The following is a 56,665-nucleotide window of genomic DNA, read 5'->3' as shown; positions in this document are numbered from 1 at the left end:
GAGCCATCATTGTCAGCGCGAACGTCAAATGTCAGTTTTCCGATGTCGTTGCGGCAGGTCGAAGGCCCCTGCGCATCAATGATCTCCTGCATTTTCTTTAAAGCCGCGCCGCTGTCGAGCAGTTCGCGAGCGCGCGCGTAACCTGCCCCGCCGCGAAGCTGGGGATCATATTCCAGTAGATGCGCGGCAAGTCTCAGGGATTTTTCGCGCAGATCGGCTGGCGCGCTTGCGTCCTTGGCGAGAACAGCCATCACATCGCCGGCCTCCAGAACCGGGCCGATGCCGTTGCCAATTGGCTGCCGGCCGTCGGTCGTTATCACCTCTACCGCAATGCCGAATTGGTCGCCGACGAACTCAAACAGCTTGCGTAACCGCATCGCTTCTGTCGCGTTGGCAAGCTTGGCCATCGGTCCGACTGGGAGGTCGATCAGCAGATGGGTCGAACCCGCCGCGAGCTTCTTCGAAATGATCGAGGCAACCATCTGCTCGCGGGTATCGAGGCACAAAGGGCGTTCGACGGAAATGAGAATGTCATCCGCCGGTGAAAGATTGACGTGTCCGCCCCAGGCCAGGCAACCGCGGCACGCAGCGACGACTTCCTTCATCTCTTCCACCGACACGTCAACCCGTGCCAGCACTTCCATGGTATCGGCTGTGCCTGCCGGAGAGGTGATCGCACGCGATGATGTCTTGGGAATGGTGAGGCCATGCGCCGCGACGATCGGGACCACGATCATGGAGGTGCGGTTTCCCGGAATGCCGCCGATGCAATGCTTGTCGACGACGATGGGGCTTGGCCATTTCAGTTGTGTCCCGGCCACCGCCATCGCGTGGACCAAAGCGAGCAACTCGCGGCTGGTCATGAAGCTTGCCGAGCCGATCAGGAACGCCGCGATCTCCATGTCCGAATAGCGGTAATGCGTGAGGTCGCTGATGATGGCGTCGATCTCGGCCGGCTCGAACGTTCGGCCCTGAATCTTGCCGCGAACAGCATCGAGGCTTTCAGGCGGTGCTGCCGGGCTGACTGTCACGAGACTGCCCGCTGGCTCGGCAAAGCGCCGAAACGCTGGCTCGGAAAGCCCGACTTCATCGGATCCAATCAGGGCGTCGTCGTCCGTGATCAGGAGCGTGGCAAGTAACATCTTCCAACCGCACTGCAATTCCACCCGGCTGAAGCCGCGGAATAGGTCGGGCCGCAGTGCGCTGGAGTGGCGCGAAATTACGACGACGTTTTCGCGTCCCGTGTCCAGGCTGACCCGGCGGACTTTCAATGGCGGACGGGAATTATCTCTGTTGGTGTCTTCCGCCATCGGACCTCCACGGCGCAACGAAAGCTGAAGCGGCCCTCAATGCGAAAATAGAATCGGGAGCGGCGGCTTCGACAGCAGGCTCTTGGTGGCGCCTCCGAGGATGAATTCGCGCCATCGTGCGTGCCCATAGGCGCCCATCACGAGGACGTCGACCTGGTGCGAAGCAGCATAGGCTTCGAGAACCTCGCCAATCCCTCGACCCTTCGCATCGACCTTGTCGAGCACCACGTCGATGCCGTGGCGCGCCAGGTTTTTTGCCAGTTCTTCGGCGGAATGCTTGGTATCGAGCTTCTTTTCGTTGGTAACGGTGACGATGCGCACCTTTTTTGCCTTTTCGAGCAGCGGAAGCGCATCCGAAACCGCCCGGGCCGCCGCGCGGCTGAAGTCCCAGGCAACCGCCGCCGTTCCGAGTTCGAACGGACGCGGGCGGGGGCTTTCGGGTACAATGAGGGTCGGCCGGCCGGAGCCGAATATCACCGTCTCCGCATACCACTGGTCGTAGCTCTCCGGCACCGGCACGATGGTGAGGTCGCGAAGCCTTGCATAATCGACCAGCAGGTCGGGTACGCGGAAAGTCGGGCATTTTTCGAGATAGGTTTCGTGGGGAACGCCGGCCTTGTTCGCCGCGCTATCGAAAGCGGCCAGCATGTCCCTGGCGCTCTTGCGGCTCTTTTCCGCTTCGCCGGCCAGGATGCCGGGGACGTTGGCGATCGAGCCGGAAAGGAAATGCCCGGGGATCTCAACGTGCACCTCGCAGGCAACGGCGGCAAGGTGGGCGCCGAGGGTTGCGGCGATCGAAACTGCCTCCTCGGTAACCGAGAGCGGGGTTGGATCGGGATAACTCGTCAGCGTCAGCAGAATGTCCTTGAATGCCATGAGACTCTCCGTTTTCGAGACGCAATCTAGCGTTCCGCCGGCGTACCCGTTTGATCCATCGCAAGGACCTGGACTTGTTAGTTTTAGGACTGCAGTCGTGGGCGCAACACCGGCTTCAGCATCTCAAGGATTACGAGCGCGACCACGCCGGCACCGAGCGTGAGGGCGAGATCGCCGGCGTGCAGCGGTCCGAAAGTAAAGAGGCTGCTTGCGACTGGCCAAAGCAAGGTGAGGGCCAGGATGGCGGCAACGGCGGTCAGCACTGCGGCCAAGGCCCGGTTTGGCCGCCGCAGCGCGGTCAGCAGTGACGCGCTGAAAGAGCGGTTGACGAGGATCAGGCTGACGATCACCACGATCAGCGAAGAGAACGCCAGCGCCCGCACTTCCGGTACCGGCATGCCGGACTGGAGCGCTAAGACGTAAATAGCGGCCACCAACACAAACGCCAGCGAGCCCTGCAGCACGCTCCAGCCGATCAGCGCCCAGGAGAACAGCGGTTCGTCGGGAGCGCGCGCCGGCCGGCGCATGACGTCATCTTCCTCGGTTTCGGCCTCGAACACCAGCGAGCAGACGGGATCGATCACCATTTCGAGAAAGGCGATATGGATCGGTCCGAACAAGAGCGGCAGGCCAAACACCAGCGGCAGCAGCGCCAGGCCTGCAATGGGAACGTGAACGGCAAAGATGAAGCTCATCGCCTTGCGCAAATTGTCGTAGATGCGGCGTCCGAGACGGATCGCCTTGACGATCGAGCCAAAATCGTCGTCGAGCAGCACGATGGCGGAAGCTTCGCGCGCCACATCGGTTCCGCGGCCGCCCATCGCGATACCGATATGGGCGGCCTTCAGTGACGGCGCATCGTTGACGCCATCGCCCGTCATCGCGACGACCTCGCCATTGCCTTTGTACGCATTGACGATACGAAGCTTCTGTTCCGGCATGATCCGCGCGAAAACGCTTGCTGTCTCCACTCGGCTTGCCAGTTCAGCATCGCTCATTTTCTCTAGCCGTTCGCCGGTAATGAGCTCCCCGCGTTCGAAGCCGGCCTGATGTGCGATTGCATTTGCGGTCGCCGGATAGTCGCCAGTAATCATGACAGCCTTGATGCCGGCCGACTGGCATTCGCGCACCGCCGCGATGACGCCGGCGCGCAGCGGATCGGCCAGCCCGACAAGTCCCAGGAATTCGAACGTCAGTTCGCGCGGTGACCCAGGCCAGCTCGGCCCGGTATGCGTGGCACGGGCGGCACCCAATACCCGCAGACCAGCCGAGGCCATCTCATCGATCGATTGCATCAGCGCCGCGCGGTCCGTGGCGCCCAGCTTGCAAAGACCGGCGATTGCCTCGGGGGCACCTTTGGCGGCGACGACATATTCCTGACGCGAGCTGTCCGGCTGCCAGATATGGGTCACAGCAAGCAGGTCGGGACGGAGACCATAGGCGTGAACGAGCTTCCAGTTCGGGTGCTGACACGAGGGCTCTGCCAGCCGCTCGCGCGCCAGGGTATGGAATGCCCGCTCCATCGGATCGAATGGCTCCGGTGCGCTCGCGAGCAAACCGAATTCGCTCAAGTCGCGGAATTGCGCAGGCATTTCCGCCCCGTTGCCGGGTCGAAAAGCGTTCTCTCCTTTCAGCCTCAGCTCCACGATCGTCATCCGGTTCTCGGTGAGGGTGCCTGTCTTGTCGGTACACAGTACGGTGGCTGAACCCAGCGTCTCGATGGCGGCCGCGCGCCGCGTCAGCACGCGCGCGAGCGAGATTCGCCATGCGCCCAGGGCCATGAAGACGGTCAGGACGACCGGGAATTCTTCCGGCAGCATCGACATGCCAAGCGCAATTCCGGCCAGTACAGCGTCCAGCCAGCCGCCGCGCATGGTTCCGTAAAGCAGGACCGCGAGCACGCTCACCGCGCCGCCCAAAACGGCAAACAGCCTGACAACACGTTGGGTTTGCGCCTGTAGGCGCGGCGGTTCGGTTTGGAGCCCGGCCAGCGATTGGCCGATCTTGCCGATCTCGCTTCGCACTCCGGTTGCCGTCACCTCCGCCAGTCCCGAACCTCGCACCACTAGCGAGCCGGAGAATACCTGAGGCAGATCGTCGCCTCCTGGCCGCTGAGGTCCGAACTCGGTACGATCGTCCCAAGCGACCTTGCGCACGGGGACGGATTCGCCGGTCAGAGTTGATTCGTCGGCTTGGAGATCCTGGCACTGGAAGAGAACGGCATCGGCAGGAACCCGATCTCCTTCGGAAAGGACGATGAGGTCGCCCCGTACCACATCGCGGCCTGTGATCCGCTTGCGCTCACCGTCGCGAATGACCAGCGCGCGGGGGCTTGTGAGGTCGCGCAGCGTCTCCAGAACGCGCTCGGTGCGGGTCTCCTGCACCACGGTGATCACGATCGACATTGTGGCAAAGGCGACCAGGATGATCGCCTCCTTCAGGTCGCCAAGCGCCAGGTAGACGATCCCGCCGACCACGAGCAGCGCCAGCATCGGTTCGCGTAGTACCTCGACCGCTATTCGAAACGGCGTGCGACGGTCGGGTTGTGGGAGCTCGTTATGTCCCTCGGCCTTCAGCCGGGCCTGGGCATCCGCTTCATTGAGGCCGCGGTACCGTCCTTGCGATTTCAGAAAATGAAACACTATGCCTCGTGATCTGCTCGGATCGATGTGAACATGGAGGGTGTCTCGACCTTGATGGCGTACGGCTTGAGCTCGACGCTTGCTACCGAGAGACGGTTAAACAGATCACGTCGGCGCGCGAGCGGCCACCAATCGTAGAGGAAAATTTCGAGAGGTCGCCAGTTGGCCACCCAGCCGAGGATCAAGAAGCTCTCTTCAGCCAGTCTCTTGAACGCGGATTCCGCCAGATAGCCCCCAGCTAAATGGGCCAGCAAAAAGCAGGCTACAAGTATTGAGGCGCCAATTGCCAGAGAGCGCCGGCCTACACGAAATAGCTCATTGAGATCACGTTGAACGACGAGGGCACGGCCGGAAAAATAGTGGTTGAAGGCCTCAACAAGCTCGTTGGAAGTCATTATCTGTGACTGCGTGTCTGGACTGTGCACCACAATCCTGATGGGGCGGTTAGCCAGCATCTCCTGTGCCCACCCCACGATGTAGTCCTCGGCCTCGTCGGCGAGATCTTTTTCCCGAAACGGAAAGGGATCGAGCGTGTGAAACAGCTGCGCGATGTCGTTTACGCGAATTTCGATCAGGTTTTCCGTGGCCTCAGACGTCGGCTCGCTGTTTGTCGCCATAGACTGTTGCCTTGCTTCGAGCGTTCCGAACCGCCAAGGACGTCGGGCTGCAAAACGGCAGGCCGAAAACGCCCCTGGTGTTCAGAGATACGACACTGCCGTTACGCGGTAGGTGTGCATTTTGCCGCGCTCGTTGATCGAAACATATTCGCCGACGACGAACCGCTCATCCGCAAAATGAAAACCGACCTCATCGGTCAGATCGCTTTCGCCGTCATAATGGAAGGCCCAGCCGCCGCCCGACCGATGAACGAGGTGACCATGCTTGTCTTGCTGGTCCGGGCGCTGGCGTACGACCCGACAGGCGTCGCGATGGTCGCGCCACAGTCCTGCATCGATGCGATCCTCGGAATCGAGCGGCGCCACGATGATATAGGCCACCTCGGCATCTCCCTCGGGATGGCCGGGCTCGCGGGCCAGCGCGAGGCGGAATTGCCGGAATTGCGCCGGCAGGGAAGCGTTCAGGATCGGCTTCGGCTTGGTCTTGGTTCTGGTCTTGGACATCTCGTATGGCTCCTTGGTTTTTCCGGTATGAGGCTGCTACCTTCGCCGTGATCAGTTCGGCTCGGACATGACTTTCGCCGCAGGGGCGGTTGCCCTGGATTTCTTCAGGCTCTTGACGATGATCGTGATCAGCGGCACCAGCACCAACGGCAGTACGCTATTCAGGGGATGCTGCACCATGCCGGTGAATTGCGATTGCAGCGCGCGGACTTCGCTTTGCAGGGCCTCGACCGCGGAGCCGTGAATGTCAGTGGCCAGTTCGAGTTCGCGGCCCGAGGGCGGCCTACCGCCAACCACGAACAAGACGGCCGCGATCACGAAATTGGCGACGGCAAGAATCGCGGCCGCGGAAATCGCGCTCCAGATCTGCACCAGCGCGAAATAGGCCGATAGTTCCAGCATCAGCAGGCCAAAAACCGCGATCAGCGCGGCAAACGCCCGCAGGCCCAACCCGACCAGCATGTGCCGCATCCGGATCTCGGCGATGATGCGGTCGGTGCGCCACAGCGCCCGCAGCTGCTTGACGACGTTCTCGCTGTTCACGTCAATGCCTCCTCAGCATGAAACCGATGGCAATGCCGAGCGCGAAGGCCGATGCCAGCGCCGCAATCGGCCGCTCCGCGATCAACCGCTCGACATGATCTTCTTCCTCGCTCAAGGTTTCGCCGAGTTCGCGCAGGGTCGTCTTGATCGGCTCGGCGAGCGCTTCGGATCGGCTCTTTGCGGCCTCAAGCATGTCGTCGGCAGGCATGTTCAAGAGGCGCGACATCTCGCTTTTGAGCGCCTGCAACTCGTCACCCAGCCCGCCTGATTTGAACATCGCGCTCGCTCGCTTTCCTTGCGGTTCAAATTGTAGGTGAGACCGCAGCGACGCCTTTTGATTTGGGTCAACCGGGTTACTCAGGCGCGTCTGCCTTGAGGCAGGTCAACATGGGTGCCGCGCCCCGGGCCTAGAAAAAGGGAGCTATCTGATTGAGGGAACATCATCTTGGCGACCGCACCTCTGTTAACGGCGACGCCATCAGGCGATGCGCTTGAACTGCGTCCGGCGGGCTCCTGGACGGCTGCGAATGCGACGACGCTCGAACGGCTTTCCAATGACGTTGCGCCGCAGCTCGATCGCGCCGCCGCCATCAAGGTTGATATGACCGGGGTGCGCGAACTCGATACGCTCGGCGCCTGGCTATTGGAAAAAATGTCGCGGCGGGCCACTTCGGCCGGCCACCGCGCCGATATCATTGGCGTTGCTGACAATTACGCCGGCCTGATCGACGAGGTCCGCCAGGTCAACCGGCGAATGCCGGCGCCAGCCCCGGCGCGCAATCCCGTCGTGGCAAAGCTCTACGATATCGGCCGCGCCACCATCGGTGCAGGCGAAGACGTCGCCGCATTCCTGCAGATGCTGGGCGCGCTATGCGTCGCTATCCTGGGCGTCCTGCGCCGGCCGCGATCGTTGCGGCTGACGTCGCTGACCTACCAGCTCTATCGCGTCGGCTGGCAGGCGATACCGATCATCGTGCTGATCACCTTCCTGATCGGCGCCATCATCGCGCAGCAGGGCATCTTCCATTTCCGCAAGTTCGGCGCGGATTCCTACGTTGTCGACATGGTCGGCATTCTCGTGCTGCGGGAGCTCGGCGTGCTGATCGTCGCCATCATGGTCGCGGGGCGTTCGGGCAGCGCCTATACCGCCGAACTCGGTTCCATGAAGATGCGCGAGGAGATCGATGCGCTTTCGACCATGGGACTGGACCCGATCGAAGTCCTGATGCTGCCGCGGGTTCTGGCGCTGGTCTGTGCGCTGCCGATCCTGAGCTTCATTGGTGCGATGGCGGCGCTTTACGGCGGCGGCCTCGTGGCCTGGTTCTACGGCGGCATGGGGCCGGCGATCTTCCTCGCGCGGCTGCATGACGCCGTCTCCGTCACCCATTTCGAGGTCGGCATCATCAAGGCGCCGTTCATGGCGCTGGTGATCGGCATTGTCGCCTGCAGCGAAGGCCTGCGCGTGAAGGGCAGTGCGGAGTCGCTCGGCAAGCAGACCACCACGTCGGTCGTCAAGTCGATCTTCCTGGTGATCGTGCTCGACGGGTTGTTCGCGGTGTTCTTTGCATCGATCGGAATGTAGCGATGCAGGATACGGCTGAACAATTTGCCATTCGGGTGCGCGATCTCGTGGTCGGCTTCCGCCGCCACGTCGTCATCAATCACCTCGCACTGGATGTCCGCCGTGGCGAAATCCTCGGCCTGGTCGGCGCTTCCGGCGGGGGCAAGTCGGTGCTGATGCGGACCATCATCGGGCTGATCCCGCGGCAGGGCGGCGAGATCGAGGTGATGGGTTCGCCGATCAACCACGATCGCGCCACGCGGAGCGCGGCCGGGCGATGGGGCATCCTGTTCCAGCAGGGGGCGCTGTTCTCTTCGTTGACGGTGCGACAGAACATCCAGTTTCCGTTGCGCGAGAATCTCGAGCTGTCGGACGCCCTGATGGACGAGATTGCGACCGCCAAGCTCGAAATGGTCGGGCTCAAGCCGGAGGATGGCGACAAGTTTCCCTCCGAATTGTCCGGCGGCATGACCAAGCGCGTGGCGCTGGCGCGTGCGCTCGCGCTCGATCCCGCGATCGTGTTTCTCGATGAGCCGACCTCGGGGCTGGATCCGATCGCCGCCGGCGATTTCGACGCCTTGATCAAGACACTGCAGCAAACGCTGGGGCTGACGGTCTTCATGGTCACCCATGATCTCGCCAGCCTCAATACCGTCTGCGACCGCGTCGCGGCGCTGGCCGACGGCAAGATCGTCGCCATCGGACCGATGCGCGAACTTCTTCAATCCGAGCATCCCTGGGTGCGGGCCTATTTTCACGGCAAGCGTTCCCAGATGCTGCAACCCAGAGCGAGCTAAAGAGATGGAAACCCGCGCTCCCTTCGTCATTGTCGGCGCCTTCGTCTTGGCGGCCATCGTTGCCGTGTTCGGCTTCGTCTACTGGCTGCAGAACACCGGCGGGCTCGGGCCACGCTCCAGCTATCACGTGCAGTTCGAGAGCTCGGTTCCGGGACTGCTTGTCGGCGCGGCGGTGCTGTTCAATGGCATTCGGGTCGGCGAGGTGACGGAGCTCGGCCTTGCGCCCGGCAATCCACGCGGTGTCAATGCAACCATTTCGGTCGCCTCGACAACGCCGGTGCGCGCCGACACCAAGGTCGGCCTGGAGTTCCAGGGCCTGACCGGCGTGCCCGTGATCGCACTCGAAGGCGGCACGCAGGTCGCGCAGAGCGGCAAGGTGCCGACACTGGTCGCGGAGCCGGGTGCTGGGCAGGGCATGACACAGGCCGCACGCGATGCGCTGCGCAAGGTGGATACGGTGCTGTCGGAAAATTCGGGGGCGTTGAAGGACACCATCGCCAATTTCAAGGTGTTTTCGGAAGGCCTCGCCCGCAACACCGGTAAGCTCGACGGCATCGTCGCCGGCCTCGAGCGCATGACCGGGGTCACCGGTCCGCCGCCGAAGATCACCTATGATCTGCGCGCGCTCCAGAATCCGGGACCGGTGGGCAAGGCGATCAGCGTGCAATGGGCGATCCCGGAGCCGACGGCGGTCGCGATGCTGGAGACGCAGCGCTTCCTGTTCTCGCCGGCGCAGGAACACCCGGGGTTCGCGGAGGCGATGTGGGCCGATGCGTTGCCGAAACTGATCCAGGCCCGGCTGATCGAAAGTTTCGAGAACTATGACATCGCGCATGCGCCGCTGCGCATGGCCGACGTCGGGCAGACCGAATTCCAGCTGCTGATCGATGTCAGGCGGTTCCGCATTGCCGTTGAATCCGAACCGGCTGCCGAAATCGCGTTATCGGCCAGGATCGTCGACAAGAACGGCAAGGTCGTCGCCTCGCGGCTGTTCGAAGAACGCGAGAAGTTTGCGACCGTCGCGCCGGCCGAGGCGGTCGCCGCGTTCAGCGAAGCGTTCGGCCGAATTGCGAAGAACATGATCGCCTGGACGGTGCAGGCCCACTAATGTACCAGGACGGCCGGCCTCAACGATATATTATTCGGCGGTAGCAGGCGAGTGATCATCGCCTAACCAGACTCGAACCGACCACGCCGGTGGTTGCGCCTTCTGCAGTGTAGACTAACTGATCAATCGAAAACTCCGTCATTTGCGCCTTGACAATGGAGACTCGAGTTAGCGTTCGGCGCAAACTCTCGGTTCTCACAGGAATCCTTCAATGCCGACTTACAACGCCCTATCCGAACAATTATTGACGTGGGGGACATCGAACCGCGGTTTCGCCATAGCCGAGACGGAATTGGTCGATCTGTCAAATGTGACCGAACCCGCCTGAGTTCGGGGCCTTCCTCCAGATAGGCCCATCGATACCGGCGGCCCTAGCGCATGCGTCACCATCAGCGAATGTCGCTGCTGTTCATCGCAATGGTCTTGGGGTCCTAAGATACGTCAGCGCAGAGAGGTGATCTTCACGGAGTAACATCTGATCGAGGGTGTCCAGGCAAGGTGGAGGCTAAAACTGGACCTGATCGTTTTGGCAGTCACGGCGAGGTGTCGTGCCGAAGCCGTTCAGCACTGATGAGCGCGGTTGAAAATTCCGTCCCAATTCAATTGAACGTATGCCTAGCGCCGGCAGCGGCCTATCTTCGAAGCGATCCGATATAGGCGGCGATATCGCCTGCTTCGTTTCGGCTCAGCGGAAAATTTGGCATCTTAGGATGTGGCTCCAGCAGAAAGAACGCCAGTTTCTCGGCGCTGAAATCCGATTTTTGCGCTATTGCCGAGAACGGAGGAACATCTGCACTGGCCTGCTTCTGCTCGCTGCCGACGACGTGACAGGAAGCGCACCAGCGATTTGCGAGTTCTGCACCATGATCCGCATCGGCCGCCATCGCCGTCGATAGGGTCAAACTGATCATGCCAGCGACAAGAAACAGACCCCAGTCCCGGTTCATCCGCGTAGGGCGTTGTATTGACCTCAGAATTGACTGGTATCGCAGTCCGCTCATTCGATCACCCCTCTGGGCGCGCGGATTCGTTCGTGAGGTATCCTCGACGTGCCTTTGATATCGCTCAATGCGACGTTTGGCGAGACTCATAAAGTCACTAAAGTCGCCAACGAACCGCCTGAACGGGGGTGCCGACCGCTCGACGCAGGCGGCTTAGGAGTTGGGGCAGGCCGCGGCGGTTTTCGTCGGGGCTCCAACTAAATCGGGCGCCGGCCATGACTGTCATTTCCGTGCCCTTTTCGCGCCGTGCTCGTGATGCGATCAAGGTTCACCGAGAATGCCTCGGCATCGCGTGCATCGGTCGATCCAAGAGACTCAACGAGCAAGAGCAGGTGAAACGATCGCCGGGCCACGCTTGATAGGAACGTTTTGAATTTCTTTCGCAATCGGTCAGCGAGTTGCCCGCCGGTAGAGCCGGAGTTGATGCACAAGCTGGAAATGAGCCACCCACCTGATTCTTTCGACTGGACATCGCGCTATTGCGAGGGCTTTGCATAAGTTGGCGTCGGATGATTCTTTAGCGAGAGATTCGCTGCCCGATGGCGGAGCGGCAGATCGGTCAATTGAGCTTTACGGACGAGCTGGTGAGTGACGGTGCTCGGGCCAACGCGCCGCCGGAGCGGGTGTCAGAGCTGCTGCTGTTACTGCAGCATTGGTATGGGCTCACTGCGATGGATCTAGCTTAATCTGTTTGGATTTCGGCGCGCGGTTGATCCTCGCCGTTCCAGGGATGTATGCGCGGGATTGCGTAATTCAGTCCCGAAGCGACCGCCACCGCAAGCGCGGTCGCCCAGACAAATTGCATCCAGTCGCTTGGTCGCAGCGCACCAAGCGAGACAATCACCAGAAGTATCGGAATGTCCAAGAAATGCGTGAACGACGCGAGCTGCTCGCTACGCGCTCGCGCAAGCTCCGGGGTCACTCCTCCTGCGGCGATGGCCTGGCGCGTCAGGCGCCGCAGCCGCATGAAGTACAGGCGCGTGATCGTGTTCCCCTCGATGAATTCGAAGGCGAAGAGAAGGACCATTCCGGCAAGCCACGGGACACTCAGAAAGTCCCATCCACCGTGGTAGGAGACGATCAACCACGTGCCGCTGGTGAGCAGAATGAGCGCCCCCGGAACGACTAGCCCATCGTAGAACACGGCGATCAGGGTCACCGCCTGGGCGAAAAGCCTCAGGTCGCGCACTTGGCGCGAACGCATATCAGAGACGAAGACGCCGACGAGGCCGGCCGACATAAGCATGAGGCCGAGCAGATGGGCAAAGCGCAGTAGCAGGTAGGCGTCCATTGCACCACTCGTCCTCACGCCCCCGAGCGGCATACGAGAATGTCACATTGCCCCCAGAAAACGTTGAGATTCCTCAAAGGTGCCCATTCCACCGCTGCTAAAATAGTTGTTATTGATGTGGAGGCGATCGATGGATGACTCATTCAGGCGGAAAATCCTTGCGCTCCTGGATCAGCATCGCACCATGAGAATTGCGACGCTCCGGCCGGACGGGTGGCCACAGGTGACCACCGTGGGATATGCGAACGACGGCTTTGCGATCTACTTCCTCTGCGGCCCGGATAGCCAAAAAGCGTCGAACCTGGCGCGCGACGACCGCGTCTCACTGGCCATCGATGACGATCCCGCCCAGGTGATGGACATCACTGGGCTATCCATAGCGGCGCGGGCAAACATCGTGGCCGACCCAGCCGAAGCCGAAAAGGCCGTAGGGCTCCTGATGTCGCGGTACCCGGACCAGAAGGGGGTCGACCTACCGATACCGAAACCTTCCGAAGTCCGCATCTTCCGCCTGACACCGACGGTCATCTCTGTGCTCGACTACTCCAAGGGCTTTGGGCACACCGATCTCGTCGCCTGCTGAAGACACATCCGGGGGTGTCGCTGATCGAGCCGAGCCTTGACTGCGGCTACCGCATGCGGCGGAACAGCGGCTCGGTTGGCAAAACAGCCGCGGAACGTTTTCCTGCCCTGCGCTAGATCATGAGCTGCAAGGAGTCTGCCCATGGAGGAGCCGCGCAACCGGGTTGTTCAAGTCAGCCGCTTCGGCGGTCCCGAGGGGCTGGAGGTGGTCGACGCTCCGCTGCCGTCGGCCGGCCGGGGCGAGGTGCGGGTCCGCGTGCTCGCCTCGAGCGTGGTGTACACCGACGTCGTGATCCGGCGCCACCTCTACCCGCAAACGATGCACCTCCGGCCGCCGTTCGTGCTGGGCTATGACGTCGTCGGGGAAATCGATCAGCTCGGCGAGGGCGTGAGCGGTTTTCAGCTTGGCGAGCGCGTGGCCGATATGACGGTCGTGGGGTCGAATGCCGCCTATCGCACGCTCCGGGCCGACGGCCTGACCCGCGTGCCGGCGGGCGTCGACGCGGCGGAGGCGGCCACGCTGATCTTGAGCTGGACGACCGCATACCAGCTCCTACACCGCACGGCCCGGGTGCAACGAGGCCAGCGCGTGCTCGTGCATGGAGCCGCCGGCGCCGTCGGTCAGGCGCTGCTCACGCTCGGCCGGATGGCCGGGCTTGAGCTGTGGGGCACCGCGCGCGGCGACCACGCCGCGCTGGTCCGCGAGCTGGGCGCCATGCCGATCGACTACCAACGCGAAGACTTCACGCTCGTCCTGCCGGGCGGATTTGACGTCGTCTTCGACGGCATTGGCGAGGACGGCGGTCGCCGCTCGTTGGCGGCGCTCAAGCCCGGCGGCCAACTCTGCGCCTATGGCTACACGGCAGGCGTGCAGGCACAGCGTCGGATGCTCGCCATTCTGGTGTCGATGGCGCGCCTGTATCTGTGGGGGTGGCTGCCAGGCGGCAAGCGTGTCCGCTTCTACTCGATCAATGCGATGCGGGCGCGCCATCCGGTCTGGTTCCGGGAGGACCTGGAGCGGCTCTTCGAGCTGTTGGCTAGTCGCGCGATCCAGCCGCGCGTCGCCGAGCGGATTTCTTTCGATGAGGTCGCCGAGGCGCACCGCCGGCTCGAAGCGGGCGGTCTCGAGGGTAAGCTCGTCCTCTGCCCGGACCTCCCGCCGCGGCGCGACCGGACGCCACCTCAGCGCGAGCCGGACTCCACTTCCCTCTAGGCCACGCTTACGACCTTGCTCCGGGTGTCGGTTCGCAAATTTCGCGCGCAGTGATCGATGATGGTCCCGGCCGTGTTCCTGACCACGAGCGCTCGGATCAAGGAAGTTTGACAGCCTCGAAATCGGCCTTGGGGCCAAATCCGAGTGTCTTGACGAGCGACACGTGGTGACCGCGCGTCGTGATGTTGTCGTCATGCACGGCGAAAGCCCACGTTGTAGACGCCACCCTCCCCAAGGGGTTTGTCGTCATCATTCGTCAGACCGAGCGGGCGGACCATCATGTTGGTCCACAAGCCGTCCTTCCAGCTGGCGATCGCGTTATTGTCGGCTGCTGACCTCGCGGAATCCTCGCGGCTGATCGCGTAGTCGGAAATTAGATCGCCCGCTTTCCAACCTGCATTGGGGTCGAACGGCACCGCATTCTGCTCGCGGATCAGGAAGTGGTCGCTCTTGCGCAGTTGGTCGGCAGATATCGATTTGTGAATGCGTTTGAAGTCGAGGCATGTGAATTCCTGCGGTGAACCTTCGTCGCTTCAAAAATAGCAAATCTTCCAGTCTTTCCCCGGACATCGTTCTCCTATGTCAATTAAGGGGCAGGATCGCCATTTTAGGTGGCAGGTTGAGCGATGATCTCGCAAAAGGGGAATTGTTTGCCGTTTGATCGAGATCAATGCGGATGACGACTAGGTAGCTTGATTCTATTCCAAATAAAAAAGACTCCTCGTTCTCGAGGCGGACGATAAGGGCAAACAAGGGAGGGCGTAATAATGGAAACAGAATCCAATATTCGGCGCCAGTGGGGAAAGGTTTGTCCCGGATGCGGCGAGGAGGTGGTTGCTCCAGATCGGTCCGAATTTGTCAGCGAACGGCTTGTTCTCAATCTCTGGTCTTGCACGGAATGCGGTAATCGGTTCGAAACTGCGTGGACGCCCAAAGGGGTCGCACCAAAGCAAAGCGACATAGATTGGGAAGCGGTATTTCCGCCACTCTTGGTGGCTTAAAATTATCGCAGGCCAACAAAGATGGTTTTATGCCGTGAAGTTTCATCCGGCTGACACGCGAGCAGCAGCAGGATGTCATCAGCCGCACCTTCCACGACCCAGTCTGAGGGAGGGCTACCATGTCACATCTCGGAATCCTAGAGCCCGGTAACCGCCACGATCTACGCGTCGAATTTCCCCGAACGCGCCGGATAAAAGCCAGGCGCCGGAGGAGGCCGGCGGCGAATTCGGCTACGCCCATTCCTACGAGACCTCATCACGCTACGACGGGCCCGGCGTCCGGGTCGTCCTCTTCGTCTCGGGCTGCCTGCTGCGCTGCTCGTATTGTCACAACCCCGATACGTGGCATTTAAAAGATGGAACATACGTTCAGCGCAACAGATCATCGCTCGGTTCGGCGGCTTTGCGCCGGCACTACGCGCACTTGACGGCGGCCTGACTATTTCGGGCGGCGAGCCAATGGTGCGGCATGCCGGAACCGATACTTGCTGGCGCCAAGAAGATGGGTCTCCACACGGCAATCGAGACGTCTGGATATCTCGGAGATAAAATCGACCACAAATATCTGTTGCGTTCAAATGGAAGGCAATGAAGCTCGACTATCAGCACACCGGAACGCCCACTCCGACGCCCGAGCTTGTCAGTCGCGTGATCGGACAATTCCGCAACGCGGGCTGCAATGTCCGCTAGTCGGCTCAATAGCGCGGGGCGAACGATCTCGGTAGTCAATCACGGCAGCGTGTGCGGAACTAATCGGGGGATGATTTTCTGAGGAGGTTCGAAATGTACAGGCGCGTTTTAGGACTCACGATATCTGCTCTCATGCTGGCGTATGGTGCTGTCGGTGCGATTGCTCAGGACCGAATGATGTCTCAGTCAGATCAGCAACAAGCACAATCCCATCCCGTGGGTCACGAAGGGGCCGGCACGACTGGGCAAGGAGGTATGATGGGAGGAGGCATGATGGGTCGCGGCATGATGGGCGGGGGCGGAATGGGGCCCCCCATCATGTTGCGTATGATGTTCGCTCTGATGGACGGCGATGGCGACGGGACCATCTCATTAACGGAGTTTCAGGTGGCTCACGAGCGAATTTTCAAGGCAATGGACAGCAACAAAGATGGACGGCTTACCCAGGAAGAGATGCAAGCGTTTATGCACGGGAAATCGGTTCGGCAGCAGTAGGAAGTTCGATCGATCCCTTCCATGCCCGTTATCCTGAACGCTCTGAGAGCTCTGGGTGATTGGAAATTGTCTCAGTCGGCCGCGGCTGTGGAGCGTCGAGACCATGCGTGAACGAACGGCAGGTTTTGACGCAATGCGACGGTTCATTTTTTACGAGCAATAAAACGTCGCAAGAGCTTATCGATTCGCAATCAAAGCGGGCATCGGCTCGAAGCGGCGGACTGCCGGCGTTGTTAATCGGCCTCCCGTTCGGACCGCCTTCCTTATTTGGAAACGGCTGCCAACGTATTGAAATTGCTAGAGGGCGTTCTCGCGCCTTCATCCGAAGCGCAGGTGGAGCGTACCCATGTTGCCCTTTACGTCAGAGCAATTCCTTGGGGTGTTTGTGAATTACAACCAAGCCATTTGGCCTATCCAAATTGCAGCGTATGTGCTCGGCACCCTCTCAGTCGCATCACTCTTTCGGAAAACACGAGCCGCTGATCGCGTCATCACCGGGATTTTGGCCGCGATGTGGCTGTGGACCGGTGTTGCCTATCACGCACTTTCATTCTCCGCGATCAATAACGCTGCCTACATTTTTGCTGCGCTGTTCATCGTCCAGGGCTGCTATCTTGTTTATGCAGGCGTGTATCGCGATCAAGTTCGTTTTGGCCTGCGACCCATCCTAACGACCGGAGTGGGAATTTCCTTAGTGGCCTATGCAGCGATCGCTTATCCATTGATTGGCTTAGCCACTGGGCATCGTTATCCCGAAATGCCAATGTTCGGCGTCACGCCTTGCCCAATAACAATTTTCACGTTTGGAATGCTGCTGCTGACCTTGCGTCCTGTGCCGAGCTGGCTTTTTGTTGTTCCTTTCGTCTGGTCATTGATTGGTGGCAGCGCCGCCGCTCTCCTGAATGTGCCGCAAGACTGGCTTCTGCTCGTGAGCGGCTTCATCGCTTCGCTATCAATCTTTTTCCGAGATCGACATCGGACCCTACAGAGTACCCGGGCTGCGTAGGAGCAAGTTTGTGCACTTCTTCGACCGGGTCGAGCTATCAGCAAGTCGGGCCATATCCGCAATGCCGCGAAAACAGAAGCAAATTCCGAGCATTTGCTGCGCCACAATCGGCCACCGCGGCCCGCCGGCAGGAATGCGAAGAGAAAGCTCGACTGGAGCCGTGAACCGGTTCGCCTATTCGAGGGACAGATACGCCAGCAGGTTGCCAAGCTGGTCCGGCTCGAGCTGAAAGGCGGGCATGGTGGGATGGCCGGTTGAGATGACTTGGCCAGTGCCTCTACAAGGGTCTCGATCGGGTAACGCTCATGCAGCGTCCGAAACGGCGGCGCAATCTTGAGCCGGCTCGGCGAGACCCTGTCGATTGAATGACACTTCGCGCAATTCTTCAGCGCAAAGGTTAGCCGGGCTGCTCTTGAGGCGAAGCCGACTCTGCCGGCGTCAAGGTGGCGAGACTAAACGCCAGCATCATCAGAACTCGTCCCTTTGCAGCTCCGCCTCTGTGGAATGCGCCATTTACTCAGGACGTCGCAGGCAAAGATTAGGGACGATAGACCGGAGGTAGTCGTAATCCACCTCACCGATACAGGACCCCCCGGGCGGGGCCTTGATATACCTCAAGCAAGGCTTGCTGCTTGCGCCTATGATCGCCGAAGGGCTTCACAGGATAGATATTCCCGACTGCATCGATACTGCCGAAGTCTCGACGCCTGTCAAATGTGGGCTAGGAGTAAATGAAGGTCGAGCTTGCACTGCCACCGTCGAAGCGGGATTTGCGGCTAGATCTGTTCCGCGGCCTCGCCAACTGGCTGATGTTCCTTGGCCACGTCTCCACCAGCGTGCTGGCCTGGTTTTCGTTCCGGAATTACGGCTTCAGCGACGGCGCCGACCTGTTCGTGTTCATCTCCGGCTACACCTCGGCGCTCGTCTTCGGCAGACGAATGCTCGAGGGCGGCTTCGTCTTCGGAACGACAAGGCTGCTGCGGCGCGTGTGGCAGATCTACGCCGCCCACATCCTGCTGTTCGTGTTCTATCTGGCTTCCGTCCATTTGCTCTCAAACAGCTTCAACGCGCCCGGTCTCATAGACCGGTTCAATGTCGTGCCGCTGCTGAACGCACCGGTCGAAACCATCACGCAAGGGCTGTTGCTCCGGTACAAGCCGCTGAACCTCGACGTGCTGCCGCTCTACGTCGTCCTGATGGGTGCCTTTCCGCCGGTGCTCTGGCTGATGCTCAGGCACCGCAACTGGGTGATGCTGGGATCTGTATCGCTGTATTTCGCCGCCCGGCAATTAGGCTGGAATCTGCCCTCCTATCCATCGGGCGTTTGGTATTTCAATCCGTTCGCGTGGCAGCTTCTTTTCGTGCTTGGCGCATGGCTGGCGCTCGGTGGCGCCAATACGCTGCATTTCCTGGTGCGCTCCCGGGCCGTCCTCGTGGTCGGGCTGGCTTATTTGCTTTTTGCGGCCGTCATGACGCTATCCGGGCTGATACCGGAGCTTCAGACGTTGTTTCCGCGCGTTCTGTTCGACGCCTTCAACCCGAACGACAAGACCAATCTGGCGCCCTATCGCTTCCTGCATCTCGCCATCGTGATCATTCTGGGTGCGCGGTTCATACCGATCGATGCGGCAGGGCTGCAGGCTGCGATCTGGAAACCGCTGATCAAATGCGGCCAGCAATCCCTCGAAGTGTTTGCCGTCGGCATCTACCTTTCATTCATCGGGTATTTTATCCTGACGATGACTTCCGACGGGATTATCGCTCAATTGCTGGTTGGAACCGCCGGCATCGTAATCATGACGGCCGTCGCCTACTACCGGTCCTGGTCGAAGCGCGTTGAAAAATCTGCTCACGGCTATGCTAATCAGCCTGCTAACCAAAATCGTCACGCGCCGGCTGCCGAACTGGTCCAGCCAGATATTAAGTTAGTCGGCTCCGCCTGAAACCAGAGGACGATTACCGGCAACGAGCGGAGAATCGAACGGCGCCCAAACTGCCGGCGTGAATCTCCGGGATTCGATCCATCGCGATCAGATAATCACGCGACGCGATTCCATGTGCGCTTGCAGGGCGCGGACGAATGATTCGAGGGATGCTCGAATTCATGATGGCCGCCCGTCCGGTGCATTACCTCTATGCAGTCGGCATTCAGGCGCTCGTTGTCGACCAGACGTTCCGCAAGCACAAGCGCTTCAGACGGACCCTCCGACCGGACATCGACCTGACGCTGGAGACACTTGGAACTATGGCCATCGGAATTCAACAGATCCTTGTAGAAGGAAACGCGATAATCGTTCATCTCGCACTCCGATTCTTCCGTCACGCTCGGGCGGCGTAGCCTCAGGCTTCCAAATCTGCCAGCCGCTGGCGAACGCGGAGCGCGGGTGTTCTTAATGCCGTGGCCGACGTTACTTTGGCCCAATGTGATGGGGGTCGCTCCTCGGGCCGCCGCTGTAGTGATGGCTGCCGCGGGGGCCAGCCTTACCGGTGGTTACGCCGGTATCCTTCTTCTTGCCCATGTGATGAGGGTCGCTCCTCGGGCCGCCACTGTAGTGGTGGCCCGTTGTTTCGGTATCGGTCTTCTTGGTCTGGGCCATCGCCGGCAAGGCGACGAGCGAAAGCACAGTAGCGGCGACTAGGAGGTTGCGGGTGATCATGTCTGTTTCTCCGAGCTAGAGGACAGACTGAATTAGATCAGGGTGGCGGTTTCGCACTTTGCGGTAGATCAATTTGGCACGACTTTGAAAGACTGAAACTTCCAGCCCGTTAGGGAGCGGAGTTGCTACGACAGGAGATCGTCATGAGCGGGGACGCGCCAGTGTCAGTGTTGCGGTGCCGGGCGCGGCATAGAATCGAGCTTCGCATCGGTGGAATGACCTGCGCCCATTGCCCGCCGGCCATCGAGAAGGCTGTCGCGGCGGTGCCGGGGGTAAAGTCGGCAAGCGTCAACTCAAGCACCAGAATTGCGAGGATTGATTACGATCCTGCACGAACGAAGGTCTCGGACATACTTCATGCCATCCGTACCGTTGGATATACGGCAGGGACCGCCACGATGCGCGTTCCAATCCAGAACATGCATTGCAGCTCTTGCCTCGTTCGTGTCGAGCTTGCGCTGCAGATGACGCCTGGGGTTGTTGCGGCTCGTGCGAGCCTCGGAACCAATGCCGCGGATATCGAGTATCAACCGGAGAAAGCAGACTTTGCGACCATCCGAGAAACGATCGAGTCGGCCGGTTACCGGGTTGCCGAACCAAAAATCGACGCGAAAGCCGAGTTGCTCGATCCCGCCGAAGCAGCCAACGAGCAAGAATACCGCACATTGATGCGAAAGTTCTGGTTTGCAGCCGTGATTTCGGTTCCAGTTATGGCGCTAAGCTATCCCGATCTGGTTCCGGGTTTGCGGGATTGGATGCCGATGGGCAGCGAAACCCGCCGGATCGTTTGGGCGCTTCTCGGCGTGCTGAGTTTTCCCGTGCTTGTCTGGGCCGGTTCGCAATTCTTCGTCGGCATGTGGGACGCGCTGAAACATCGTGCCGCCAACATGCATACCCTGATCGCAGTCGGCATCAGCGCGGCCTTTGCCTATTCGGTCGTTACCGTTGCGTGGCCGCAAATCTTTCCGAGTATGGCACTTGCCGAGGTTTTCTGGGACGTCACCGATGTTGTCATTGCACTGGTCGTCCTCGGGCTTGCGCTTGAAATCAAGGCCAAGGGCCGAACCTCGCAGGCGATCAAGAAGCTGATTGGATTGCAGGCGAAGACTGCGCGCGTAATCCGCGAAAACAAAGAGATCGATATCGCCGTTGAAGAGGTGGTTGTCGATGACACGGTAGTCGTGAGGCCGGGCGACAAGATTCCCGTCGATGGTCGTGTGAACTCTGGCTCGAGCGCCGTGGATGAATCGATGATCACGGGGGAATCCATGCCTGTCGAGAAGCAGGTGGGCGACGAGGTGATCGGTGGTACGCTCAACAAGACGGGCAGCTTCCGCTTTACTGCAACCAAGGTCGGCAAGGACACCGCACTTGCAACGATCATCAACATGGTCAAGGACGCGCAGAGCTCGAAGGCCCCGATCCAGCGCGTTGTAGATACGGTGTCCGGCTATTTCGTGCCATCGGTGATGATCCTGGCGGTTCTGGCCGCGATCGTCTGGTACGATTTTGGACCGGAACCGCGACTTGTATTTGCAATCGTGGTTTTCGTGACGACCCTGATCATTGCCTGCCCGTGCGCGCTCGGTCTCGCCACGCCAACTTCTCTAACGGTTGGAATCGGCAAAGGAGCTGAGAATGGGATTCTGATCCGGTCGGGTGACGCACTTCAGGCCGCCGAAAGGCTCGATGCCGTCATTCTCGACAAGACCGGAACCATCACCAAGGGCGAGCCGGCGCTTACGGATGTGGTCGTTACCAAAGGTTACGACGAAGCAGAAGTGCTCCGCCTGACGGCGTCACTGGAGCGCGGGTCCGAGCATCCCCTCGGCGAGGCAATCGTAAGGGGAGCTAGGGCCCGTGACCTGAAGCTTTCTGATGCGACTGAATTTTCCGCTATTCCCGGACACGGCGTCGGCGGCAAGATCGATGGCCGTGGAGTCTTATTTGGCAACGCCAAGCTGATGCGCGATCGCGGAATCGCAATCGATATGCTGGAAGGGGATTGGGGCCGTCTGGCCAATGAAGGCAAGACGCCAATGTATGTCAGCGTTGACGGCAAGTCCGCCGGACTGGTGGCGGTCGCCGATACGGTGAAGCCGGATTCGAAGGCCGCGATCGACACCTTGAAGGCGCTCGGTATCGAAGTCGTGATGCTCACCGGCGACAATGAACGGACCGGACGCGCTATTGCGAGGCAGGTTGGCATCGAGCGGGTGCTGGCTGAGGTCTTGCCCGATGACAAAGCTCACGAGGTGCAGAAGTTGCAGCTCGAAGGAAAGTCGGTCGGGATGGTCGGCGACGGCGTCAACGATGCTCCGGCGCTGGCTCAGGCTGATGTGGGCTTTGCGATAGGGACGGGCACCGACGTCGCCATCGAAGCCAGCGATGTCACCCTGATCAGAGGGAGCCTGATAGGCGTTGTGACCGCAATCGAGATCAGCCGCGCAACCATGAGGAATGTGCGCCAGAACCTGGTTGGCGCATTCGGCTACAATGCCCTCGGCATTCCCGTAGCAATGGGCGTGCTTTATCCCTTCATGGGACTTCTGCTCTCGCCCCTGATTGCCGCGGCCGCCATGGCATTCAGCTCGGTTACCGTTGTAACCAATGCCAACCGGCTTCGACTGTTTAATCCCCGGAGGACCGCATCATGAGCCCCGATCGTTGGATCGCTACGGCGGCCGGCTTGGCGCTGATCGCATTTATCGTCTGGTTTTTCTGGCTTAAACGCTCGACGGGGTTTCGCGCCAGCGAAACCACGGGCGGCTACCAGGAAGCAATGATTTTGGTAAAGGGGGGCTATACGCCCGACACCATCATTGTTCGAAGCGGGCGGCCTGTCCGGCTGAACTTCCGGCGGGAAGAGACGGCGTCCTGTTCGGACAAGGTGATCTTCGCCGACTTCCAGAAGAGTGCCGACCTCCCCACAGGGCAGACTGTCGCCGTGGAGTTACTGCCGAAGTCGCCCGGCGAGTTTGGCTTTGGCTGCCCGATGGGGATGTTCCGGGGGAAGCTGGTCGTTGAGTAGCTTTGCGCACTGATGATCCTGTTCTTGGACGCAGGGTCGTCGGCGAGAGTGGCTCGGCTTTAAGTCCGGCTTCGAGTTTCTTCAGGTGCCGATATTGCAGGCTTGGGACCGATGATGCCGTCGGCAAGCTTGCAAACGCGGGCAAGCAGAATGCCGAAGCATCGTATTCACCCCAGCGTTCGTAGTCCGAGCCTCGATTGCGGACTAATGCCTCTTGATCTGAGTCAAAACGGCATCTTCGAATCAACCTAGATTGCCATCGGTTAGGAGGAATTGCCGATGTCAGTGCAAGATCATTCCAGCCATCAAGAGCCCACCCGCGCGGGAATGTCCATGAAATCGCGCGTGGGGCTGGTCCTGGTCGGGTTCCTGATCATCGCCGGCGCGCTCCTGTTCACCGAACATCAGGCCCATGTTTTGGGATTGCTGATCTGGTTGCCGCTGCTCGCCTGTCCATTGATGCACATGTTTATGCACGGCGGACACGGTCGTCACGGAGGTCGTCAACACGATAGCGACGGGAGATTGTCATGAGCGGGGACGCGCCAGCCTATGGCCTATGGGGTCTTGTCATTATCAATTCAGCGGTCTTTATCCTGTTTGCCTATAGCTTCTTCAAGCCTCAGACGCCGCGGGATTGGCGTTCGTTCAGCGCCTTCAGTGGCTTTCTGGTGGCATTGTTCGCGGAGATGTACGGCTTCCCACTGACGATCTATTTTCTGTCTGGTTGGCTGCAGTCGCGCTTTCCGAGCATCGATTGGTTCTCGCATGACGCGGGTCATTTGCTGGAAATGATGTTCGGCTGGAAGACCAATCCGCACGCAGGTCCATTCCACATCCTGAGCTTCGTGTTCATCGGCGGAGGGTTCATCCTGATCTCCACCGCCTGGAAAGTTCTCTATGACGCGCAGCAGACGCGTTCGCTCGCCACCACCGGTCCTTACAGCTACGTGCGTCATCCGCAGTATGTCGGATTCATCCTGGTGATGTTCGGCTTCCTGCTGCAATGGCCGACCATCCTGACGCTCGCGATGTTTCCCGTGCTGACGGTGATGTATGTCAAGCTGGCGCGAAGCGAGGAGCACGACGCCAGGTCCGAGTTCGGCGAAGCGTACGCCAAATATGCCGCCGAGGTGCCCGGATTTATTCCGAAGCTTGGACGGCTCCTGGGCCAGCCTCCCACAGACGAGTATCGGCATGGTTAGCTGTTCGCGACGGCAAGCTATTGCGGCGGCTCTTCGCGCTCTCTGTGTTGGCGCGCTGCCGCTCGTTTGGAGCGATGTCGCTGCAGCGCAGGACACGCGGCAATCCAAAACGGCCGGCGGGATGACGGTCTATCTCGGTGTCGTGCCGGCGGAGATTGTGAAAGGGTTGGGAGCAGCCGGCCACGAGTAAGAGCCGATGCACGGCCGCGTCCCAAAAGGCTCGCATGCGTATCACGTTGTCGCCGCCGTGTTCGATTCCGCGAGCGGTGCCAGGGTGGCGGATGCGGCAGTCAAGGCTCAGGTTTCCGGGATCGGTCTCTCTGGCATCAAGAAGTATCTCGATCGGATGGAAATCGCGAACACCACCAGCTATGGCGGGTTTTTCGATTTGCCCGGGCGCGACCTCTATACGATCAGGTTGACAATCGAGCGCCCCGGTCAGCCGAAACCGGTTGATCTGGAATTCAAGTACGACCATAGGCGCTAGTCACGGGAGCTTGGCATGCGACCTTCTTCGACCGGTTGCTTTAAAAATTTTCGCTGCGCGCGTGAGCGGAGCTACCGCTGCTTCTATCGGGACTGCCATGGAACCTGATCACAGGTCTTGGGCGCCCTCATCGATCGTCCTGGCGACGGCAGGCGTAACTCTGATTGGCACCGGGTTTTATTTCCTTCTCCTGCGCCCGCCGCTGTTGCCCGAAGACATCCGTTACATGGCATTGCCGCCGGCGCAGTTCGATCCCCGGCTGGAACTGTGGCTCACCCATGTCTTCCGGGTCATGGGGGACTACGTCCTGGCGACCGGCGTATTGATTGTTACATTGGCCGTGACGTCATTTCGCCAGCATTCGACGCCCGCAGCCATCGGCGCGCTGATCGGAGGCGCTGCCTCGATCGGCTGGATGGCCGTAGTCAACTTCCTGATCGATTCGGACTTCAAATGGGTTCTGCTGGCAATGGCATTGCTATGGGACGCCAGCCTTGTGCTGTTCTGGGTGGAGAAGCCCAACGCGCGTGCGTTCCTGATTATTGCAACGGATCGCCACAACTGCCGAGGCGCTGATGCTGGACGCGGGAAATCATAATTCGATCGATGCGCTGTTGCCGTCGGAAATGGCGGAGCGGGCGGAGCAGATCGGCGTGCAGAAGACCCGCCTCGATACACTGAGCTTGATTGCGCTCGCCGTGCTCGCCGGCGCTTTCGTCGCTTTCGGCTCAATGTTTTCGGTTGTCGTTATGGCGGGCGCTGAGAGCAACCTGCCTTACGGTTTCACACGCCTTTTAGGCGGCACGGTCTTTTCGCTTGGCCTCATCCTGGTCATCGTCGGAGGCGCGGAGCTATTTACCGGCAACAATCTCATGGTGATGGCGTGCGCAAGCGGCCGCATTCGGGCGAGCGAGCTGTTGCGGGCATGGGCATTTGTGTACGTTGGCAACTTTGTCGGCGCCATTGCAATTGGTTTTCTCGTGTTCCTGTCCGCGGGATATGACCATGGGAACGGCGCAGTCGGTCTTACGGCGCTGGCGAGTGCCAACGGCAAGGCGTCCCTGTCGGGCCTGCAGGCCCTCATTCACGGAATCCTCGCGAATATCCTCGTTTGTCTGGCGACCTGGCTCTGCTACAGCGCGCGCACAACGACGGACAAGATCCTGGCGATCATCTTCCCGATCGCGGCATTCTCGGCCGCTGGATTTGAGCATTCGATTGCCAATATGTACTTACTCACGTTCGCGCTGCTGACCAAGCTCTGGGCGGCAACTACGTTCTGGGGCGCGATTGGGAAAAACCCGTCCGCGTTCCCGCACCTGACCGTGTTCGGTGCACTCATGAATCTGCTGTGGGTGACGATCGGCAACATGATCGGGGGTGTGGTGGTCGGTATCACCTACTGGTTCATCTATCTGCGAAAGCCCGAAAGCGGGAGTTCACGCGGCTGAGAGGTCACCGCCATGCTTCCCATCATGATTTCGCCGCTGCGGACGATCGATGATGTCGAAATCGTCGAACGCAAGGGGTTTGGTCATCCGGACACGATCTGCGACGCCTTGGCGGAAATGCTCTCCCGCAATCTTTGTCGCGAGTATCAGCACAGATTTGGTCGCGTGCTCCACCATAACGTCGACAAGGCGCTGTTGAGCGGAGGCGAGGCTGCGCCGGCGTTTGGGGGCGGGAGCCTCATTGCTCCGATCAGGATATTCCTGGTCGGCCGCGCCATCACCACCGCGGGCAACGAGGCCATTCCGGTCGATGAAATCGCGATCGAAGGCTCGCGTGCATGGCTGACGGAAAATCTCCACGCGCTCGATGTGGAACGCCACGTCCGCATCGAAACTCTGGTTCACCAGGGATCGCAGGATTTGCAGGGGCTGTTTTCCAGGAAAGGCAGGCAAGGCGTTCCGCTCGCCAATGACACCTCGTTCGGGGTCGGCCACGCGCCGTCGAGTGCGCTGGAGCGCTTGGTGCGCGCCATCGAACGAGGGCTGCATGGCCGGGACCGCGGGCGTGATCATCCGGCATGGGGCGAAGACGTCAAGGTGATGGCCGTTCGCAACGGCAGCCGCCTTGATCTGACCGTCGCCTGTGCGATGATCGGAGGGTTTCTTGCCGGGATCGGGGACTATCTGGAACAAAAGGCCCAACTCGCTGCCTGGGTCCGCGAAATCGCCGGCAGACACGGATTTCCGGATGCGATGTCACCGTCAATGCCGCGGACGATGCATCGTCGGGGAGCGTCTATCTGACGGTCACCGGCACCTCGGCCGAGTCAGGGGATGACGGACAGGTAGGCCGGGGCAATCGCGTCAACGGTTTGATCACGCCGTGCCGACCGATGAGCCTTGAGGCGGCGGCCGGTAAGAACCCAGTCAGCCACGTCGGGAAGATCTACAACGTTCTCGCCGCGCAGCTGGCGGAGGCTATGGTGGCGAGCTTTCGGCACATCGTCGAAGCACGGTGCCTGATCGTCAGCAAAATTGGCGCACCTGTGTCGGAGCCTGCTCTGATCAGCGTTCAACTTGCCACACCGGAGCAGTTGCCGCTCGACCAGTTGAGAGGCCCTGTGAAGGACCTCGTCGCAGACCATCTGAACCGAATTTCGGAACTGATCAGGCAAATGGTGGCCGGGAACGTGGATGTATTCTGACCGTTCGCATCCAGCATTCTTAAGGATTGTGCCTGCTATCAGAAATCTTGCTGATTTAGGTCAAGTTCCTCGGATGAAGCTGGTTCAAGTTAGCGCCATGTCCGAAGCGATCTTTACAGCCACGGCCCTGACCAAGACCTACGTCTCCGGCGATGTGCAGGTTCATGCGCTGAACAACGTCGATCTGGAGATCTCCGAGAAGGAAGTGGTCGTGCTGCTTGGCCCGTCCGGCAGCGGCAAGACCACGCTGCTCAACATCATGGGCGGACTCGATCATCCGACTAGCGGTGAGCTGTTCTTTAAGGACCTCGAGCTGACTGGCCTGAGCGACCGCGAGTTGACAGATTACCGGCGCCGGCACGTCGGATTTGTGTTCCAGTTCTACAACCTCGTTCCCAGCCTGACCGCTTATGAAAACGTTGCACTGGTAACCGAGATTTCGGAGCGGCCAATGCGTCCGGCCGAAGCCCTTGAGCTGGTAGGGCTCGAAGGGCGTATGCATCATTTTCCAGCCCAGCTTTCGGGTGGCGAGCAGCAGCGTGTTGCGATCGCCCGCGCCATCGCCAAGCGTCCCGCGGTGCTGTTGTGCGACGAGCCCACGGGCGCGCTCGACTCGAAAACCGGAATCAAGGTCATCGAGGCGCTGCTCGGCGTCAATCGTCAGCTCGGCACCACGACGCTGATCATCACCCACAATGCAAGCATCCAGCAGGTTGCGGACAGGGTCTTGTTCTTCGCTGATGGCCGGATATCGAGGATCCAGCGAAACGAAACGCGCCGCGAGGCGGCGCAGTTGGTCTGGTGACATCATGTCGGCGCTCGACATCAAGCTCTTTCGCGATGCGAGGCGCTTGTGGGCGCAGGTGCTGGCGATTGCGCTGGTGATCGGCGGCGGGGTGGCGACGCTGATCCTCGCGGTCGGCTCACACCGCTCGCTCGATGAAACCCGGATTGCCTATTACGAGCGATACGCATTCGCCGATGTTTTTGCGCTGGCCAAGCGTGCGCCCAAGGCGCTGGTGGACCAGATCGCGCAAATTCCGGGCGTGACCGCAGTCGATGCGCGCATTGCAAGGCTCGCATTGGTCGACGTGCCCGGATTTTCCGAACCTGCCAGCGCGCAATTCGTCTCGCTGCCGGATAGCGGCGAGCTCACGCTCAATCGGCTCTATCTGCGCGCCGGGCGTTTCCCTGAACCCGGACGGGCGGAAGAGGTGGTAGTCAACGAGAGTTTCGCCCAGGCGCATGGCTTTACACTTGGCGCCGGCTTTTCCGCCATCTTGAATGGCAGGAAGCGCCAGCTCGTCATCGTTGGTACGGCGCTGTCTCCCGAGTTCATTTACACGGTGGGACCTGGAGACCTGATGCCGGACGACCGCCGCTATGGCATCGTATGGATGTCGGAAAAAGCACTTGCGAGCGTCTACGATCTCGACGGTGCATTCTCTTCAGTCTCCGTCAAGCTGCAACGCGGCGCGTCGGAGTCAGAGGTTATCGCGCGGCTTGATTCCCTGCTGGACGCCTACGGCGGGCAAGCGGCCCACGGCCGCAAGGATCAGACCTCGCATGCCTGGCTCGACCATGAGCTTGATATGCTCAACAACATGAGCCGGACGCTGCCCCCGATTTTCCTTTTGGTGTCGGCGTTTCTCGTTAACCTCACGCTCAGCCGGCTGGTGGCGCTGGAGCGCGAGCAGATTGGGCTGCTGAAAGCCTTGGGTTATCGCGACAGCAGCATTGCATTGCACTATCTGAAGTTTGTGGCGCTCATCGTTCTGATCGGAATTGTGATCGGCAGCGTGGTCGGGACGCTGTTGGGATTGCGCGTCACCGCGCTATTCGGCGATTTTTTTCATTTTCCGTTCCTTCTGTTCGCTCGATCACCGGATCTTTATGCGATCGCGGGCGCGTTAAGCGCCGCCGCAGCCATCGTTGGTGCAATCCGCGCACTAAGGGAGGTTGTGAAGCTGCCGCCGGCAATCGCGATGCAGCCGCCCGCGCCACCGAGTTTTCACCGCCTGGTGCCCGTAACATTTTCGCTGGACCGAATCGTTTCGCAGCCGACGCTGATGATGCTCCGCAACATCTCGCGCCATCCGGTCAGAGCCGCGTTCACGACCCTCGGAATGGCGCTTGCGACCGCAATACTCGTGGTATCGCTGTTTACCCGCGACACCATGGAGCAGCTGATCGACGTTACCTACTTTCTGGCTGATCGGCAGGATGCGACGATCGGCTTTGTCGAGAAGCGGACCGAGAATGTTGTCCTGCAGGTGGCGCGACTCCCTGGCGTGCTTGCAGCAGAACCGTTTCGAGAAGTTCCGGTGCGGATCCGGCACGGCAATGTAGAGCGTCGCGTCACGATCAGCGGCCGCCGTCCAGAGTCCGATCTCAGGCGCATCATCGATGTCGATCTGCGGCCGGTGGTGCTTCCCGCAACAGGTCTAGCGATCTCCAGCATGCTCGGGGATATCCTGGGCGTCGGGGTCGGAGATTCGGTGGAGGTCGATCTGCTGGAAGGGGCGCGGCGAACGACATCCCTGCAGGTCGTGGCGCTGGTAGAGGACTACTTTGGTATCCGGGGCATGATGGACATGCAGGCTCTGGCGCGCCTGATGCGCGAAGGGCCTGTCGTGAACAGTGTCAACCTCAGCTTGGACGATAATCGCAGAGACGAATTCTACGCCGCCATCAAGGCGATGCCGGCGGTAAGCGGAGTGGCGCTGCAGAGGGTTTCGCTGGCAAATTTTCGCAAGACGGTCGCACTCCTCATCACCACCATGGCCAGCATTTACACGGGACTCGCGGCGGTCATCGCGTTCGGGGTTGTCTATAACAACGCGAGAATCTCGCTCTCGGAACGGGCGCGGGAACTGGCGAGCTTGCGGGTGCTCGGCTTCAGGCGCGGTGAAGTCCTGCGCATCCTGCTGCTCGAACTGGCGATCCTGACCCTGATCGCCCAGCCGCCGGGATGGGCCGTGGGTTACGGCCTGGCGTGGATCATGAAAACCAATCTGGCCGGCGAGCTGATGCGTGTGCGTCTGGTCGTCGAGCATTCGACCTATGTAAGCGCAAGCGCGGTCGTCCTTCTGGCGGCTATTGCATCGGCCTTCATCATCCGAGAGCGCATCAACCGACTGGACCTCGTGGCCGTCCTCAAAACGCGGGATTGACCGATGCCGGCAAACTGGACGAAGCGGATCATAGGCATTGTTATCGTCAGCGCGATCGCCGCGCTGTTGGCGTGGTTTGCCTGGCCGCGGCCGCTCGCTGTCGATCTTGCAACCGTCGCAAGAGGGCCGCTCGAAGTAACCGCCGACGACGACGGCAGGACCAATGTGCGGCACATCTACACGGTATCAGCGCCTGTTGGCGGCAAGGTTCTAAGAATTTCCCACCCTATGGGTATGAAGGGTTCCTCGCTCCATGTCGGAGACCAGGTGACCGCCAACGAGACCGTCGTCGCGCTCATGCAGCCGACGCCGCCGAGCTTTATCGACGTGCGCTCTCGCGATCAGCTTGAAGCGGAGGTGATCGCGGCGGACGCTTCAATCCAGCAGCAAGCTGCCGAAATCCGTCGGCTCGAAGCTGCGCTCGATTTTGCCCGTACCGAATTCCAGCGAGCGCAGGCACTGGCGCGGACGCAAACGATCTCCACTCAGGCCTTTGACAAAGCTAGATTTGAAGTCGCCAGCAACGAAGCCGCGCTGGCGAGCGCGAAGGCCCAACTGGACTTCCGCCGCAACATGCGGACAAGCCTCGCCGCACGATTGATCGACCCATCCAACGTGGCTGCGCCGACAGATCCGGCGTGCTGCGTGCGGGTGCTTGCTCCGGCCAGCGGGCGGATCCTGAAGATCGTACAGGATAATGAAACGGTGGTTCCGCCTGGTGCGCCGTTGGTCGACATCGGTGATCCGAACGACCTTGAGGTCGTAGCCGATCTGCTGTCCACCGACGCGGTGCAGATCAAGGTCGGTGCGCCGGTCCGGATCGACGGGTGGGGCGGCCCGGCGGTTCGGGGCAAGGTGGTCCGTGTCGATCCGGCCGGTTTCCTCAAGGTGTCGGCCCTCGGCATCGAGGAGCAGCGGGTTCGCGTTACCATCGACTTCGTCGACCCGCCGGAGCTTTGGTCACGGCTGGGGCACGATTACCGGGTCATCGTACGTGTAACCATCTGGAGCGCGGATGACGTTCTGACGGTGCCCGTGAGTGCGTTGTTTCGAAAGGGAGAAGACTGGGCGTTGTTCGCTGTCGAGGACGGCCGCGTGCGTCTAACGTCGGTCAAGATAGGCCATCGCAACAACCGCATGGCGGAAGTGCTGGAGGGCTTGGCCGCGGGACGACAGGTGGTTCTCCATCCCAGCGATAAAATCTCTGATGGGGTCCGCGTTGCCCAAAGGTAGGTTTGGCAATTAACCTCTTTGTTCGCTCTCACATGGTTTGACGATCGATGAAGACCCTAACCCCGAAATTGGTGAAGTGGGCAGTGCTTCTATACGCAAAAAAAGATGGCAAGACCGTGTACCGCCTGGCGCTCCAAGACGTGCCGGTCGACGGATTCTGGTCGATCAGCGTGTACAACCGAAAGGGCTTTTCGAGAAGAACGCGCTCGGCGCCTATTCACTCAACGACCTGACGGCCAAGCCGGCCGCGAGCGGTGTCCACACGATCTAGTTCGGCGATTGCCGCATGGATACGCCGAACTGCCTGCCCATCGTGAAGGGATAGAACTTCACCATGCGCCTCTACCGACTGCGCAAGGAAGTTCTCGACGGAAGCTGGAAGGCGCCGGACGCGCAGCCCGTATTCTGATTACCGCACGCCCTTCCACAGAGCGAGGTTCGCGGCGAGAGGATCGTCAACGATCTCTGACTTCGTATCGAAGTGCATTGTCGGTCTGCGGGCGACATTGTACTTCGGCCAACCACAATCGCCGTTGGAGGCGAACGCCACCCAGGCGCGGTGCATCACGTCCGCAATGGATTGTGGCGGGTCTCGACCGAGAAGCGGCTCCGTTCCGAGGCCGAGCGTGTCGAAAACGAATGGGATCTCTACCGAATGCGCCGCGCCGAGACGTCCTCCGCACTGCGGCGAGCGTCAGGCAAATTCGTACATATAGGTGGAGGCTCGGGCGGCTGATGCATGGGCATCCGCTAGTCGCACAGCGGGGATGCGCCAGTACCAGTCGGTCTGGATGGCTGAGAGAAGTTCGCCGGCACTCGCGCCCGGATGTGCCGCGCGGTAGCCGCTTAAGCCCTCCGTCGGCAAACCATAGGCAACCACCATAGCTAGCAGGGCTTCGTCGGTGATGCGGTCGATGGAGCCATCGATCACGAAGAACAGCCGTGTCTCCTCTGTATTCGATCCCACCAGCAGGTCGATGTCGGCAGCCGTGCCCGCAAAAATGCGTTGGATCGGATGATCCGGGATCGTTTGCCCATCTACCGTTGGCGCCCAAGGTAGGTAGTTGAGCGCCACTTCGCCCCAAAACGCCGGGTCAGGACGATTCAGAAGGTCGTCCCGCATCTTCGCCTGCGCCTGAAGGACACGCTCGGGCGGCGTCGTGGCGATCGCTTCCCTCGTCGCCTCAACCCCCAGAAGCTCTGCCAGCCGCCGACCAATCCGCTCTGCCGTAGCGGCCGAATTGACGTGGGGCGCGTTACCGCTCTGCACGATGGCGCGTCGGAACAGCCGCTTGGCGAGGGGCATCGTGAGGAGCGTAGCGACGCTCATAGCGCCGGCCGACTCGCCGAAGATGGTGACCTTAGCCGGATCGCCGCCGAAGGCTGCGATGTTCTCCTGCACCCATTCGAGTGCAGCGATCTGGTCGAGAAGGCCGAGATTAGCAACTCCATCGCCCAGGTAGAGAAAGCCTTCGGCGCCCACCCGGTAACCGATCGTCACGCACACCACGCCATCACGGGCGAATCGCCCGCCGTCGTAAAAGGGCGTCGCTCCGGTGGCATGGAACTCGAACATACCACCGGGAATCCACAACATCACTGGCAGCCCCGTAGCTCCCACGTCGGGTGTCCAGATGTTGAGCGACAAGCAGTCCTCGCCCGAGCCGACCAACTCGGGAATAGCCTCGGCAATGCCCGGCGGATAAGCCACCTGAGGTGACTTCGGGCCGAACGCCCGCGCATCGCGCACTCCGTCCCAAGGTTTCGCCGGGTGCGGGGGTCGTAGTCGGTTCGCGCCGAACGGCGGCGCGGCGTAGGGCACTCCTTTGAAGGTGGCCACACCATCGCTGACGCAGCCTCGTATTTTACCACGTCTGGTTTCAATGACTGAGTGCATGACCGCGTCTCTCAAAGCACCACACAGTATGCTTGCATGTGCGCGCACTTGGGCGCTTGCGCTAGGTCAATCGCACGGCTGATGCGGAACGTGCGGCGACTTCTGGAACTCTTGAGCCATGCCCACCAAATCGACAATGATCGCTTTTGGGCGCCAAGCAGATGCGGAGCCTTCCAACAGATGCCTGGTTTTGATGAATAACTAGGTCGAGACGGGTCCGACGATATTCGATCCTATTCCCTGCTGCCTCCGCAAAATTCGCTGTGTCCTAATTGTTTTCCCTAACTCGAGTAGGGAAATGCTAGAAAAGCGGCTACGCGAAGGCCAGTTGCGGCTCCGCAATCGTCTCTGTAAGCCAAAGCTTGCAATTCTCCCTGCAAGATTCCCGTTTGTAGGGAGTCTGGCCCGGAGACCGGTGCGGTCAGCACTGCGTCGCCAGGACCGCTTCACCGCGCTTACGCTCTAGATCACGATCTTTTTGGTGGCGGGGATTCGTTCGCGTGACGCTCATGACTGGCTTCGTGAAATCGTCTCGAATATTGCGCCAGCACAATCTCCGGCGTTTGGACGGTCGCTATTTTTGCTCAGGCTAACCGTTAACGGCAAAAACGCCACGGCCCACATTGGTCCAGGAGGAAAGCGACATGCTCACTACCAACTTGTTTATGTCGGGATTGATTGCGTTCGGCTTGGCGTTGGCCCCGACCGGCGTTGTTGCGGCCGAACCCCACGCCCACGCAGCCACCGTCAAAATCAAGCTCGACAACGGCAAGAAGTGGCCGACCGACGAGGCGTTGCGGCGGGGGATGGGTGAGATCCGCACGGTAATGTCGGAGGCGCTCGCCCCCATCCACGCTAACAAATTCTCTCGTGAAGCCTTCGACAAACTGGCTGGACGCGTGCAAGAGCAGATCGATTATGTCATTGTGAATTGTAAGTTGCCCGAGGAGTCCGACCACCAGCTTCACGTCGTCCTGGAGCAGATCCTCGACGGCATTGCTTTCATGAAGGCGGGCAAAGGGCGCGCCGACGGCGCCGTCAAGATTGTGCAAGCGCTGGAACTTTATGGCTCACACTTCAACCACGTCGGCTGGAAGCCGTTGAAGCACTAGGCCGCAACGCGCGCATTATGCCGCCGGTACCGATGGCCCCGCGAGCTGCGGCTTCGTGCCCGCTTGTGTCACAAGCTGACGAAACCCGTCGCCGTAGTGAATGTGCGCCCTCTCAGTTGCAATCCGGACTTGGAACACTTGCTTAGACCGGATCAGACCAAGAATTTAGCAGATGATAAACAAGACTCATCGTCACACTGTACGCGAGCAACATTACAAGCAAGAGAATTGCTGGGGCCATTCCTAACCCAAGCTTGACAGCGAAAATACCCCGATCAACGAGCGGGAAGAATACAAGCCCCATCGCAATCCAGGCGCAGACGCCAAAGAAGACTCCCTTCCGCCAAGGCTTTTTGCCAGGAAGAAAGCGGTATGCTTGACCAAACACGAACCCCCAGATCATGGCTCCATTCACGAACACTAGCAGCCACGCGACGCCTGGGTGCATTTCGGTACCTGTCAGCCACGACAGGCCCCTCTGAATGTCATCATTGGGGTTGAACTCCGGCAACGGTCCGCTCTTGCCATGGACCAATACAAGGAGCGAGTGCACACTTGCCCCACAAAGCCCAGCAATCAGTGAGTTCCGGATTCTTGTCAGGGATATCCGCGCTCCAGCGCCCGTGACTGCTACCGCCCTCATACACTACCCCTTGATGTTTTCACGGATAACGAAATCCTCCGCTCGCTTCACGCTCCAACGATCAGAGCGGTGATCATCAGGAGCGCTTAGCATACTTCTGGAAGCGGCAGACCATCCGGAGTTCTGTTGTGCTCGGCTAGCGTTTCCGGAAGTAGGGCGAGCAGCATTTCATATCGACGGTAGGTCGCTCTCGGCTATGAGTTTTCGGTAAAATGCGCTGTGTTCCAATGGGCGAAGCGCCGTATTGCGACCAAAACTGTGATCAGCGAAGGGTGGCACAGGCACCGGACATGTGTGTCTGGTTCCCCCGAAAGACGCGAGGGCAATCTGGGTCAGCCCTACCGCCTCATCGAGCCGCGGCACAAACGGCCCGCCTTGGGTTAGGGGGCTGTGGGGCCGCTGGACTAGGGCGCCTTCCTCTTGCGCAGATCATCGCATCGCAGTCCCGATTCGGAGGCGAGATGGCGGAGCCCCGCCAGTCGCATGATAGATTGCGCCGCAAGTCTCTGCGCCAATTCCATGCTGCTTTGGTCGGCTGCTCGATCGGCGTCATCGAGGTAGATGTTGGACAACTGCTCTGCACGGCGCAGCGCACGGCGTTTGATTCCTTCGATCTCAACATTCCCAGACCCCCGTGAGGCCATTGCCCGGCGTTCGGAGCGGGAAGGATATTGAACCCGGATCGAGGATCAAAAGCCGTTCACGCTGAAGCGGGGTAAGGTGCTGCGACCAGGCAATCAAGTTCTTGAGAAGAAGACTCTCCAACATCGCTGCTGAGCAAAGTAACTGCAGTCTTGTCGCCTCTTTGGTAGCAAACGCCATTTTGTGAGGACGTCGCAGCGCCCTCCAGGCGGAGTCTGCGCGGTTGATTTTGCTCAAGCAGCGAAGTTGCGTTTCGGGAGAGGATCATGAACGTTTAGCCACGGAACCGATCGATGCCGTTTGAGCGCGTCCTGCGGTGGACACTAGTTACGATAGCGGTCGCCGGGCTTACCGCGGGGCTTGCCGCGCATGCCGTTGGCCGACCGGGTTTGGCTGATCTTGCGTGGACGCTCGGCACGGCGCCTGTGATCATCGGACTTGCGATCTCGATCGTCAGGGATTTCCTGGCTGGCCGACTGGGCGTCGACGCGATCGCGTTGTTGTCGATGAGTGCGGCGCTTGTGCTCGGGCAGCCCCTGGCCGCCGCGGTGGTCGCCCTGATGTATTCCGGCGGCAATGTGCTCGAGGAGATTGCGATCGCCCGTGCTGAGCATGATCTGCGCTCACTGGTGGATCGTGCCCCACGCCAGGCACACCGACGAATCGGTGAAGAAATCGAGCAGGTGCCGATCGAAGCGGTCTCCGTTGGCGATCACCTCCTGGTGCGTGCTGGCGAGATCGTGCCGGTGGACGGCGTCGTCTCTTCGATTGCGGCGACCATCGACGAGTCGGCGATCACGGGCGAGCCGATCCCGCTCGCCAAGGTCCGCGGCGCCGCGGTCCTTTCCGGCTCCCTTAATGCAGGCGAAACCTTCGAGTTGACAGCCACTTCGCTCGCCGGCGAAAGCACCTATGCTGGCATCGTACGGATGGTTACGGCGGCGCAGACCGCAAAAGCGCCTTTCGTGCGGCTCGCCGACCGCTATGCCCTGATTTTGCTGCCCGTGACGCTCGTGGTTGCGCTCGTCGCGTGGCTGATCTCTGGCGATCTCACCCGCAGCCTGGCCGTGCTGGTGGCGGCGACGCCCTGTCCGCTAATCCTGGCAGCACCGGTTGCTTTCATCGCCGGCGTAGCGCAGGCAGCCCGGCGCGGCGTCTTGGTGAAAGGCGGCGGTGCGCTGGAGGCACTGGCGCGTGCGCGTACTGTGTTGTTCGATAAGACCGGCACGCTGACGGTGGGTGGCGCGCGGCTGCTCTCCGTCGAGGCTGCGCCGGGTCAGAGCGCGGAGGAGGTGCTAACGTTGGGAGCCTCGCTCGAGCAGGCTTCGCACCATGTGCTCGCCAAGGCGGTCGTCGCCGCGGCCGTCGAGCGCGGCCTGAAGCTGAAAGTCCCCGAACAAGTCAGAGAGAGCATGGGTGCCGGCTTACACGGTGTCATCGAGGGCCGACAGGTGAGTGCGGGCTCGCGCGAAATGATTCTCTCAAGTGAACGACCGTCGCCATGGGAGCTGCGCGCGATCCGACGCGCCTCGTGGCGATCGGCGCTGATCGTCTTTGTGTCCGTGGACGGGCGCCGGATCGGAGCGCTGCTGTTAGCCGACGAGCTTCGATCTGACACACCGCGAGCGATCCGACTGCTACGAGAAGCAGGCATCGCGCGAATGGTCATGGTCACCGGGGACCGGGCGGCTGCCGCGCAGGCAATCGGGGCAGCGCTTGATCTCGATGCCGTGCTCGCCGACCGCGTACCTTCCGACAAAGTCGAAGCGGTACGCACCGAACAGCGGCTCAATCCGACCATTATGGTCGGCGACGGCATTAACGACGCGCCTGCGCTGGCTGCGGCGGATATAGGGGTCGCACTTGGCGCGCGGGGCGCCAGTGCCTCGTCGGAAGCGGCCGATGTGGTGATCCTCACCGATCGTCTCGATCGCGTCGGCGAAGCGATCACCATCGCGCAGCGGGCGCGGCGCATAGCGGTCGAGAGCATTATCGTGGGCATGAGTTTGTCCCTGCTGGCGATGGGGGCCGCAGCCATCGGCTGGCTCGATCCCGTGCCGGCGGCAATCGTCCAGGAGGTGATCGATGTCGCCGTGATCCTGAATGCGTTGCGCGCCCTGACCCCGGCCCATGGCAGGAGCGGCGGTCGCATTACCTTGGAACAAGGACAGGAGCTGCATCATGACCATCAAGCCCTGCTCAAGGATCTTGATCGGTTGCGCAATATCGTCGACGCGCTCGACGATGCGGCGGCCGAGAAAGGAGCGGCGCTGATCGCGGAAGCCAATGGGCTGGTCCAGAATAGGGTCGTGGCGCATGAGCGCGATGACGAGGGCAGTGTCTATCCGCAGCTCGCTCGGGTGTTGCGCGACCGTCACGGCCTCTCCGCGATGAGCCGGGCGCACCGTGAGATCCTGCACCTCGCACGCCTTTTAGCCCGCGTGGCGGAAGACCTGCCGACCGAGAAGGTCGACCGCTACCTTCTCCGCGACGCACAGCGGGTGATCGAGGCGATCGAGACCCTGGTGCGTATGCATACCGCCCAAGAAGAGGACATCTACGAAGCCGTAGCGTCGCAGGGCGCAGTTTAAACGAACTTCTCAGGCAGGTTGGAAACCCCTTCGCCGAAAAACACGTCTCAGATTTCATATCCTGCAACCGCGACGATGTGGGTTCATCTGTGTCAACCGGTCCTGCGATGCAGGTGCGAAATTACGTCGCCGAGATAATGACTAGAGGCACGCGCAAGAGCCGAGCTGAAGCTTCGGTCGATTCCCTCGATCCATCCTCGACAATGGAGACTAAACTGTTTTTTCCTACGAGATTTGAGGAGAAGGGCCGTGAATCCAATCAAAATCGCTTCGATACATACGAGCGGTCTTCTTGCGGCCTTTGGGTTTCTCCAGCCAGCGCTCTCTCATAGCGGGACGGCCCAAGACCCCTGGAATCCTGCGCACCTTGAGAGGCTGCCCTTCTGAAATACGGGCGGAAGTGAAAAAATGGGACGTGCTGTGCGGTGGCTCAGTAGCCGCGGCACAACGTTTTGCTCTTTATCTGACCGTTCCGAGCGCCCGGTTCCCAGCTCTCCATTTCGAATGATTTCCGTTGCCGCAATAAGACGGTTCATTGCAGCAGCGCAGGATGCTTGCACGAAGTGTACGTCTCGACTACTGCCGGTATCGTCGTGTGCTTGCCGTACATGCTCATGACGTTCGGTTGTCTTCTTCCAACAATCAAGTTTTCCTTCAACTCCTGGACTTGAATGGTAACAGCCGCGCGCTGCGGTGGAACGGGAGCCGATTTGTCAAACAGTGAGAGTAGTCTTCTTGCTCCGACGCTAGTTGGAAGATTTTCGCCAATCAAATTGCAAGTTCTCGCACTTTACTTTCGATCAACAACAATCGGTTGACAAAGAGCAGTCGCACGGGATGGCGACGAGCCGCGGGGGACCATCCGCAACGCTCAGCATTGGAAAATCCTAACCGAGCGGTTTGCCGGAGGAGGGATTGACGGGAATGAAATAAAAAGAGCGACGACGACGCATTATCGCTGGCCATGACCATAGGACTGGCTCTGAGCAGACGCGCCGGGCTAGAGCGCCCATCCGAACACGCGTTGCAAAGTCGCCCTGGCGTTTGAATCGAACCAGCGCCCGTGGCTGAGAATAATGCGTTCTGGCTGCCATGACAGCATTCTTTGGGCCGCCGCTCGCGTCTTTCGTTTCTGCAAAAGGAGCGGCAACCGCATGCCGAAAAATATTTGGCCGCGCGGATAGTACATTCCGGTCAGCTTGGCGGCGAACCGCCAGGGCTGCCTGATCTTGTCAAGTTCAAGGTTTATGATGGTGTCAGCCAGTATGAGGGTTTTCGACTCCTTGTGGAAGAAAACCATCTCCCCGAAAATTCCTCCGGGAACGGCGGTCTGATCAATTTCGGCGCGCCATTCCTCCGGCGGTTCGATGCCGATGTCTCTATCGAAATGCACATCGATGCCCCGCGAGCGGGCACGCTTGCGTGCGCGCGGAGAGGCCCAGGCAACCGCATCCGGAAACGCACGCGACCACTCGCCAATGTGCGCGTAATGGAACTGGTTCGGCGATACAAGGTGACGGACTGTGCCCATCGCCTGCAGGCGGTCAGCGAGCGCAGGCTCGAATGCGATGGGGGAGTGGATGAACAGGTCGCCGTTGCCGAGCCGCACCACGGTCATCCGAGTAGTAAACGGCAATGGAAGCCTTACTCCGGCCGTCGTCAAATACTCGAAAGGACCGTCCACGATACCGATATTCCGGGCGACCGGCTTATATTGATTTACAGGTTCGTAGAGCTCTGAGGGGGCATCGGCCATTGTCGTATCGCCAATCAACATGGCTTCGAACACGATCACGCCGATGATAGCACGTCTAATCCCAATCCCATGCAAGCTTCATTTCGGTGAACCCAAGCCCCCGGCTCGCGCGACAGGGTCGATTCTGCTCGGAGCCCGAACGAGACATTTCGGCGACTTCCGCTTTGGCTGATGAACCAGCGTAGGAAACTGTCTCCGAATTGTAGGGCCGCGGGTTATTAGGTCGTGTACTCGGATTAGCCGCGTTCGACGTCCGCTTGTCCCAAAAGCCATCCGTTCGGAACGATTTTTGGTTTTAGCATCGGCGCGGGACCACCTCCGGGGGCGCCCGCCTCGTTCTCCGCTGAAAGCGCGGTGGCAGCGGCGGGACCTACTTCCTGGTCCCGTGCATAAAGGCTTGCATCTCTTCCAGGACGAGCTTGCTATCCTTGTTGCTGTCCATTGCCTTGAAGACTCGTTCGTGGGCCGCCTGAAACTCTGCCAACGAGATGGCTCCGTCGCCATCGGCGTCCATAAGCGCAAACATCATGCGGAACATCATCGGAGGCCCCATCGCGTCCCCGCCCATCCCGCTGCGACCCTTCATACCGCGACCCATCATATCTCCACCGCCCATCATGCCTTGTCGCTCTCCAGACTGGCCTGAAGGAGGTGTCGTTTGCGCTGGCGCCGGTACTTGGTCCGATCCCGGATGATGGGCCCCGTGATCGGATGGTGATTGAGCGAACGCGGAATAGCTCAGGGTAGTAAATAGCAGCGCTGCTGCAATGATTGGACCTCGCATGCCTGTCCCTCCGGCGTTAACCTGAAGTAACAATGATGCCGATCTGGACCGAGTTCGGCTTGAGGCAGATCAATATGCGTGCGCAAGAAACGCCACACGATTGAACATAGCTGGCCGCCGACGAGGGCCAGCTTGCGCCATCGATCGAGACGGAGCGCTTGAGACGACTCAAGCCATAGCCGCATGACCTATGATGGCGTCCATCATGACTGAATCCCTGATCAGGAATCGGCTTGCTTAGAGGTAGGCCTCGGCATCACCTTTCAGTTTCACAGGGATCAGGAGATAGCGCACCCCGTTGGTTTCCTTCGGCGGGAACTTTCCTGCGCGAATGTTGACCTGAATGGAAGGGAGCAAGAGCCGCGGCGCGGACAGCGTCGCATCGCGCTTTGACCGCATGGCGACGAATTCGTCCTCCGTCACACCTTCCTTCACGTGAACGTTCTTTTCGCACTGCTCCTTGACGGTCGTCTCCCATGCAAATTGATCGCGCCCAGGTGCCTTGTAGTCGTGGCACATGAAAAGGCGAGTCTCGGGTGGTAACGCCTGCAGCCGCTTGATAGACCGGTAAAGTTGGTGCGCGTCGCCGCCGGGAAAATCTGCACGTGCCGTCCCGTAATCCGGCATGAACAGTGTGTCGCCGACAAACACCGCATCCTCAACCCTGTAGGAAACGTCCGCCGGCGTGTGGCCGGGCGTGTACAGGACTTCGGCGGTCAGCGTGCCGATCATGAAGTGTTCGCCATCCCTGAACAGATGATCGAAGTCGCTTCCGTCGGTCGTCAGATCGGTCGCATTGAAGACCGGTCGGAAAATCCGCTGAACGTCCTTGATGTGTTCGCCGATGCCGATCTTGGCGCCGGTTTTTGCCTTGATGTAGGGCGCGCCCGACAGATGGTCGGCGTGGGCATGCGTTTCCAGCACCCACTCAATCACATATTCGGCCTCATCGGCCGCTTTCAGCATCGCGCCAACGGAGCGCGTGTCGACAGTTCCATCGTTCTGATCGTAGTCGAGCACGGGGTCGATGATGGCGGCCTTCTTCGTCGTCGAGTCCGCCACCAGGTAACTCACCGTGTTGGTGGGCTCATCGAAGAAGGCCCGGATGATGGGCTGTCTAGTCATGGCTTAATCTCCTCGCAGGACTGAACGCTTCGTGTCTTGACATATATATTAGAAGAGGCTAATTAAGCAACACCGAAAGTAAGAGAGGCTGGGACGTGCCATCTAAGACCTTCAGTCCACGGGGGATCGAAAAAGCCGCGGCGGATGTTGCGGGCCTGCTGCGCGCCCTCGCCAACGAGCGGCGCCTGATGATTCTCTGCAAGCTTGTCGAATGGGGCGAAGCCAACGTGAACTCGCTTGCGGAGACCGTCGGGCTTTCGCAGTCCGCTCTTTCTCAGCATCTTGCGAAAATGCGCGAGGAGGGACTGGTGACCTACCGCCGCGAGAGCCAGACGCTCTGGTATCGCATCGCGGATCCCCGGATTGAAGAACTCTTAGCCACTCTGCACAAGCTCTACTGCAAGCAACTCAATCGACGCTAAAACACGGAGTTAGTCATGTCGCTTCCAAGAATTAGACCTGCCGAAGCCCTGCGGCTGCTACAGCAGGGCGCAACTCTGGTCGACATCCGAGAGGCAGATGAGCATGCCCGGGAGAAGATCACTGGGGTGCACCATCTGCCGCTGTCCAAATTAGACGAGGCTAACCTCGCGCTGCACGAAGGCAAGCCTGTCATCTTTCATTGCAAGAGCGGTGCGCGAACGGTGAGCAATTCGTCCCGGCTCGCACAGAAGGTAGGTGGCTTTTGCGAAGCCTTCATTATCGAAGGCGGTCTCGACGCCTGGAAGAAGGCAGGGCTGCCCGTTGCAGTCGACCGTCGTCATCCGATTGAGCTGCAGCGCCAAGTTCAGATTGTCGCCGGCGGCCTGGCATTTTTCGGAACGATGTTGGGTCTGTTTGTTTCGCCTTGGTTTTTCGCGGTAACTGCGTTCGTCGGCGCGGGATTGATGGTAGCTGGCGCGACTGGATTCTGCGGGATGGCTCGGATCCTCATGCGGGCGCCTTGGAATAGGACGACCTACGACACCCCGGCGCAAGGCAAGACCGTCTAATATTCACGTCCGCGGCCGTCTTGGAGCAATTGGGATGAATTTGAGTTTGATGCAGGCCGCACTTGCGATCGCCTCCGGCTCCGTGGTCGGCTTCTCGCTCGGGCTCGTCGGTGGCGGTGGCTCGATTCTGGCGGTCCCGCTGTTGGTCTATGTGGTCGGGCTGGATGATCCGCATGTCGCGATCGGCACCAGTGCGATGGCGGTTGCGCTGAACGCCGGGGCCAATCTCGCGATGCACGCCCGGTCTGGAAACGTGAAGTGGCGTTGCGCGACCGCCTTCGCGGTGGCCGGTGTCGCCGGTGCATTCCTCGGCTCGACCCTCGGCAAGATGATGGACGGGCAACGGTTACTTGCGCTGTTCGCGGTCCTGATGATGGTGGTAGGTACGTTGATGTTGTGGGATCGCGCACGCATAGGCGATCCGACCGTCAAGTTGTCGCGGGAGAATCTGCCGAAGCTGCTGGGACTTGGTCTGTTGGTCGGATCGCTATCAGGCTTCTTCGGGATCGGAGGCGGTTTCCTCATCGTGCCTGCACTGATGCTGGCAGCCGGGATGCCGATGCTCGATGCAATCGGTTCGTCGCTCCTGTCCGTCACCGCATTCGGTTTAACCACGGCTGGAAACTATGCCTGGTCCGGCCTGATTGACTGGCCGTTGGGCGCGCTCTTTGTGACAGGAGGCGTGCTCGGTGGATTGCTCGGTGCGAATTCGGCAAAATTGCTTGCCAAACGCCGGGGTGTGCTGACGAAGGTGTTCGCATTGCTGATCTTTACTGTGGCGATCTACATGCTGGTCCGCAGCCTCAATCTGATCTGAAGGAAGTTTTTCGAGATACGAGGTCCTTTGTGAGCCGCTGAGCTGGCGAAGGTGACCCGATGAAGTAACCGCCGGAGCAGATCGCGCCGCCCCGGAGCAAAGGGGCGTATCGTTCCTACCTTGAAGGGCCGATACGAGTGGACGGCGGCAGCGGCGCACTAGTTCCCTGGTCTGCTCAATTTCTCGTGCCTTCACTCTCCTTCACCACCACGATAGACGCAGGCGCAAGCTCGATTAGGCGCAACGCCAGATCCGAGCTAGCCCAAACGCGCATCGTATTGGGCATCCAGCGCTCGATACCTTCGGAGGGCGCGCCAACCAAGGTCACATTGCAAGCATTCTCAGCCGCACAGCGCAGTATCGTCGTCACCGGATCGCCTATTTCAGCCTTCGACAAGCAAAGAATGCCAGCTTTCTCAAGTCGACTGCTGATACTGTTCAAGATCGGAAGGACATTCGTTGATTAGCCGACCATCGATCTCATCCCTCTTGAAGTTCTGGTAGCGGTTCATCATACGATCAGGTCGACTAGGAGAAGCAGGACACTGGAAACAAGGCCCGCAAACGGTACCCATCGCGGACAAATAAACGTTCCCAATGGCGGGGCTTCATTGCCGCTTTTAATTCGGATCAGCGCGAGGTTCACGACCGTGAAAATCACGAGCGTGAAGCCGGCCGTCAGATCGGCAAGGCCCGCGAGCGGAATAGTCAGCGCAAGCACGAGAATCGCGCCGACGCCGATCGCGGTCGCCAAGAGAGGCGTGTGTGTCACCGGGTTCAGGCGCGTAAGGGCCTTCGGCAGATTGCCTTGATCGGCTAGGCCATAGATCACCCGGGCAATCATAATCAAGTGCACGATGATACCGTTAAGCGTCGCTACAATGGCAATGGCGCTCATGGTAACGAGCGGCAAGCCCGTGAGCCGTTCGAAGACAAGGGCCAGGGGCGCCGAAGAGCGGGCGAGCTCCTGCGGAGGCACCGCTGTCACCGCGATCCACACAACCAATGCGTAGATCAGCGCCGTCAAGCCCAGCGTCAGGAACAACGCGCGCGGCAAGGTACGACTCGGTTCCTTCATCTCTTCCGCAACATTCACGAGATGCTCGAAGCCGATGAAGGCAAAGACGGCTGTGAGCGCCGTTCCGGCTATTCCGATCCAGGCCCTCGTATCGCCGGTAGCAGGCCAAATCTCAGGAAGACGGGTGACAACGTCGGTTCCGTGACCGAGGCCGGCAACGATGATCAGCATGAGGCCGCCAACCTCGATGAGCGTCATGACCCCCGCGAAAGTGACAGACTGAACTGTGGCGAGACATGCCACGACTCCCATCGCAAGCACTACCCCGGAAATTATCCACGACGCGGGGAGGGGTAGAAACACCGCAACATAGCCTGCGCTACCGACGCTGATAGCCGCGGCCGAGACGATTGCCGTCGTGACCACGAGAAGCCCGACACCGAGACTAAGCCAATCAAGCCTGAACGCGGCTTGGATGTAGGCCGCTTCGCTGGCGCTTACCGGCATGCGCGTTCCCAATTCAGCAAACGATGCCGCACTGAAAACCATGACGAATGCAGCACCCACGAAGGCAAGCGGCGCATGCATTCCGCTGCTCCCTGCCGCGAGACCGACAAGAACGTAGATGCCGGCTCCAATGGTTACGCCAAGTCCATAGAGCACCGCGTGTGTCAGCGTGAGTGAGCGAATAAGGCGCGGCGAAGCGTTCAGCGTTGCTAAAGACCGGACAGACATTCAGCGTTCTCCTCGTTCGGTCCAGCCGGTATGCCTCACGGAAGACAGCCGCCAAGTATGCCATAATTCGGGAGCAAGACATCGAATATTGGCGCAAACTGCGTCCGCTCGTGTCGCGGGCGCGCGTGGCGCCGGCAGCCAAGCGGCACCGACCGGCAGGTAGCAACGCGCGTCTTCCATTACATTCTTATGCGCGAGCGTATTTGATTCGCGTCAAGGAACTCATCATTATGAGCCAACTCTCGGACGGGCCGCAAGCGCGAAGGTCACTGCGTGAAACGATCGTCGAGGCTGCTACGACACGGTTGCCCAGCCTCATGCGACCTATCCTCGGCTTGCGCCGAACCTACCTGCCGCTGCTGATGGTCTATTTTGCGTATGGCGCCCTCGGCATCATCGATGTGAGCCGCGACATGTGGATCAAGGAGCATCTGACTCTCGCTCCGGCGGAGCTCGCCGCAATAGGTGTCTGGCTCAGCTTGCCGTGGACGGTGAAAATGGTGTTCGGCCAGCTCGTCGACAGCGTTCCGATCTTCGGCTCGCAGCGGCGGTCCTACATCTTGATTGGGGCCGCTTTTACGGCCTGCGGGTTGTTTACGCTGGCCGGCACCGCCGGCGGATGGATCGCGTTCGCCCGGGCCGACCGCCTTTACATCCTCGGTACGATGCTGATCGTGGTCGGTACCGTGATCCAGGACGTCGTTGCGGACGCGATGTCAACCGAGGTCGTCTCTCGCGTGGACATGGCTGGGAATGCCCGCGGGGAGGATGAGATCCGCACCGAGCTGGGCATGGTACAGGTCCTCGGCCGCCTTGCCCTCGGCATCGGAATTCTTGCGGTGGCCGGACTATCCGGATGGCTCGCCCAGTTCTTCGCCCGTGAAACCGTATTTCTTCTTGGCCTCGTCATTCCCGCCATCTCGGCTTTAGGCGTCCTGCTGATCCGATCGGAATCGACTGAGCGACGGCCGCTAGACTGGCGTATCCTCGGCGGCGGCATCGGCTTTGGACTTATCGTCCTTGCCGTCGCCCTCGGCGGTCTGCCGTTTGGGCAGGAGCTGGTCTTCGTCCTGTCGATGCTGGTAATTTGCACGATGTTGTTCTTCGTGACCCGCGAACTCGACGCCAAGACCAGGCGCGCCATTCTGTTCACGAGCATCATAATCTTCGCATTCCGCGCCACGCCATCGGTTGGAGACGGCTATTTCTGGTGGACGCTCGACGTGCTCAAGTTCGACGAGGCCTTCTACGGCAGCCTTCGTCAGACCTCAGCCATCATCGCCATTGTTGCGATGTGGACATTCAGCAAGCAGCTTACGGAATATTCCGTAACCAAGGTGTTGTTCTGGATTGCCGTCGCTGGAGCGATCTTGTCGCTGCCCAATATCGGTTTGTTCTTTGGCCTCCACCATTGGACCGAGCAGACATTCGGATTCGGCGCGCGCGCTATCGCTGTTATTGACGCCGCTGCTGCCTCGCCGTTCGCGCAGCTCAGCATGATCCCACTGCTCACGCTGATTGCGTTCTACGCGCCGGCCGGCCATCGTGCGACCTGGTTCGCCCTCATGGCCTCGCTAATGAATATGGCGCTTGTCGCAGGCCAGCTGCAGACCAAGTATCTCAACGAAGTTTTCGTCGTCCAGCGGGGCGAGTACTCGGAGCTAGGTCCGCTGTTGATTATTGCGGCCTTGCTTGGTTTCATCCTCCCAATTGGCGCGATCCTCTTGTTCGGCCGGCGCGCGTGATCAACAATTGGAAGATATTCACTGCGTTCGGGACCCAATGGAGTTGAAAGCAAGCAAGGAACTCTGTCACTTTGCGCAACACCGCCGGACGCACACAGTCAGCCTTGGGCCTCAATCTGCGGGCGGTGATGTCGGCCATGGTTTGCTCATGACAAAGCCCCATGTGACGTTCCGGCCTGATGCCATTTCGGTCAGGCGGTTGCACGTCCGGGATTTGAACCTATCGGCAACGCCGCGACGCGTTACGCCGCGACCGACGCATACACGTCAGCCACAAGGGCCTCTGAAGTGAGCGCTCTGGACACGCCCGCCCGATATTGTAGCAAAACGCCAGTTTTTGGCCGTAGCTCAAATGGTGAGGAGTGCCTAAGCGCACGGTGAACGATCCTTCAAACAAGGTGTTCCACGGCCTGGGTCGCTATTTAATCCCCGCTTCCAAGTCCACCGACGTTTTCTAGGCCAACGCAAAAGATTGAATATCCGAATGCGTAAAAGCCCTTCAATGTCACTAGTTGGAACATGAAGTCGAAAAAGTCCGCGACGGCATGTCGCCAAGCCCAGAACGAGGGCGTAAAGGACAAGTTGCTCGAGAACGCAGAGCATCGAGGGAGAAGTGGGTTTATCGAGATCTCCATTGCTCGCGAAATTGCCGTGGCGTAACACCGGCAATCCGGCGGAAGGCGCGGGTAAAGTGCGCAGGATCCGCGTAGCCCGAAGAGAACGCGACCTCGATAATCTTGAAATCTGTGTCTCGTAACAGCTTGCTGGCGTTCTCAAACCGGACGGTATCGAGCAGGTCTGAATATGTAAGGCCGGCGTGAGCGAGTTTGCGTTGAAAGCTTCGCGTACTGACGCCGGCCATTTCCGCGATTTCAGCGAGAACTGGGGGTCCTTCGTCCAGGTAGGATGGCAGCATCAACTTGAGTGTTTCGATGATTTCATAGCCGGAATGGTCGACCTCATCGCTCTGCAGACGCGGAAGACTTTCGTTTGCGCGGTTGGGGAGGGCCAGCAACGAGATTGGCACATCGATCCATGATGCCTCTTGGCCCGATAGGAATCGTGAGTTTGGCCAGAACGACTGACACGCAGGACTCGGCGTGTAGCGAGCTTCAAAGGCGATAGTTGCCGGAGCCCAGTCGGGGCCGGCGAATTGTCGGACGATGTGTATCGGAAAAATGTTCTGGAGCCACTGTGAATGCTCGAGATGCTGAAGCCCTTTGGTTCCGGCGAGCCTGCTGCAAATCCTCACGTGATCGTCGTGGCGCTCAAGCCAGTTACTCAAGTTTGAGTCCTCGAGCGATGCCCATTTGCAGGCGTGCTGCAGCGCGACAAGCAGCGTCGGGGAATGGCCAATTAGATTCCGGGTTTTTTCGCTCAGGTGCCAAAAATGTATCTGCTGAGACGCGTGGAATCCGAAATCCACAATGCCTTGCGATCTTTGGGCGAATTCCGCGAAGTCGATTGCAGGCAATATTGGGACGTAATGATTGGCCTTTTCTTCCAACGACGTCGGTAGGCGAAACTTTCCCAGGAGCGAAGCCGTTGGTGCTCCAAGACCATTTAGAATGTCCACGAAAGGACTAAGGTGTTGGCAACGCGTTAAATGAATCTTGGCCATTGGTACGCACATCGACGACGAACTTGAGAAGCTTACATAAAAGATCGATCGAAAAGCAATTTAGCCTAACCGGCTGACCGGGATCGCTGCTGAATGCTCGCAGAGGTTGGCCTAGCTAGGGCTTGCTTGTCTAGTCGTGGATTCAAGCCGGCCGCTATCAGTGGAAGGTAGTGATCCACCTTTACGGACGGCGCCCGCTCGATTCCATTTGACGAAAATTTTGGCGGCTGATGGCCAGATTGGCCTCCGAAATGCCTGTAGCCTCGAAGATCGATTTTCTATCGAGGGAGGATGGGCTTCACGCCTCACATCAACCGATGAGAGCTGTCCGGTTGCCTTCAGCCCAAGCTGCCCGCGCCGCGATGGTCGCCTCGCTGCGACACGGTGACGCAACTCTCGATGGTACCGCTCGCGCCCTCCAGGTCAGCGCGCGCACCTTGCAGCGGCATCTCGGTCGCATGGGCACAAGCCACAGCGAATTGCTTGCAGAGGTTCGCCTGGACATCGCGTGCCGCCTGTTGGCGGATTCAGGCAAGCGCCTGTCGGATATCGCCAAAATCCTCGGCTATGCCAACGCAAGCAGCTTTAGCCGCTCTTTCGCGCGTTTGATGAAAATTCAACCCATTTTTTACCGGCGGCTGCAACTTGCCCGTAAGCAGGAGATAACGCGCCCTCGCGGTCGGCCTCACGCGATCGTCCGCTGAGCTATTCACGACGATTGGCGCGAAATGGCAAGACGCGCGATCTGAATTGGCGCGAAATGCTTAGCGAAGGTGTTTGCCAGGATTGCCGGGGTTCTGAAGGAGCCATCTGTTTGTTGACGGCGGGGGCGATGCGCTGGGCGCTTCTAAAAGCCACGCGAGCCGGCCGAAGAGAAACAACGCATTTCAGGGAGAGAAAAACCATGATACTTCGCGCTGCTCTGATCGCATTTTGCGCCTGCGGATTGATGGCCTACCCGCAGGACCTTTCTGCTCAATCGGCATCCGAACAAAGGCCGCACGTGCCGCTTGAGAAGTCTATCGGGCAGGCAAAACCGGAAGTCGTACCGTCTCTCTTCGTCCTCAACTCGCGCGGTGCGAGCTTGAAGGACGGCAAACTTGTGCTCACCGGAATTTCGCCGAATGCGATCGTGTTTGCCGATCGGCCCGTCCGTGCCGCCGGCCATGATCTCACGACGCGAATTGTCGAGGATTGGGGCAACGGCAGCGACAATTTCGCGAAAGACCCTCCAAACGCCACGGTTTCCGGATTCAAGAAAGACGGATCATCGGTGCTCGACGCGGTTGTCGTGCTGAAGTCGCCCAAGCTTGAAGGCGACAAGCTGACTTTCGATGTCGACATACTCGAAGGCGATCTTGCGGGAGCCGATGGACCGGCTTCGGTCTTTATCGACATCATTGGCCGCCCGTTCACACCGCTGTCCTTTGCCGGCGTCGCCCGCCGGACAGCGTGGCGCGGTGCTTTCTACCGAGGCGCTGCCTTTGCGGGAGCGGCCGCCGTGGCCGGAGCCGCAGCCTATCCGTACTACGCTCCCCGGTGCGGATACTACCCCTATCCGCCTTGCTACTGAGTACGAGACCAGCCGCACTACAGCCGCTTCGTAAGCAGACTTTGCTGAACGTGAGAGGTCGCGCAAGACAGGCGCGGCCTGAGCTAAACACATAAGTTGGTAGGAGGGAGCATGCGACGAACAGCCGTCATTGCAGCGTCACTAAGCCTCGCGATTATTCAATCGGCGCATGCACAGACTGATCTGAGCGCTTATGCCGACGCTGACGGCTATCTCGATGTTCAGAAACTGACATGTGCACAGTTGGCCGGGACGTGGCAGGGAGACGCCGATCTTCTCACTGCCTGGTACAGCGGCTGGTATAACGGCCTCGCACGCAAGCACTACCTTGACATTAAGACGTCACGGCAAGCCGAGCACGAAGTGATTCAACATTGCAAGGCCCATCCTGACCAGCCACTTTCCCGACGATCGTTTTGAAGGCGTTTCAATAAGCGCACCATGGAGATAACAATGAAGATTACCCGTCGATCCCTTGCATTTGGTGGAATGGGGCTGCTGGCAGGCGCGGCCGCAACACGATCAGCTCTAGCCCAGGATTCCTTTTTTGGAGTGGGGGAAGGCCTGGAGGACTTCTGGATTGCAAGCGATGCCTACATCTTCGGCTACCCGTTAGTTACGATGGAGATGACCCGCCGGATCATTACTAACGTCGCCGAACCCGTGGGCACGCGAGGGCCGATGGGCCAGATCATCAAGCTGCGCCAATATCCGGACGCATCTTTCCGGGATGTCACGGCGCCGAACGCGGACACTCTCTACACGACTTCCTTCTTCGACGTGGGGAAAGAACCATGGGTTCTCAGCATCCCTGACATGAAGGGTCGCTATTTCTTGATGCCAATGCTGGACGGCTGGACGACGGTGTTCCAGGTTCCGGGAAAGCGCACCACCGGCACCGGTGCGCAGACCTATGCCATCACTGGACCCGGGTGGAAGGGCACGCTGCCGGCTGGCGTAAAGGAGTACAAGTCGCCTACCAACATCGTCTGGCTGCTCGGGCGCATCTATTGCACCGGCACCCCGGAGGACTATGCCGCCGTTCACAAGCTGCAGGACGAGTGCAAGCTTGTTCCGCTCAGTGCTTATGGCAAGGCGTACACGCCGCCGCCAGGAAAGGTCGATTCTTCGATCGACATGAAGACGGCGGTCCGCGAACAGGTCAATCGCATGGACGCAGTGTCGTATTTCAAGCTGCTGTGCGAGCTCATGAAGGCCAATCCGCCTTACGCGGCGGACGCGCCCCAGTTGGCCAAGTTTGCCCGCATCGGCATCGTCCCCGGGCAGGATTTCGATGAGAGCAAGCTGAAGGCGGACTTCCTGAAGCGTTTGCCGGAACTCTCCGTCGACAGGATCATGCTCCAGTTCAAGATCAACAAGGCCATCAAGGACGAGAACGGCTTTGCCTTCACGACGAAAGGCGGAATCTACGGCACGGACTACCTGATGCGGGCGCTCATCACCGCGATCGGACTCGGCTGCAACCGTCCGCAGGACGCGGTCTACCCGACCTCGGAAAAGGATGCGGAGGGCCACAAGTACAATGGCGCAAACATGTACGTCATGCGGTTTCCCAAAGGCCACCTGCCGCCCGCGGAGGGATTTTGGTCGCTCACGATGTACGACAGTGGCTACTTCTTCGTGAGCAATCCGCTCAACCGCTACTCGATCAGCGCGCGGCAAGAACTGAAGGAAAATCCGGACGGCTCGACCGATCTCTACATTCAGAAGGACTCCCCCGGCAAAGACAAGGAGTCGAACTGGCTTCCGGCGCCTGCGGGAGATTTTGTACTCATGCTGCGCATGTATTGGCCGCAGGAGACGGACCCGTCGATCATCAACGGCACATGGACGGTACCCGGCGCTAGGAAGGTAGTTTGAGAGCTTGAGCTTCATGCCGGCCCCGGGCAAGGGCCGGCATGAGCCAGAGGGTTATTCGTTTCGTCACCGCCGCGAAGTTGGGTGAACTGTCATGCGGCGGCGGTTGCGCGATAGGCTCAAAACATGGGGAAGAGTGTGGTGCACCTTGTTGATTACCAGACCGAGGCAAGGACCAAGTGTGGATTAAGTGGCGCACTCCTACTCACGATTTCGGTCGCCGTGGCGATGGCCTTGTCGACCCTCCCATCTGTAACTGTCTATGCCGACGAAGGTGGTGTTTCATATTGGCTCCCGGGACGCTTCGGCAGCCTCGCAGCGACCCCTCAGGTACCAGGCTGGTCGATGGCCGAGGTTTACTATCACACTAGTGTAGGCGCCTTTGGCGCTACAGCGGCCGCCAGGGAAATCCACGTTGGCAGAATCCCTGCCACAATAAATGTCGATCTGAACCTGCGACTCAATGCGCAAGCGGACCTTGTCCTTCTCAATCCCACCTATACGTTCGCAACGCCGGTGTTGGGCGGACAGCTTGCCATCGGCGTGACTGGTCTATTCGGGCGGTCGAGCGCAAATCTGGATGGAACGCTGACGGCGGCCGTCGGACCGCTGGCGGTGACGCGCACGGGCAGTTTCGGTGATTCGATCACATCGGTCGGCGACCTCTACCCGCAGGCGACGCTCAAGTGGAACGCCGGTGTGCACAATTTCATGACCTACGTGACGGGAGACATTCCTGTTGGGGCGTACAGTCCGAACCGCCTTGCCAATCTCGGTATCGGTCACGCGGCGCTCGATGCAGGCGGCGGCTACACCTACTTCAATCCGCAAGCAGGGCATGAGTTTTCTGCGGTCGCAGGGTTTACCTACAACTTCAAGAATCAAGATACGCAGTATCAGAACGGCATCGACTTCCATGTTGATTGGGGCGCTTCCCAATTTTTGTCCAAGCAGATTTTCGTTGGCCTTGTCGGTTATGCCTATCAACAGGTCACCGATGACTATGGCCAGCACCCCGCTCTCGGCGGCTTTCGCTCTCGGGTGCTAGGTGTCGGCCCTCAGATCGGCTTCCTATTCCCCGTGGGCGACATGCAGGGTTACCTGAACCTCAAAGGATATGGTGAATTTGCTGCAGAAAATCGTCCCGCCGGTTGGAATACGTGGCTGACCTTTTCGGTTTCTCCGATGGCGCCCACCACCGTGGCGTCAACTCGGCGATTAAAATAGTCACGCGGCCAGGGCGCACGTAGCCAATGTTGCCAGACACGCCATCGGTCAGCCAGCTATCTCACGTTATTTCCCAAGCGGCCGCCCCGGCATTTCTTCTCGGCGCATTGGCGGCCTTCATTGCGGTGCTGATATCTCGCCTGAACAGGATCATCGACAGATCGATCTATCTGAATCAAATTCCCGATGACGATCAGATTAGATGCCGCCTCAAGGCGGACTCGCCGCGCCTTATTCGACGCGCTGCCATGATCAATCGCGCGATCTTCTGGTCCATCATGGGAAGTATCTCGATAAGCGTTGTAATAGTCGTCGGCTTCGTAAGTGCGTTTCTCCAGATCCAACATGAGCGAGGCGTTGCTATCCTCTTCATTATCGCCGTAGTAGCTTTCATCGTATCGCTAGTTGATTTTGCGCGGGAGGTCCGAATCGCCCTAAGCGAATTTGATCATTACGGCTAACTTCGTTTGGCTCGAGTGATTCTGTATATTTGCGGGGTTACTGTTTGTTTCGCGCGATGAGGCGGCCGCCGCCGTGCCGCCAACCGGGCTGAATGGTTTGACCTTGCCGGATCGAGATCCCAGCGCCAGTCCTGACCTGCGATCGAGCGCTGCTTATTGGCATCGGCCGCAATAGACTCGCATCGACTGCAAATCCTTCGCCGCCAACCAAGTCGGCGGCAATGCATCTCTCGACGACCCGTTCGAACACACGACGGAAAACATCTCCATCGCGGAAGCGCTCGTTGCGGGCGCGCGAAAATCTGGATGATCCGGGATAGCGTCCTCGATACCGAGCTTGCAGAACCAGCGATAGGCCGACCGGCGGAAGAAGCCGCCGGCCAGGGGCGAATGACCTCATGCCAACCTGAGCGCGCCAGGGAGGATAATCCCTTGGTGATGTCCGTTTCATGTTCCCGCTTGATATCATTACTCTAATATCATGTTTTAGATATTCATATTGATGGTTGACATATCAATTGAAGCTATCGCACATAAGGGCAAATATCTCACGCAGAGCATACACCATGATCACTGCTGCCCAACTGCGGGCTGCGCGCGCGCTTCTTTGCATCGATCAGAAGACCCTGGCCGAACTATCCGGCCTGTCCGTGCCGACGATCCAGCGAATGGAAGCCAGCTCCGGCAATGTTCGCGGGGTCGTGGATAGCCTGACAAAGGTGGTGGAGGCGCTCGATCTGGCAGGGATCGAACTCATTGGCGATGGTGCCCCCAGTCCCCCAGGTGGGCGTGGCGTGCGGCTGAAAACTTCTTCCCCGAAACCCTGAACCGAAAAGCAACCCGCGACGGCGACCGCCGACGGAAAGCCGACGATCCCGCCGCTCCCACAAAGGCGCGGCCAGACATGAAAGCGACGAAACTACAACAGAGCGACGCGCCTAGTTTCGCGGAGCTCTATACGCCGAAACTCCTGACGGTCTTGCGCGAAGGATACGGTCTGCCCCAGCTTCGGGGAGATGCCATCGCTGGGCTGACTGTCGCCATAGTGGCGCTACCCCTCTCCATGGCCATCGCCATCGCCTCCGGCGCGACTCCGGCGCAAGGACTCTACACCGCCATCGTCGGTGGCTTTCTTGTCTCCGCCTTTGGCGGGTCGCGCCTCCAGGTCGGCGGTCCTGCCGGCGCATTCATCGTGCTCGTGTCCGCGACCGTGGCGCAGCACGGCATGGACGGACTGGTCCTCGCCACCTTCCTCTCGGGGCTGATGCTCACTGCCGTAGGCTTCCTCCGCCTGGGGACTTTCATCAAGTTCATTCCCTTTCCCGTGACGGTCGGCTTCACCGCTGGCATCGCGGTCATCATCTTCGCCAGCCAGATCAAGGAATTGCTCGGACTGTCGCTTGCTCACGAACCGGGCGAATTGCTGAAGAAGCTGCCCGCCCTTTGGGATGCGCGCGGCAGTCTCACGCCGACCGCAGTCGGGCTGTCGGTCGCCACCGTCGCGATCGTCCTGGGGCTGCGCAAGCTGCGGCCGCACTGGCCGGGAATGCTCATTGCGGTCGGCATGACCGCCGGCGCGACGGGACTATTGGGGCTGCCCGTCGCGACGATCGGCACGCAATTCGGCGGCATCCCCTCGACGCTGCCGTTCCCCAGCCTGCCGAACCTATCCGTCGAAAAGATATTGGCAGTCTTGCCGGCTGCGGTCTCTTTCTCGCTGCTCGGCGCGATCGAGTCGCTGCTTTCGGCCGTGGTCGCGGACGGCATGAGTGGGCGACGGCATCGCGCGAACTGCGAGCTCGTCGCGCAGGGGGCGGCCAACATCGGCGCGTCGCTTTTTGGCGGTTTTTGTGTCACGGGGACCATCGCCCGGACCGCCACCAACGTGCGGGCCGGGGCGCACGGGCCGATCGCGGGGATGCTCCAAGCCGTTTTCCTGTTGCTCTTCATGCTGATCGCCGCACCCTTGGCCGCCTACATTCCGCTGGCGGCCCTTGCAGGCGTGCTGGCGGTGGTGGCCTGGAATATGATCGAGATGCCCGCGGTCGCCATTCTGCTGCGTTCTGGCTGGGGCGAAGCCACCGTGCTGGCCTCGACTTTCCTACTTACGATCTTCCGCGATCTCACCGAGGCGATCCTTGTCGGCTTCGCGATCGGTTCCGTGCTCTTCATCCAGCGCATGAGCCGCACGACGGCAGTTGCCTTGGACAAGCCCTTCGTGGCGCGCGACGAGGCCGACTCTACTAGCAGGCTGCTGAAAAAGTCGTTTTGCGAGGCGATCGGAGTGTGATTCTGTGCATGTGGTTGATTCCTTTCGACTGAGGATCGGGATGCGCGGCGAAGATGAGCATGCGGAACGCCTTTTCAGC

The 56,665-nt window shown here is 59.9% G+C and carries 55 protein-coding genes and 3 pseudogenes (1 of these 58 cut by a window edge); 37 read left to right on the top strand and 21 right to left on the bottom strand.

The features are described 5' to 3' along the window. The 7 genes from AC0QUY_RS26190 to AC0QUY_RS26160 form a co-directional block, all read right to left on the bottom strand. On the bottom strand, positions 1–1,310 hold the 5' portion of the coding sequence (locus AC0QUY_RS26190) for a thymidine phosphorylase family protein (protein WP_475389086.1). The gene continues 244 nt to the left of window position 1, outside the view; 1,310 of the gene's 1,554 nt are visible here — the first part of the coding sequence; the start codon lies at positions 1,308–1,310; the stop codon falls past the left edge of the window. A gap of 36 nt (positions 1,311–1,346) precedes the next feature. After that, positions 1,347–2,186: a universal stress protein gene (locus tag AC0QUY_RS26185; RefSeq protein WP_475389084.1), complete on the bottom strand. Its 840-nt coding sequence runs from the start codon at positions 2,184–2,186 to the stop codon at positions 1,347–1,349. Between the two features lie 83 nt (positions 2,187–2,269). Further along, a complete protein-coding gene (locus AC0QUY_RS26180; protein WP_475389082.1) occupies positions 2,270–4,828 on the bottom strand; it encodes a cation-translocating P-type ATPase in 2,559 nt (852 codons plus the stop codon). Next, a complete protein-coding gene (locus AC0QUY_RS26175) occupies positions 4,828–5,445 on the bottom strand; it encodes a hypothetical protein (protein ID WP_161853582.1) in 618 nt (205 codons plus the stop codon). The genes AC0QUY_RS26180 and AC0QUY_RS26175 overlap by 1 nt, the downstream gene beginning before the upstream one ends. A gap of 81 nt (positions 5,446–5,526) precedes the next feature. Further along, positions 5,527–5,949, bottom strand: a complete 423-nt coding sequence (locus AC0QUY_RS26170) for a hypothetical protein (RefSeq protein ID WP_475389081.1) — start codon at positions 5,947–5,949, stop codon at positions 5,527–5,529. A gap of 51 nt (positions 5,950–6,000) precedes the next feature. Further along, complete coding sequence (locus AC0QUY_RS26165) at positions 6,001–6,492, bottom strand: phage holin family protein (protein WP_161853584.1); 492 nt, start codon at positions 6,490–6,492, stop codon at positions 6,001–6,003. A gap of 1 nt (position 6,493) precedes the next feature. Further along, positions 6,494–6,769 (bottom strand): hypothetical protein, encoded by a 276-nt coding sequence (locus AC0QUY_RS26160; RefSeq protein ID WP_475389079.1) that lies wholly within the window; start codon positions 6,767–6,769, stop codon positions 6,494–6,496. 168 nt (positions 6,770–6,937) lie between these two features. Between AC0QUY_RS26160 and AC0QUY_RS26155 the strand changes: the two genes are divergently transcribed. From AC0QUY_RS26155 to AC0QUY_RS26145, 3 genes are read left to right on the top strand one after another with little or no spacing between them, the layout of a single operon-like run. Next, on the top strand, positions 6,938–8,074 hold the full coding sequence (locus AC0QUY_RS26155) for an ABC transporter permease (protein ID WP_161853586.1): 1,137 nt from the start codon (positions 6,938–6,940) through the stop codon (positions 8,072–8,074). Between the two features lie 2 nt (positions 8,075–8,076). Next, positions 8,077–8,850 carry an ABC transporter ATP-binding protein gene (locus tag AC0QUY_RS26150; RefSeq protein ID WP_161853587.1) on the top strand — a complete coding sequence of 258 codons (774 nt, stop codon included), beginning with the start codon at positions 8,077–8,079 and terminating at the stop codon, positions 8,848–8,850. A gap of 4 nt (positions 8,851–8,854) precedes the next feature. Next, on the top strand, positions 8,855–9,958 hold the full coding sequence (locus tag AC0QUY_RS26145) for an ABC-type transport auxiliary lipoprotein family protein (RefSeq protein ID WP_475389078.1): 1,104 nt from the start codon (positions 8,855–8,857) through the stop codon (positions 9,956–9,958). 632 nt (positions 9,959–10,590) lie between these two features. Here AC0QUY_RS26145 and AC0QUY_RS26140 read toward each other — a convergent pair. Together AC0QUY_RS26140 and AC0QUY_RS26135 are read right to left on the bottom strand one after the other, a co-directional pair. Next, positions 10,591–10,905, bottom strand: a complete 315-nt coding sequence (locus AC0QUY_RS26140) for a c-type cytochrome (RefSeq protein WP_161856584.1) — start codon at positions 10,903–10,905, stop codon at positions 10,591–10,593. Positions 10,906–11,641: 736 nt separating this feature from the next. Further along, complete coding sequence (locus tag AC0QUY_RS26135; RefSeq protein ID WP_475389077.1) at positions 11,642–12,250, bottom strand: DUF2269 family protein; 609 nt, start codon at positions 12,248–12,250, stop codon at positions 11,642–11,644. Positions 12,251–12,380: 130 nt separating this feature from the next. Between AC0QUY_RS26135 and AC0QUY_RS26130 the strand changes: the two genes are divergently transcribed. After that, positions 12,381–12,833 (top strand): pyridoxamine 5'-phosphate oxidase family protein, encoded by a 453-nt coding sequence (locus tag AC0QUY_RS26130; protein WP_475389076.1) that lies wholly within the window; start codon positions 12,381–12,383, stop codon positions 12,831–12,833. A 141-nt stretch (positions 12,834–12,974) separates the two neighbouring features. Then, positions 12,975–14,045 carry a medium chain dehydrogenase/reductase family protein gene (locus AC0QUY_RS26125; RefSeq protein ID WP_475389075.1) on the top strand — a complete coding sequence of 357 codons (1,071 nt, stop codon included), beginning with the start codon at positions 12,975–12,977 and terminating at the stop codon, positions 14,043–14,045. A 191-nt stretch (positions 14,046–14,236) separates the two neighbouring features. Here the strand turns inward: AC0QUY_RS26125 and AC0QUY_RS26120 are convergent, their stop codons facing one another. Further along, positions 14,237–14,503, bottom strand: coding sequence for an ethylbenzene dehydrogenase-related protein (locus tag AC0QUY_RS26120; RefSeq protein ID WP_475389172.1), 267 nt, complete (start codon positions 14,501–14,503; stop codon positions 14,237–14,239). A 715-nt stretch (positions 14,504–15,218) separates the two neighbouring features. Here AC0QUY_RS26120 and AC0QUY_RS26115 point away from each other — a divergent pair. The 3 genes from AC0QUY_RS26115 (at position 15,219) to AC0QUY_RS26105 (ending at position 17,237) form a co-directional block, all read left to right on the top strand. Beyond that, entirely contained in the window at positions 15,219–15,485 is a 267-nt protein-coding gene (locus tag AC0QUY_RS26115; protein ID WP_161856585.1) for a 4Fe-4S cluster-binding domain-containing protein, read from the top strand. 344 nt (positions 15,486–15,829) lie between these two features. Beyond that, complete coding sequence (locus AC0QUY_RS26110) at positions 15,830–16,231, top strand: EF-hand domain-containing protein (protein ID WP_475389073.1); 402 nt, start codon at positions 15,830–15,832, stop codon at positions 16,229–16,231. 346 nt (positions 16,232–16,577) lie between these two features. Further along, positions 16,578–17,237: a DUF6064 family protein gene (locus AC0QUY_RS26105; RefSeq protein WP_475389071.1), complete on the top strand. Its 660-nt coding sequence runs from the start codon at positions 16,578–16,580 to the stop codon at positions 17,235–17,237. A 174-nt stretch (positions 17,238–17,411) separates the two neighbouring features. On the opposite strand, the pseudogene AC0QUY_RS26100 reads toward AC0QUY_RS26105, so the two are convergent. Beyond that, positions 17,412–17,706, bottom strand: a pseudogene (locus AC0QUY_RS26100) (c-type cytochrome). Positions 17,707–17,968: 262 nt separating this feature from the next. Here AC0QUY_RS26100 and AC0QUY_RS26095 point away from each other — a divergent pair. Next, on the top strand, positions 17,969–19,180 hold the full coding sequence (locus AC0QUY_RS26095; RefSeq protein WP_161853595.1) for an OpgC domain-containing protein: 1,212 nt from the start codon (positions 17,969–17,971) through the stop codon (positions 19,178–19,180). 149 nt (positions 19,181–19,329) lie between these two features. Next, a complete protein-coding gene (locus AC0QUY_RS26090; RefSeq protein ID WP_475389070.1) occupies positions 19,330–19,575 on the top strand; it encodes a hypothetical protein in 246 nt (81 codons plus the stop codon). Between the two features lie 70 nt (positions 19,576–19,645). Here AC0QUY_RS26090 and AC0QUY_RS26085 read toward each other — a convergent pair whose 3' ends face one another. Next, the gene (locus tag AC0QUY_RS26085) at positions 19,646–19,894 is read right to left on the bottom strand and encodes a hypothetical protein (RefSeq protein WP_475389069.1); all 249 of its coding nucleotides are present in this window, start codon (positions 19,892–19,894) and stop codon (positions 19,646–19,648) included. Positions 19,895–20,037: 143 nt separating this feature from the next. Between AC0QUY_RS26085 and AC0QUY_RS26080 the strand changes: the two genes are divergently transcribed. The 12 genes from AC0QUY_RS26080 (at position 20,038) to AC0QUY_RS26025 (ending at position 31,679) form a co-directional block, all read left to right on the top strand. Further along, on the top strand, positions 20,038–22,551 hold the full coding sequence (locus tag AC0QUY_RS26080) for a heavy metal translocating P-type ATPase (RefSeq protein WP_475389067.1): 2,514 nt from the start codon (positions 20,038–20,040) through the stop codon (positions 22,549–22,551). After that, entirely contained in the window at positions 22,548–22,925 is a 378-nt protein-coding gene (locus AC0QUY_RS26075; protein WP_161853599.1) for a cupredoxin domain-containing protein, read from the top strand. Before AC0QUY_RS26080 ends, AC0QUY_RS26075 begins: the two co-directional genes overlap by 4 nt. Before the next feature lie 279 nt (positions 22,926–23,204). Then, a complete protein-coding gene (locus tag AC0QUY_RS26070; RefSeq protein ID WP_475389065.1) occupies positions 23,205–23,459 on the top strand; it encodes a DUF2933 domain-containing protein in 255 nt (84 codons plus the stop codon). Beyond that, the gene (locus AC0QUY_RS26065) at positions 23,456–24,130 is read left to right on the top strand and encodes a methyltransferase family protein (RefSeq protein WP_161853601.1); all 675 of its coding nucleotides are present in this window, start codon (positions 23,456–23,458) and stop codon (positions 24,128–24,130) included. The genes AC0QUY_RS26070 and AC0QUY_RS26065 overlap by 4 nt, the downstream gene beginning before the upstream one ends. Before the next feature lie 196 nt (positions 24,131–24,326). Beyond that, on the top strand, positions 24,327–24,617 hold the full coding sequence (locus tag AC0QUY_RS26060) for a hypothetical protein (RefSeq protein ID WP_475389063.1): 291 nt from the start codon (positions 24,327–24,329) through the stop codon (positions 24,615–24,617). 97 nt (positions 24,618–24,714) lie between these two features. After that, the gene (locus AC0QUY_RS26055) at positions 24,715–25,215 is read left to right on the top strand and encodes a hypothetical protein (RefSeq protein ID WP_475389061.1); all 501 of its coding nucleotides are present in this window, start codon (positions 24,715–24,717) and stop codon (positions 25,213–25,215) included. After that, positions 25,193–26,068: a formate/nitrite transporter family protein gene (locus tag AC0QUY_RS26050; RefSeq protein ID WP_475389059.1), complete on the top strand. Its 876-nt coding sequence runs from the start codon at positions 25,193–25,195 to the stop codon at positions 26,066–26,068. The genes AC0QUY_RS26055 and AC0QUY_RS26050 overlap by 23 nt, the downstream gene beginning before the upstream one ends. Before the next feature lie 12 nt (positions 26,069–26,080). Continuing rightward, complete coding sequence (locus AC0QUY_RS26045; RefSeq protein ID WP_475389057.1) at positions 26,081–26,872, top strand: methionine adenosyltransferase; 792 nt, start codon at positions 26,081–26,083, stop codon at positions 26,870–26,872. Beyond that, on the top strand, positions 26,779–27,273 hold the full coding sequence (locus tag AC0QUY_RS26040; RefSeq protein ID WP_475389170.1) for a methionine adenosyltransferase: 495 nt from the start codon (positions 26,779–26,781) through the stop codon (positions 27,271–27,273). Before AC0QUY_RS26045 ends, AC0QUY_RS26040 begins: the two co-directional genes overlap by 94 nt. 97 nt (positions 27,274–27,370) lie before the next feature. After that, complete coding sequence (locus tag AC0QUY_RS26035) at positions 27,371–28,078, top strand: ABC transporter ATP-binding protein (protein ID WP_475389169.1); 708 nt, start codon at positions 27,371–27,373, stop codon at positions 28,076–28,078. 4 nt (positions 28,079–28,082) lie between these two features. Beyond that, the gene (locus AC0QUY_RS26030) at positions 28,083–30,446 is read left to right on the top strand and encodes an ABC transporter permease (protein WP_475389056.1); all 2,364 of its coding nucleotides are present in this window, start codon (positions 28,083–28,085) and stop codon (positions 30,444–30,446) included. Between the two features lie 267 nt (positions 30,447–30,713). After that, the gene (locus tag AC0QUY_RS26025; RefSeq protein WP_475389054.1) at positions 30,714–31,679 is read left to right on the top strand and encodes an efflux RND transporter periplasmic adaptor subunit; all 966 of its coding nucleotides are present in this window, start codon (positions 30,714–30,716) and stop codon (positions 31,677–31,679) included. A gap of 694 nt (positions 31,680–32,373) precedes the next feature. Here AC0QUY_RS26025 and AC0QUY_RS26020 read toward each other — a convergent pair. Further along, positions 32,374–33,576, bottom strand: coding sequence for a carboxylesterase/lipase family protein (locus AC0QUY_RS26020; RefSeq protein ID WP_475389052.1), 1,203 nt, complete (start codon positions 33,574–33,576; stop codon positions 32,374–32,376). Positions 33,577–34,220: 644 nt separating this feature from the next. On the opposite strand from AC0QUY_RS26020, the gene AC0QUY_RS26015 reads away from it, so the two are divergent. Next, positions 34,221–34,688, top strand: a complete 468-nt coding sequence (locus AC0QUY_RS26015; RefSeq protein ID WP_475389050.1) for a hypothetical protein — start codon at positions 34,221–34,223, stop codon at positions 34,686–34,688. 142 nt (positions 34,689–34,830) lie between these two features. Here AC0QUY_RS26015 and AC0QUY_RS26010 read toward each other — a convergent pair whose 3' ends face one another. Next, a complete protein-coding gene (locus tag AC0QUY_RS26010) occupies positions 34,831–35,331 on the bottom strand; it encodes a DUF6789 family protein (protein ID WP_371419284.1) in 501 nt (166 codons plus the stop codon). Between the two features lie 461 nt (positions 35,332–35,792). On the opposite strand from AC0QUY_RS26010, the gene AC0QUY_RS26005 reads away from it, so the two are divergent. Further along, positions 35,793–35,969, top strand: coding sequence for a hypothetical protein (locus AC0QUY_RS26005; RefSeq protein ID WP_161853608.1), 177 nt, complete (start codon positions 35,793–35,795; stop codon positions 35,967–35,969). A 297-nt stretch (positions 35,970–36,266) separates the two neighbouring features. After that, positions 36,267–38,564: a heavy metal translocating P-type ATPase gene (locus tag AC0QUY_RS26000; RefSeq protein ID WP_475389048.1), complete on the top strand. Its 2,298-nt coding sequence runs from the start codon at positions 36,267–36,269 to the stop codon at positions 38,562–38,564. Positions 38,565–39,564: 1,000 nt separating this feature from the next. On the opposite strand, the gene AC0QUY_RS25995 is transcribed toward AC0QUY_RS26000, so the two are convergent. The 3 genes from AC0QUY_RS25995 to AC0QUY_RS25985 form a co-directional block, all read right to left on the bottom strand. Continuing rightward, positions 39,565–40,353: a DUF4336 domain-containing protein gene (locus tag AC0QUY_RS25995; RefSeq protein WP_475389046.1), complete on the bottom strand. Its 789-nt coding sequence runs from the start codon at positions 40,351–40,353 to the stop codon at positions 39,565–39,567. 337 nt (positions 40,354–40,690) lie between these two features. Then, entirely contained in the window at positions 40,691–41,104 is a 414-nt protein-coding gene (locus AC0QUY_RS25990; RefSeq protein WP_161853610.1) for an EF-hand domain-containing protein, read from the bottom strand. A gap of 237 nt (positions 41,105–41,341) precedes the next feature. Further along, positions 41,342–42,229 (bottom strand): MBL fold metallo-hydrolase, encoded by an 888-nt coding sequence (locus tag AC0QUY_RS25985; RefSeq protein ID WP_161853611.1) that lies wholly within the window; start codon positions 42,227–42,229, stop codon positions 41,342–41,344. Positions 42,230–42,324: 95 nt separating this feature from the next. Here AC0QUY_RS25985 and AC0QUY_RS25980 point away from each other — a divergent pair, with 95 nt between their 5' ends. From AC0QUY_RS25980 to AC0QUY_RS25970, 3 genes are read left to right on the top strand one after another with little or no spacing between them, the layout of a single operon-like run. Further along, positions 42,325–42,651 (top strand): ArsR/SmtB family transcription factor, encoded by a 327-nt coding sequence (locus AC0QUY_RS25980; RefSeq protein WP_246738141.1) that lies wholly within the window; start codon positions 42,325–42,327, stop codon positions 42,649–42,651. A 15-nt stretch (positions 42,652–42,666) separates the two neighbouring features. Further along, positions 42,667–43,221 (top strand): rhodanese family protein, encoded by a 555-nt coding sequence (locus AC0QUY_RS25975; protein WP_161853612.1) that lies wholly within the window; start codon positions 42,667–42,669, stop codon positions 43,219–43,221. A 34-nt stretch (positions 43,222–43,255) separates the two neighbouring features. Then, a complete protein-coding gene (locus AC0QUY_RS25970; RefSeq protein WP_161853613.1) occupies positions 43,256–44,038 on the top strand; it encodes a sulfite exporter TauE/SafE family protein in 783 nt (260 codons plus the stop codon). A 175-nt stretch (positions 44,039–44,213) separates the two neighbouring features. Here the strand turns inward: AC0QUY_RS25970 and AC0QUY_RS25965 are convergent, their stop codons facing one another. Both AC0QUY_RS25965 and AC0QUY_RS25960 read right to left on the bottom strand, forming a co-directional pair. After that, a complete protein-coding gene (locus tag AC0QUY_RS25965; RefSeq protein WP_475389044.1) occupies positions 44,214–44,480 on the bottom strand; it encodes a hypothetical protein in 267 nt (88 codons plus the stop codon). Positions 44,481–44,549: 69 nt separating this feature from the next. After that, on the bottom strand, positions 44,550–45,791 hold the full coding sequence (locus AC0QUY_RS25960) for an APC family permease (RefSeq protein ID WP_475389043.1): 1,242 nt from the start codon (positions 45,789–45,791) through the stop codon (positions 44,550–44,552). 125 nt (positions 45,792–45,916) lie between these two features. Between AC0QUY_RS25960 and AC0QUY_RS25955 the strand changes: the two genes are divergently transcribed. Beyond that, positions 45,917–47,536: an MFS transporter gene (locus tag AC0QUY_RS25955; protein WP_475389042.1), complete on the top strand. Its 1,620-nt coding sequence runs from the start codon at positions 45,917–45,919 to the stop codon at positions 47,534–47,536. A gap of 619 nt (positions 47,537–48,155) precedes the next feature. On the opposite strand, the gene AC0QUY_RS25950 is transcribed toward AC0QUY_RS25955, so the two are convergent. Continuing rightward, entirely contained in the window at positions 48,156–49,157 is a 1,002-nt protein-coding gene (locus tag AC0QUY_RS25950; RefSeq protein ID WP_475389041.1) for a helix-turn-helix transcriptional regulator, read from the bottom strand. 332 nt (positions 49,158–49,489) lie between these two features. Between AC0QUY_RS25950 and AC0QUY_RS25945 the strand changes: the two genes are divergently transcribed. The 6 genes from AC0QUY_RS25945 to AC0QUY_RS25920 all read left to right on the top strand — a co-directional run bounded on the left by AC0QUY_RS25945 (position 49,490) and on the right by AC0QUY_RS25920 (position 54,296). Beyond that, positions 49,490–49,861 carry a helix-turn-helix domain-containing protein gene (locus AC0QUY_RS25945; RefSeq protein ID WP_246738143.1) on the top strand — a complete coding sequence of 124 codons (372 nt, stop codon included), beginning with the start codon at positions 49,490–49,492 and terminating at the stop codon, positions 49,859–49,861. A gap of 200 nt (positions 49,862–50,061) precedes the next feature. Then, a complete protein-coding gene (locus AC0QUY_RS25940) occupies positions 50,062–50,730 on the top strand; it encodes a hypothetical protein (protein WP_246738144.1) in 669 nt (222 codons plus the stop codon). Between the two features lie 111 nt (positions 50,731–50,841). Further along, entirely contained in the window at positions 50,842–51,150 is a 309-nt protein-coding gene (locus AC0QUY_RS25935) for an HdeA/HdeB family chaperone (protein ID WP_475389040.1), read from the top strand. Positions 51,151–51,183: 33 nt separating this feature from the next. After that, complete coding sequence (locus AC0QUY_RS25930) at positions 51,184–52,611, top strand: DUF1254 domain-containing protein (RefSeq protein WP_475389039.1); 1,428 nt, start codon at positions 51,184–51,186, stop codon at positions 52,609–52,611. Positions 52,612–52,836: 225 nt separating this feature from the next. Next, complete coding sequence (locus AC0QUY_RS25925; RefSeq protein ID WP_161856592.1) at positions 52,837–53,835, top strand: SphA family protein; 999 nt, start codon at positions 52,837–52,839, stop codon at positions 53,833–53,835. A 26-nt stretch (positions 53,836–53,861) separates the two neighbouring features. Next, positions 53,862–54,296, top strand: a complete 435-nt coding sequence (locus AC0QUY_RS25920; protein ID WP_475389038.1) for a DUF2721 domain-containing protein — start codon at positions 53,862–53,864, stop codon at positions 54,294–54,296. An 83-nt stretch (positions 54,297–54,379) separates the two neighbouring features. On the opposite strand, the pseudogene AC0QUY_RS25915 reads toward AC0QUY_RS25920, so the two are convergent. Next, a pseudogene (locus AC0QUY_RS25915) lies at positions 54,380–54,653 on the bottom strand (transposase); the annotation flags it as partial. 209 nt (positions 54,654–54,862) lie between these two features. Between AC0QUY_RS25915 and AC0QUY_RS25910 the strand changes: the two are divergent. Both AC0QUY_RS25910 and AC0QUY_RS25905 read left to right on the top strand, forming a co-directional pair. Continuing rightward, complete coding sequence (locus AC0QUY_RS25910) at positions 54,863–55,123, top strand: transcriptional regulator (RefSeq protein ID WP_161853620.1); 261 nt, start codon at positions 54,863–54,865, stop codon at positions 55,121–55,123. 77 nt (positions 55,124–55,200) lie between these two features. After that, positions 55,201–56,535: pseudogene (locus AC0QUY_RS25905) on the top strand (SulP family inorganic anion transporter); the annotation flags it as partial. Positions 56,536–56,665 lie beyond the last annotated feature (130 nt).

Source organism: Bradyrhizobium sp. WYCCWR15520, from assembly GCF_056174665.1.
The sequence above is the reverse complement of the archived record's forward strand: the minus strand, read 5'-3'. Positions and strand labels throughout refer to the sequence as shown.

Bases quoted from the DNA above. Each gene is read 5' to 3' on its own strand.
- AC0QUY_RS26055 (WP_475389061.1), top strand. From the start codon at position 24,715: ATGGAACCTGATCACAGGTCTTGGGCGCCCTCATCGATCGTCCTGGCG.
- AC0QUY_RS26125 (WP_475389075.1), top strand. From the start codon at position 12,975: ATGGAGGAGCCGCGCAACCGGGTTGTTCAAGTCAGCCGCTTCGGCGGT.
- AC0QUY_RS26015 (WP_475389050.1), top strand. From the start codon at position 34,221: ATGCTCACTACCAACTTGTTTATGTCGGGATTGATTGCGTTCGGCTTG.
- AC0QUY_RS26070 (WP_475389065.1), top strand. From the start codon at position 23,205: ATGTCAGTGCAAGATCATTCCAGCCATCAAGAGCCCACCCGCGCGGGA.
- AC0QUY_RS26105 (WP_475389071.1), top strand. From the start codon at position 16,578: ATGTTGCCCTTTACGTCAGAGCAATTCCTTGGGGTGTTTGTGAATTAC.
- AC0QUY_RS26045 (WP_475389057.1), top strand. From the start codon at position 26,081: ATGCTTCCCATCATGATTTCGCCGCTGCGGACGATCGATGATGTCGAA.
- AC0QUY_RS26085 (WP_475389069.1), bottom strand. From the start codon at position 19,894: ATGATCACCCGCAACCTCCTAGTCGCCGCTACTGTGCTTTCGCTCGTC.
- AC0QUY_RS26150 (WP_161853587.1), top strand. From the start codon at position 8,077: ATGCAGGATACGGCTGAACAATTTGCCATTCGGGTGCGCGATCTCGTG.
- AC0QUY_RS26000 (WP_475389048.1), top strand. From the start codon at position 36,267: ATGCCGTTTGAGCGCGTCCTGCGGTGGACACTAGTTACGATAGCGGTC.
- AC0QUY_RS25940 (WP_246738144.1), top strand. From the start codon at position 50,062: ATGATACTTCGCGCTGCTCTGATCGCATTTTGCGCCTGCGGATTGATG.
- AC0QUY_RS26035 (WP_475389169.1), top strand. From the start codon at position 27,371: ATGTCCGAAGCGATCTTTACAGCCACGGCCCTGACCAAGACCTACGTC.
- AC0QUY_RS26145 (WP_475389078.1), top strand. From the start codon at position 8,855: ATGGAAACCCGCGCTCCCTTCGTCATTGTCGGCGCCTTCGTCTTGGCG.
- AC0QUY_RS26020 (WP_475389052.1), bottom strand. From the start codon at position 33,576: ATGCACTCAGTCATTGAAACCAGACGTGGTAAAATACGAGGCTGCGTC.
- AC0QUY_RS26050 (WP_475389059.1), top strand. From the start codon at position 25,193: ATGCTGGACGCGGGAAATCATAATTCGATCGATGCGCTGTTGCCGTCG.
- AC0QUY_RS26095 (WP_161853595.1), top strand. From the start codon at position 17,969: ATGAAGGTCGAGCTTGCACTGCCACCGTCGAAGCGGGATTTGCGGCTA.
- AC0QUY_RS26135 (WP_475389077.1), bottom strand. From the start codon at position 12,250: ATGGACGCCTACCTGCTACTGCGCTTTGCCCATCTGCTCGGCCTCATG.
- AC0QUY_RS26010 (WP_371419284.1), bottom strand. From the start codon at position 35,331: ATGAGGGCGGTAGCAGTCACGGGCGCTGGAGCGCGGATATCCCTGACA.
- AC0QUY_RS25985 (WP_161853611.1), bottom strand. From the start codon at position 42,229: ATGACTAGACAGCCCATCATCCGGGCCTTCTTCGATGAGCCCACCAAC.
- AC0QUY_RS26080 (WP_475389067.1), top strand. From the start codon at position 20,038: ATGAGCGGGGACGCGCCAGTGTCAGTGTTGCGGTGCCGGGCGCGGCAT.
- AC0QUY_RS25975 (WP_161853612.1), top strand. From the start codon at position 42,667: ATGTCGCTTCCAAGAATTAGACCTGCCGAAGCCCTGCGGCTGCTACAG.
- AC0QUY_RS26175 (WP_161853582.1), bottom strand. From the start codon at position 5,445: ATGGCGACAAACAGCGAGCCGACGTCTGAGGCCACGGAAAACCTGATC.
- AC0QUY_RS26170 (WP_475389081.1), bottom strand. From the start codon at position 5,949: ATGTCCAAGACCAGAACCAAGACCAAGCCGAAGCCGATCCTGAACGCT.
- AC0QUY_RS26005 (WP_161853608.1), top strand. From the start codon at position 35,793: ATGGCGGAGCCCCGCCAGTCGCATGATAGATTGCGCCGCAAGTCTCTG.
- AC0QUY_RS26065 (WP_161853601.1), top strand. From the start codon at position 23,456: ATGAGCGGGGACGCGCCAGCCTATGGCCTATGGGGTCTTGTCATTATC.
- AC0QUY_RS25960 (WP_475389043.1), bottom strand. From the start codon at position 45,791: ATGTCTGTCCGGTCTTTAGCAACGCTGAACGCTTCGCCGCGCCTTATT.
- AC0QUY_RS26110 (WP_475389073.1), top strand. From the start codon at position 15,830: ATGTACAGGCGCGTTTTAGGACTCACGATATCTGCTCTCATGCTGGCG.
- AC0QUY_RS25920 (WP_475389038.1), top strand. From the start codon at position 53,862: ATGTTGCCAGACACGCCATCGGTCAGCCAGCTATCTCACGTTATTTCC.
- AC0QUY_RS25935 (WP_475389040.1), top strand. From the start codon at position 50,842: ATGCGACGAACAGCCGTCATTGCAGCGTCACTAAGCCTCGCGATTATT.
- AC0QUY_RS25930 (WP_475389039.1), top strand. From the start codon at position 51,184: ATGAAGATTACCCGTCGATCCCTTGCATTTGGTGGAATGGGGCTGCTG.
- AC0QUY_RS25925 (WP_161856592.1), top strand. From the start codon at position 52,837: ATGGCCTTGTCGACCCTCCCATCTGTAACTGTCTATGCCGACGAAGGT.
- AC0QUY_RS26075 (WP_161853599.1), top strand. From the start codon at position 22,548: ATGAGCCCCGATCGTTGGATCGCTACGGCGGCCGGCTTGGCGCTGATC.
- AC0QUY_RS25950 (WP_475389041.1), bottom strand. From the start codon at position 49,157: ATGGCCAAGATTCATTTAACGCGTTGCCAACACCTTAGTCCTTTCGTG.
- AC0QUY_RS26030 (WP_475389056.1), top strand. From the start codon at position 28,083: ATGTCGGCGCTCGACATCAAGCTCTTTCGCGATGCGAGGCGCTTGTGG.
- AC0QUY_RS26130 (WP_475389076.1), top strand. From the start codon at position 12,381: ATGGATGACTCATTCAGGCGGAAAATCCTTGCGCTCCTGGATCAGCAT.
- AC0QUY_RS25910 (WP_161853620.1), top strand. From the start codon at position 54,863: ATGATCACTGCTGCCCAACTGCGGGCTGCGCGCGCGCTTCTTTGCATC.
- AC0QUY_RS26060 (WP_475389063.1), top strand. From the start codon at position 24,327: ATGCACGGCCGCGTCCCAAAAGGCTCGCATGCGTATCACGTTGTCGCC.
- AC0QUY_RS26090 (WP_475389070.1), top strand. From the start codon at position 19,330: ATGCTCGAATTCATGATGGCCGCCCGTCCGGTGCATTACCTCTATGCA.
- AC0QUY_RS25990 (WP_161853610.1), bottom strand. From the start codon at position 41,104: ATGCGAGGTCCAATCATTGCAGCAGCGCTGCTATTTACTACCCTGAGC.
- AC0QUY_RS26185 (WP_475389084.1), bottom strand. From the start codon at position 2,186: ATGGCATTCAAGGACATTCTGCTGACGCTGACGAGTTATCCCGATCCA.
- AC0QUY_RS26160 (WP_475389079.1), bottom strand. From the start codon at position 6,769: ATGTTCAAATCAGGCGGGCTGGGTGACGAGTTGCAGGCGCTCAAAAGC.
- AC0QUY_RS25970 (WP_161853613.1), top strand. From the start codon at position 43,256: ATGAATTTGAGTTTGATGCAGGCCGCACTTGCGATCGCCTCCGGCTCC.
- AC0QUY_RS26140 (WP_161856584.1), bottom strand. From the start codon at position 10,905: ATGAACCGGGACTGGGGTCTGTTTCTTGTCGCTGGCATGATCAGTTTG.